Here is a 57,671-nt window from a genome sequence, read left to right on the forward strand (position 1 = left end):
CCCCCGCCACCCCCACCTCCACCGTCTGCCCCCACGCCAACTCCAACGCGTCCCCCTCCATCCCGTCCCCGAACACGATCAACCGATCCGACTCCACGGTCACCCGCAACCGCGCCCCCGCCCCCAGCGCCCCCGCCACCATCGACGTACCGGTCACCGGCGACGGCCACGCCTCCCGCACGAACCACAGCAGCCGCGCCTCCCCGGGTCCCGGCAGCTCCAGCCGGCTCGCCCGCTCCTGCCACACCGACCGGATCCACCCGGTCGCCCCCGTCCCCGTCCCCACCAGCACCCCCGACGAGGCCTGGGACTCGACGGCACCCCTGTCGCCGTCGAGCCCCAGGCGGTACCGCGCGGTCTGGTGCCCCGCCGCGCCCAGATAGACCTCGTTGAGCGCCACCAGCCGCTGTGTGTCGTCGGCGACGGCCTCCACCATGGTCAGCTCGTCCACCGCCGCACCCCGCCCGACCGCCGAGCCGAGCAGCTTCCCCACGTCCGCGACCCCGTGCCGGACCAGCACCCCCGGGTTGCGCCGGGGATCGGCGTTGACCCCCACCACCGGCTGCCCCGCGAGGTACTTCGCCACGTTGGCCACCAGACCGTCCTGCCCGACGACGACCACGACGTCCTCGGGAGCGAACAGGAACCGGTCCAGGTCGGCCCGCTCCACGCGGGCCTGACGCCAGGTCAGCGGTACCGAGGACGTGACCTCGGCCAGTGCCCGCCGTTCGCGGCGGTGCCGCTCGGCCACGTCCTCGATGTCCCGTCCGCGTGACGTCAGGAAGAAGGCGGCCTGGCCGTGCGTGCCGTGCCGGGCCACCAACTCCTCGTACTCGGTGGTGCGGTGGACCAGCACCACCCGTGGCGCGAGACTCACGCGCGCTCCCCGGAGCCGCCCGCCCCGCCCAGCTTCGCCAGCAGCCCGGTCAGCACGTCGGGCGAGACGGTCACGCTCTCGATGCGCGGCAGGTTCTCCGCGAGGCGCGTCCCGGTCAGCGCGTGCAGCGTCGCCGCGTCCACCTCGCCGTGCACCCGCAGCCACGCCGACTGCGCCTCCGCCCGCGCCGCGCCGACGGCCCGCGCGGCGGCCGCCTCCGCCTCCGCGAGCTTGACCTGCCGTTCCGCCTCCGCCTCGGCGAGCCGGACGTTCCGCGTGGCCTCCGCCTCGGCGAGCTGCACGGTGCGCGCGGCCTCCGCCTCGGTGAGCCGCAGCGTCCGGGCCGCCTCCGCGCCCGCCCTCACGGCGTCCGCGGTGGCCTTCTCCTCGGCCTCACGGCGCGCGTTCGTCCCGCGCTGCTCGACCAACTGCTCCTCGCGGCGGGCGAGTTCGATCTGGCTGGCCAGCTCGTTCTCCGCGATGGCCCGTTCCCGTTCGACGGCCACGGCCCGGCGTTCGTAGGTCGCGCGGTCCGCCTCCTGCTGGATCTGCTCCCGCGCGGGCGTCCGCAGGGCCCGCTCCACCTCCGGCTCGGGCCGCAGCGCCACCACGCGGACGGCCACGATCTCGATGCCGGTGGCCGGCAGCCGGGGCTCGGCCGCGAGGCCGCTCGCCACCCGCTCCCGTACGGCAGCGACCCCGTCGACCAGCGCGGACGACAGCGACGTACGGGCGAGGACGTCCAGGGCGTGCTGCTGGGCCGTCTCCGTCAGCAGCGTCGACAGCTGCTCCAGGGGAGCGCCCCGCCAGACGCCCGTGTCGGGGTCGATGGAGAAGTCGAGCCGTGCGGCGGCGACCGCCGGGTCGCTGACCCGGTAGGTCACCGTCGCCTGCACCGCCACGTCCTGGAAGTCGGAGGTACGGGCGTGGAAGGTCATCGCCAGCTCGCGGTCGTCGACCGGGACCTCGGACAGCGCGGCGGTCAGCGACCGGTACCAGAAGCTCAGCCCCGGGCCGTCGTGCACGAGTCGTCCGGAGCGGTGGTGACGGATGTGCGCGGTGGGCGCTCCGCGCAGATGCCGCCAGCCGAACCGTCTGGTGATGTCGGCCATGAAAGATCCCCTCGTCGTCCCCACGCACTCGTTCGCGTCAGGTAGACGATAATCGCCCGAACCGCTTATCGTCAAGGAGACGAGATCAGGGAATCGTTTCGGCCGACCTGTGGGTGAACGCACGCCCGAATGGTCAGGATGGAGGCATGGGATTCCATGTCGACTCCGAGGCCGGGCGGCTGCGCCGCGTCATCCTGCACCGGCCCGATCTAGAGCTCAAAAGGCTCACCCCCAGCAACAAGGACCTGCTCCTCTTCGACGACGTGCTGTGGGTGCGCCGGGCGCGCGCGGAGCATGACGGCTTCGCGGACGTGTTGCGCGATCGCGGAGTCGCCGTCCACCTCTTCGGTGATCTGCTGACGGACGTCATGCGAGTCCCCGAGGCCCGCGAACTCGTCCTCGACCGGGTCTTCGACGAGAAGGAGTACGGCCCGCTCGCCACCGACCACCTCCGGGCCGTCTTCGAGTCCCTGCCCCTCGGTGAGCTGGTCGAGGCGCTGATCGGCGGGATGACCAAGCGGGAGTTCCTCGACGCGCACATGGAGCCGACGAGTGTCCGCTTCCACGTCATGGAGCTGGACGACTTCCTCATCGACCCCCTCCCCAACCACCTCTTCACCCGCGACACCTCCGCCTGGATCTATGACGGGGTCTCCATCAACGCCATGCGCTGGCCGGCCCGTCAGCGCGAGACCGTCCACTTCGAGGCGATCTACCGACACCACCCCCTCTTCCGCGGCGAGGAGTTCCATGTCTGGTCCGAGGGCCAGGCCGACTACCCCTCCACCATCGAGGGCGGCGACGTCCTCGTCATCGGCAACGGCGCCGTCCTCATCGGCATGAGCGAGCGGACCACGCCGCAGGCCGTCGAGATGCTCGCCCACAAGCTGTTCGCCGCCGGTTCCGCGCGGACCATCGTCGCGCTGGACATGCCGAAGCGCCGGGCCTTCATGCACCTCGACACCGTCATGACCATGGTCGACGGTGACACCTTCACTCAGTACGCCGGACTCGGCATGCTCCGCTCGTACACCATCGAGCCCGGCGTCGGCGAGAAGGAGCTGAAGGTCACCGACCACCCGCCGGAGCACATGCACCGCGCGATCGCCGCCGCCCTCGGGCTGAACGAGATCCGGGTGCTCACCGCCACCCAGGACGTCCACGCCGCCGAGCGCGAGCAGTGGGACGACGGGTGCAACGTGCTGGCCGTGGAGCCGGGTGTCGTGGTGGCCTACGAGCGGAACGTGACGACCAACACGCATCTGCGCAAGCGGGGCATCGAGGTGATCGAGATCCCCGGGAGCGAACTGGGGCGGGGGAGAGGTGGCCCTCGCTGCATGAGCTGCCCGGTGGAGAGGGCGCCCGTGTGAGTTGCCCGGGCGGAGACGGACGGGCCTGTATAGAAATGTGGAACGTCGTATAGACTTCCATCCGTCCCGCAGTCCTCCCGTCCCCGACCGACCCTGGAGCGTCCCCATGGCGACCGCCCTCCCCGCCCTCGCCGGGCGCCACTTCCTCAAGGAGCTCGACTTCACCGCCGAGGAGTTCCGCGGGCTGATCGAGCTGGCCGTGGAGCTGAAGGCGGCGAAGAAGGCGAGGACGGAGACCCGGAGCCTGACGGGCCGGAACATCGCGCTGATCTTCGAGAAGACCTCGACGCGCACCCGCTGCGCGTTCGAGGTCGCCGCGGCCGACCAGGGCGCCTCGACCACCTACCTCGACCCCTCCGGCTCGCAGATGGGACACAAGGAGTCCGTCCGGGACACCGCCCGGGTGCTCGGCCGGATGTTCGACGCGATCGAGTACCGCGGCGACAGCCAGGCCAACGTCGAGGAGCTCGCCGCGTACGCCGGGGTGCCCGTCTACAACGGCCTCACCGACGACTGGCACCCCACGCAGATGCTCGCCGACGTGATGACCATGACCGAGCACAGCGACAAGCCGCTGACCGACATCGCCTTCGCCTACCTCGGGGACGCCCGCTTCAACATGGGCAACTCCTACCTGGTCACCGGCGCGCTGCTCGGCATGGACGTCCGTGTCGTCGCCCCCCGCTCCTACTGGCCCGCCGAGGAGATCGTCGCCCACGCCCGCAAGCTCGCCGAGATCAGCGGGGCGCGGATCACGCTCACCGAGCAGGTCGAGGAGGGGGTGCGGGGCGCGGACTTCGTGGCCACGGACGTCTGGGTGTCGATGGGTGAGCCGAAGTCCGTCTGGGACGAGCGGATCGCCGCGCTCTCCCCGTACGCGGTGACCATGGACGTGCTGCGCGCCACGGGCAACCCCGACGTCAAGTTCCTCCACTGCCTGCCGGCCTTCCACGACCTGGGCACGAAGGTCGGCCGGGAGATCCACGAGAGCCACGGCCTGGACTCGCTGGAGGTGACCGACGAGGTCTTCGAGTCCGAGCACTCGGTCGTCTTCGACGAGGCGGAGAACCGACTCCACACGATCAAGGCGGTCCTGGTGGCGACCCTGGCCTGAGCGGGGCCTGCCCGCTGGGCGGCGACCTGCGGTACGACCGCTCGTCCGCCAGGGCGCTTCAGATCATCCCCGGCCGCTGCTGGTGCGGCACCGACGGGAGGCGGAACCAGACCGCCTTGCCCGAGCTGGTCGGGCGGTGGCCGCAGGCCGAGCTGAGGGCTCGGATCAGCAGCAGGCCCCGGCCGTGTTCCTGCCAGGGGTCCGGCTCGTCGTACCCCGGCGCCGTGAGGTCGCCCGGCGGCGCCGGGTCCGGGTCGTGCACCTCGACCGTGCAGCCGGACGGCAGCAGCTCGACGACCAGCTCTATCGGGCCGTCCCCCGTCGCGTGCTCCACCGCGTTCGCCACCAGCTCCGCCGTGAGCAGCTCCGCCGTGTCGCAGTCCGTCCCGTGCTTCAGGTCGGTCAGAGCCGTCCGGACCAGCGCGCGCGCCACGGGCACGGCCGCAGCCGTGTGCGGCAGCGCGATGCGCCAGGAGGAGGGGGTGGAGGGCTCGTGCAAGGTGGTGGGTCCGTTCATGGAGCAGGTCATGGCTCGTCCTGCTTTCAGCGTTTACGAATGGTACGGCGCGCCCCTTCGCGATCACTCGCCGGGCGCCGTGCGGGACCTTCGGCCCCGTTGACGGGCGATGTACCCCTACCGACGCCGCGCCGCTCACGGCGGAGCCCGCCGTTACGTGCTTGTCGAACGTCCGTGACCGAGTCACGGGGCCGGTCGGACCGGGCGCCCCACCCACCCCGGGCCGTCCCTCTCTATCGCGCACTCGTGACGACAGTCAGATAACGGTGATAGCTTCGTAGGAGCAGGTAAAGCAGCCGCAGCGTCGCGGTAGCCCCCCGAGGAGGCCGCCCGTCATGAGTCCCTTCACCGGCTCCGCCGCCCGCACCTCCGACTGGCGACATCTGCGGTGCTCGCTCGCCGACGGCGTCGCCACGGTCACCCTCGCCCGCCCCGACAAGCTCAACGCGCTCACCTTCGGCGCCTACGCCGACCTGCGCGATCTGCTCGCCGAGCTGTCCCGGGAGAGGTCCGTGCGCGCCCTGGTGCTGGCCGGTGAGGGCCGCGGCTTCTGCTCGGGCGGCGACGTCGACGAGATCATCGGCGCCACCCTCGGCATGGACACCGCCCAGCTCCTCGACTTCAACCGCATGACCGGGCAGGTCGTCCGGGCCGTCCGCGAATGCCCGTTCCCGGTGATCGCCGCCGTGCACGGGGTGGCGGCCGGCGCCGGCGCGGTCCTCGCCCTGGCCGCCGACTTCCGCGTCGCGGACCCCACCGCCCGGTTCTCGTTCCTCTTCACCCGCGTCGGCCTCTCCGGCGGCGACATGGGCGCCGCCTATCTCCTGCCGCGCGTCGTCGGCCTCGGCCACGCCACCCGTCTGCTGATGCTCGGCGACCCCGTCCACGCCGCCGAGGCCGAACGCATCGGCCTCATCAGCCGGCTCACCGACGAGGGCGAGGCCGACGAGGCCGCCCACGCCCTGGCCCACCGCCTCGCCGAGGGCCCCGCCCTCGCCCACGCCCAGACCAAGGCCCTCCTCACCGCCGAGCTGGACATGCCGCTCGCGGCGGCCGTCGAACTGGACGCCGCTACCCAGGCCCTGCTGATGAACGGCGAGGACTACGCGGAGTTCCACGCGGCGTTCACCCAGAAGCGCCCACCGAAATGGCGAGGCCGCTGAATGCCCGCCGACCGGACGGCGAAGTCACGGGCGGGGGACGCCGTCGACCAGCGGGCCCGCCCCGAGGCGCGACCGGCTCCCACCCACCCGCGGGCGCCCGCGCACCGCGGCCGGCCCCACCGCATCGCGATCATCGGCGGCGGTCCCGGCGGCCTGTACGCCGCCGCCCTCTTCAAACGCCTCGACCCCACCCGCGACATCACCGTCTGGGAACGCAACGCCCCCGACGACACCTTCGGCTTCGGCGTGGTCCTCTCCGACGAGACCCTCGGCGGCATCGAACACGCCGACCCGGTGGTGTACGAGGCGCTGCGAGGGGACTTCGTGCGCTGGGACGACATCGACATCGTCCACCGGGGCACCCGTCACACCTCCTCAGGCCACGGCTTCGCCGCCCTCGGCCGCCACAGACTCCTCCAGATCCTCCAGGACCGCTGCCGTGCCCTCGGCGTCACCCTCCGCTTCGGCACGGAAGCCCCCTACCCGGACTGGCTCTGCCAGACGAACGACCTGGTCATCGCGGCCGACGGGGTGCACAGCGCGACACGCGAGGCGTACGCGACGATGTTCCGGCCGGCCATCGAGACCCACCGCTGCCGGTACATCTGGCTGGCCGCCGACTTCGCCTTCGACGCGTTCCGCTTCGAGATCCTGGAGACGGAACACGGCTTCATCCAGCTCCACGGCTACCCCTACTCCCGCCCGTCCCCCGACCCCGACCACCGTCCCTCGACGAAGCCCTCCGGGCCACGGAACCACCCCGGCGCCTCCACGGTCATCGTCGAGACGCGCGAGGAGGTCTGGCGGGCCGCCGGCTTCGGGGAACAGGACACCGCCGAGTCCGTGGAGCGGTGCGCGAAGCTGTTCTCGGACGCGCTCGGCGGACGCCCGCTGCGCGCCGAGAACTCGACGTGGACGACGTTCCGCACGGTCGTCAACGACCGCTGGTCCCACGGCAACCTGGTCCTCCTCGGCGACGCCGCCCACACCGCGCACTTCTCGATCGGCTCCGGCACCAAACTGGCCGTCGAGGACGCCCTCGCGCTCGCCGCATGCCTGGAGGAACAGCCCGACCTGGACGCGGCGCTGGCCGCCTACGAGGAGGAGCGGCGCCCCGTCGTGGCCTCGACGCAGCGAGCGGCGCGGGCCAGCCTGGAATGGTTCGAGAACATCGGCCTGTACCGGCGCCAGCGGCCCCGGCAGTTCGCGTTCAACCTGCTCACCCGCAGCCGCCGCGTCACCCACGACAACCTGCGGCTGCGCGACGCGCACTTCACGGGCGCCGTGGAGCGGGAGTTCGGCTGCCCGCCGGGCACGCCCCCGATGTTCACCCCGTTCCGGCTGCGCGGTCTGACCCTGCGCAACCGGGTCGTCGTGTCCCCCATGGACATGTACTCGGCGACCGACGGCCTCCCCGGCGACTTCCACCTCGTCCACCTGGGCGCGCGGGCGCTCGGCGGCGCCGGGCTCGTGATGACCGAGATGGTGTGCGTGAGCCCCGAGGGGCGCATCACCCCCGGCTGCGCCGGACTGTGGAACGCGCGGCAGGCCGAGGCATGGCGCCGCGTCGTCACCTTCGTGCACGACGAGGCACCCGGCACCGCCATCGGCGTCCAGCTCGGCCACTCCGGCCGCAAGGGCTCCACCAAACGCATGTGGGACGGCATCGACGAGCCGCTGGACGACGGCAACTGGCCCCTCGTCGCCGCCTCCCCCCTCCCGTACAAGCCGGCGAACGCCACCCCACGCGAACTCTCCCGCGCCCAACTCACCGACATACGCGAGCAGTTCACCTCAGCCGCCTGCCGGGCCGCCCGCAGCGGTTTCGACCTCCTCGAACTGCACTGCGCCCACGGCTATCTGCTCTCCGGGTTCCTCTCCCCGCTGACGAACCGCCGCACCGACCGGTACGGCGGCCCCCTGGACCGCCGGCTGCGCTTCCCCCTCGAAGTGTTCGACGCGGTGCGGGCCGTCTGGCCCGAGGAGCGACCGATGACGGTCCGGATCTCCGCCACGGACTGGGCGCGGGGCGGTACGACCGCCGACGAGGCCGTGGAGATCGCCCGGGCCTTCGCCGCGCACGGGGCGGACGCCGTCGACGTCTCGACCGGACAGGTCGTGGCCGACGAGCGCCCCGCGTACGGCCGCTCCTACCAGACGCCGTACGCGGACCGGATCCGCCACGAGGCGGGGATACCCGTGATCGCCGTGGGCGCGATCTCCTCCTGGGACGACGTCAACTCCCTGATCCTCGCCGGCCGCACCGACCTCTGCGCCCTCGGCCGCCCCCACCTCTACGACCCCCACTGGACGCTCCACGCCGCGGCCGAACAGGGCTACGAGGGCCCGGCCGTGACCTGGCCCGACCCGTACCGGGCGGGAAGCCGCCGCCCGAACACCGGCCGCACCGACGCCCCCAGGCCGAGGCTCACCCTGGGCGGCCCCCCATGACCCCGACGGACACCCGCCGGCAGGGCTCTACGCCTCCAGCCCCGCGAACGCCGCCCCCGCGTCCCGCAGCCGTTCGTGCAGGGCCCGGAACACGGCCGCCGAGCGCACCCCCGGCCAGTCCGCCGGCAGCAGCGCGGCCGGTAGCCCGGGGTCGACGTACGGCAGATGGCGCCAGGAGTCCAGGACCAGCAGGTAGTCGCGGTAGGCCGCCTCCGGCGGGGTGTCGGCGCGGCGCTCCCAGTCGTGCAGCACGGGCGCGTGACGGTCGAGGAACGCCTCGTGCTGCTTGGCGATCCCGGCCAGGTCCCACCACCGCGACACCGCCTCGGCGGTCGCCTCGAACCCCAGGTGCTCGCCCCGGAACAGCTCCACGTACGGGTCGAGCCGCAGCCGTACGAGGGTGTGCCGGGTCTCCTCGTACAGCCGTGCGGGCGCGATCCACACGCCCGGCGCCGCCGTGCCGAAACCGAGGCCGGCCAGCCGGGAGCGCAGCACGTGCCGCTTCTGCCGCTCGGACTCCGGAACCGAGAACACGGCGAGCACCCAGCCCTCGTCCTGCTCCGGAGCCGTCGCGTAGATCCGCCGGTCGCCGTCGTCCAGGAGCTGCCGCGCGTCGTCCGACAGCGCGTACCCGGCGGCGCCCGCCGCGGTCCGGGCGGGCAGCAGCAGTCCGCGGCGCTTCAGCCGGGACACCGAGGAACGGACGGAGGGCGCGTCGACACCCACCGCGGCGAGCAGCCGGATCAGCTCGGAGACGGGCACGGGACCCGGCACCGAACGGCCGTACGCGCCGTAGAAGGTGACGATGAGCGAACGTGGTGCATGCTGTTCGGACACGTTGATCATTTTAGGTCTTCGGTATCAATGCTGGTCACCTGTGGTGCGCAGACGGAACCGCTGGAGTTTGCCGGTCGCCGTGCGCGGCAGGGCGTCCAGGAACACGATCTCGCGCGGACACTTGTACGGCGCCAGCTCGGCCCTGAGGAACGCACGCAGCGCCTCGCCGTCCCGGTCCGCCCCCGCCGCGACGACCACATACGCCACGGCGACCTGCCCGCGCGCCTCGTCGGGCCGCCCCACGACCGCCGCCTCCAGCACCTCCGGATGGCGCAGCAGCGCGTCCTCGACCTCGGGGCCCGCGATGTTGTACCCGGCGGAGATGATCATGTCGTCGGCGCGGGCGACATAGCGGAAGTACCCGTCCGGCTCACGGACATAGGTGTCACCGGTGACGTTCCAGCCGCCGCGCACGTACTCCCGCTGCCGCTCGTCCGCGAGATAACGGCAGCCCACGGGCCCGCGCACCGCGAGCAGCCCCTGCTCCCCGTCCGGCACCGGCTCCCCGTCCGGGTCCTGCACGCGCGCGTGCCACCCCGGTACGGGAACGCCGGTCGTGCCGGGCCGTATGGCGTCGTCGGCGGCGGAGATGAAGATGTGCAGCAGCTCGGTCGCCCCGATGCCGTTGATGATCCGCAGCCCGGTCCGCTCGTGCCAGGCCCGCCAGGTGGCCGCCGGCAGGTTCTCGCCCGCCGACACGCACCGCCGCAGCGCCGACAGGTCGTGCCCGTCCAGCTCGCCGAGCATCGCCCGGTACGCCGTCGGCGCGGTGAACAGCACCGACACCCGGTGCTCCGCGAGCGCCGGCAGCAGCTGCTTCGGGCCCGCCTGTTCGAGCAGCAGGGCGCTGGCCCCGGCCCGCATCGGGAAGACCACGAGACCGCCGAGGCCGAAGGTGAAGCCGAGCGGGGGAGACCCGGCGAACACGTCGTCGGCCCGGGGCCGCAGCACATGCCGGGAGAAGGTGTCCGCGACGGCCAGGACGTCCCGGTGGAAGTGCACGCACCCTTTGGGCCGCCCGGTGGTGCCGGAGGTGAAGGCGATCAGCGCCACGTCCTCGGCCGCCGTGTCGACCGCCGGGAACGGCCCGTCCGGCGCGGGCAGCCGGAGCAGGTCCTCCGGCCCGTCCCCGCCGTACGTCGCGATCCTCAGCCCGGGGACCTCGGCCTTCACCAGGTCGTCCACGGACCGGATGTCGCACAGCGCGTGCGTGACCCGCGCCAGCTCACAGACCGTCACCAGCTCGTACGGCCGCTGCTGCGCGAGCACCGTCACCGCGACCGCCCCCGCCTTGAGCACCGCCAGCCAGCAGGCGGCGAGCCAGGGCGTGGTGGGCCCCCGCAGCAGGACCCGGTTGCCCGGGACGACCCCGAGGACGGAGGTCAGGAGGTGGGCGACACGGTCGACGCGGGCGGAGAGGTCGCCGTACGTCCAGGTCTCCCCGGCGGGCGTGTGGAAGACGGGCCGGCCGGGGTCGGTGCCGCCGAGCAGTTCGGCGGCGGCGTTGAGCCGGTCGGGATAGCGCAGCTCGGGAAGGTCGAAGACCAGCTCGGGCCACTGGTCCGGGGGCGGCAGCCGGTCACGGGCGAAGGTGTCGACATGGGCGGTGACCCTGGAGTTCATGACGTTCGCCCCCTGCTCGGTCCCTGCGGTGGTGGACTCGCATGTGGTGGTGGACTCGCACGTCGTGGCGGGCTCGCATCTGGAGCGTATCGCCTTGATGACGACAGTCAACAGATCGCGATAACCTGAAGCGGCCCGATGGGGGAGAGGGGACGGCAGTGACCGCATTCTCGCTCGAACCGGAACAACTCGCCCGATGCGCCGACCTGCGCGCCCTCGCCGCCGACCGGCTGCGCCCCCTCGCCGAGAAGGGCGAGCCCGGCCGCGTCAACCGCCCCCTCGTCGCCGAGCTGGGCCGTCTCGGCCTGCTGCGCCGCCTGTTCACCTCCGGCGCCCTCGACCTCTGCCTGATGCGCGAGTCCCTGGCCTACGCCTGCACCGAGGCCGAGACCGCGCTCGCCCTCCAGGGGCTGGGCGCCCACCCCGTCCACGCCCACGGCACCGAGGCCCAGCGCGCCCGCTGGCTCCCCCGGGTGGGTGACGGCGACGCGGTCGCGGCCTTCGCGCTCAGCGAGCCCGGCGCCGGTTCGGACGCGGCGGCGCTGGAGCTGCGGGCCGAGCCCGACGGCACCGGCCGCTGGCGGCTCACCGGCGAGAAGTGCTGGATCTCCAACGCCCCCGAGGCCGACCTCTACACCGTCTTCGCCCGCACCACGCCCGGCGCGGGCGCCCGCGGTGTCACCGCCTTCCTGCTCCCGGCCGACCGCCCCGGCCTCACCGGCACCCCGCTCGACATGCTCTCCCCGCACCCCATCGGCACCCTCGCCCTCGACGCCGTCCCCGTCACCGCCGACGACGTCCTCGGGGCACCCGACCGGGGCTTCCGCGTCGCCATGGGCACCCTCAACCTGTTCCGCCCCAGCGTGGGCGCCTTCGCGGTCGGCATGGCCCAGGCCGCGCTCGACGCCACCCTCACCCACACCGCCCGGCGCGAGGCGTTCGGCGGGAAGCTGCGCGACCTCCAGACCGTCGCCCACCAGGTCGCCGAGATGGCGCTGCGCACGGAGGCCGCCCGGCTCATGGTCTACGCGGCGGCCACGGCGTACGACTCCGGTGCCCCGGACGTCCCCGGCCGCGCGGCGATGGCGAAGCTGCTGGCCACGGAGACCGCCCAGTACGTCGTGGACGCGGCCGTCCAACTGCACGGCGCCCGGGCGCTGCGACGCGGCCACCTCCTCGAACACCTCTACCGGGAGGTACGGGCGCCACGGATCTACGAAGGGGCGAGCGAGGTGCAACGGGCCGTCATCGCCAAGGAGTTGTACGCCCGGACCGCGGAACAGGAGCCGTCCTCATGAGCATCGAACGGGTGAACCCGGCGGAGCTGTCGCCGCCCAGCGGTTTCTCGCACGCGGTGGTGGCCACCGGGGGCCGGGTCGTGTTCCTCGCGGGCCAGACCGCGCTCGACGCGGACGGCAAGGTCGTGGGGGAGACGCTGGTCGAGCAGTTCGAGCGGGCGCTCGGCAATCTGCTGACCGCGCTGGAGGCCGCCGGCGGCACACCGGCCGACCTGGCCCGCGTCACCGTCTACGCCACGGATGTCGCCGACTACCGCGCCCATGTGTCGCTGCTCGGCCAGGTGTGGCGGAGACTCGCGGGGCGGGACTATCCCGCCATGGCGGTCGTCGGTGTCGTCCGGCTCTGGGACGAGCGGGCCCTGGTGGAACTGGACGGCTTCGCGGTCCTGCCGTAGCGCCGTCGGTCCGGTCGGTGCCGGGCGGTCCGACGGAGCTCAGGCGGCGACGGCGAGACGGCTCGGGGCGACGACGCGGCCGTCGGGGAGGATCTCACCGGTGTCGTCGAAGACGATCGCCCCGTTGCACAGCAGGTTCCAGCCCTGCTCGGGGTGGAAGGCCACGATGTGCGCGGCGTCGCTGGTCGTGCTGTCGGCCACGGGGCACAGGGGCTGGTGTGAACACATGGCGCACCTCCACGTCATTGTGAGTGCCGGCGGCGAGTCACCGCCTCGCAGTACTGACGATGCACGCCCTCGGAACGCGCCGACAAGGCGTCGCGGCGAGACGTGACAACACCCGGACGTCCTGTGACACGACGCGGACACAACACGGGGTGTACGGGGGACGGCGGAGGCGACGCGCCGACGGAGGGGTGACGATCGCCGGTGCCGCACGGCCTGGCCGGTACGACGGTAGGCCCAGCTCAAGGAGGTCATCCCATGCCCGCTTCCCGCGTCCGCCGGGTGCTCGGCACGGCGGCCGGTGCCGCGCTGCTGCTGTGCGCCGCCGTACCGTCCGCCGGCGCCACGGCCGAACCGTTCGAGAGGGTGACGGTCGACGCCACCGGAAAGGTCGCCCCCGATGGCACCCTCACCCTGTCGGGCACCTACCGCTGCCGCGGCGGCAGCGGGCCCGTCTTCGTCTCGTCGTCGCTCTGGCAGGGCGACAGCCGGGTCCGCAAGGGTGTCGGCGGGTCCGAGGCGGTCTGCGACGGCGCCGACCACAGGTGGACCAACACCGACAAGGCCGAGCGGGGCCGCTTCCGTCCGGGGCCGGCCAGAGTGGAGGCGACCGTGACGGAACTGTCCGGCGGGTGGCTGCTGCTGCCCCGCTTCCACGCCGTCCGCCAGCAGCGCATCACCCTCGTCAAGGGCTGAGGCCCAGGACGCCGAAGGGGCCCGGCGGAGATCCGCCGGGCCCCTTCCGTCCGTCTCGCGGCGGACTACTTCAGCAGGTGCACCCGCTGGGTGGTCAGGTCGTAGCGGGCGCCGACGATGGCCACCTTGCCCGCCTTCACCTTCGCGGCGAGGTCGGGCTCGGCCGCCAGCTTCGAGCGGACCAGCCGGACGTTCGCGTCGATGGTCGCCGCCACACGGGCGTCGCCCTCCTCGTGGTGGTCGATCGCCGGGCGGATCTGGTCGGCCACGTACTGGATGTGGGCCGGCAGCTTCTCACCGGTGCTGTCCGCCTGGACGGCCGCCTTCACGGCCCCGCAGGACTGGTGGCCGAGCACCATCACCAGCGGGATGTCCAGTTCGAGCACGCCGTACGCGACACTGCCGAGCACCGCCTCGTCCAGTACCTCGCCCGCGCTGCGCACGGTCATGAGGTCACCGAGGCCCTGGTCGAAGACCAGCTCCGGGGGGACGCGGGAGTCGATGCAGCCGAGGATCAGCGCGAAGGGGTGCTGACCGGTCGTCAGGGTCTTGCGGGTGGTGCCGTCCTCGTGGGGGTGCTGCTGGTGGAAGGTCCGCCACCGGCGGTTGCCCTTCGACAGTTCCTTCAGCGCCTTCTCGGGGGTGTCCGGCCGGGTGGGGGTGGCGGCCGGGGTGGAGCGCGTGGTGCGGGAGAGGGGTTCCGCTTCGGCGGGGATGGCGCCTACCGCGAGTCCGCCACCGATGACGGCGGTGCCGGCGAGCGCGGCGCGCAGCAGCGACCGGCGCCCGCGGGGCCGCACGAGGGATATCGGGCCGTCGGCGGAACCGGACGCCACGGCGTCGTCGCCTCTGTGAGGTGCTTGGTCAGAGTTCACGCGGAGGAACGTACGTCCGGCCAAACGTCCGAACGTTCGCCTTGCGGAATCATGGACGAATGTTGATCAATCATGGTCGGCCGTTGAATCGTTCTTGGCCGACTTGAGGAAAGGTTTTGGACAGTCCGTCACCTGCCGTTCGCCCGGGGCGGGGAGCGCTCCCACCGCTGTGCCCGGCCCTGTCGCGGGCCGGGATCCGGTGGGCTCAGGTGAGGTGTCCGAAGACCACCAGATTGTCGGTGTAGTCCTTGGCGGAGTGGTCGTAGTCGCCGGCGCAGGTGATCAGCCTGACCTCGGCGCGGTTCGCGTCGGCATACACGCGCTTGTCCGGGAAGTCGTCCTTGGCGAACGTCTCCACGTCGTCGACGACGAAGTTCGCCTTGCGCCCGTCGGCCCGTACGACGTCGAAGACATCGCCCTTGGCGAGGGCGCCGAGTTGCGCGAAGACGGCCGGGGAGGTGGCCGTGTCGACGTGCCCGGCGATGATCGCCGTGCCCGACTCGCCCGGCGTGGCGCCGTCGGAGTGCCAGCCCACCAGATTGACGTCGTTGGGGGGCGGCGCTTCCAGTTGCCCCGTGGCGCCGATCTTCAACGGGGTGAAGGGGGCGTCGACGGAGATCTTCGGGATGTGCAGCCGCACCGGGCGCGACCGGGGCAGGGGCCGGCTCGTCGCTCGGGCGGAGGGGGAGGAGGCCCTGGCGGACGGGGGCGGCGTCACGGCCTGCGGGGCGTGCCGGGCGTCCGGCGGTGGGGCGGCGTCGGGCGAGGAGCCCTCGCGGCCGAACAGGATCAGGGAGACGATCAGCAGACCCAGGGCGACCAGTACGGTCACGTTCGGTCGGTTCCCGCGGCGGGTCGGTCCCGGACCGGTGCCGCCGGGATAGGGGGGATGGGCTGCCATTGGACACCACCTCACAAGGCACGGCAGCGGAACGGGCGGGGCGGGGGACGGGAGCCGGGCGGCCGGGCCGCCACACGTACGGTGTGACGGCCGCGGCCGCTATCGGGCCGGGTATCGCGCCGGGCATGGATCAGGCCGTGCTTCCGCCGATGTTCTTGCGGCGCAGGGCGTACATGCCGGTGCCCGCGACCGCGAGGACCGCCAGCCCGCCGGCGGTCATGGCCGGTGAGGCGAGCGCGCCGCCGCCGGTGTGCATCCCGCCACGCGGCTTGTCGTGGTCGCCCTTCCAGCCGCCCTTGTCGTGGTCGCCCTTCCAGGACTCCTTGTCGCTGTCGCCCTTCCACGACTCCTTGCCGTGCTCGCCGTAGCCGCTCTCGTCCTTCTGCTTGTCCTCGTCGCCCCAGGACTTCTCCGCCTTGTCCTCGGAGCTCCACTCGTCGTTCTGGGGAGCGGTCAGGGCGCCGCCACCGGTGTGAACGCCGCCGCGGGGGCCGTCGTGCCTGCCGTCCTTCTGGTGCTCCTTGCTGTACCCATGGTCCTCACGGTCCCACTCGTCCCCGCCGGCGTAGGCGTAGGCGCCGGGGGCGGTGATGGCGATAACGGCCGTGGCCGCCGCCGTCGCAAAAAGCATGCGGGCTGAACGCATTTGATGGTCCTTCCGCCATGACCGGGCAGCTGGTGCTTCGTCAGCTGAAGGGACCCGGCCTTGACGTGATCAACCGTCAGTCGGTTTCCCGCTCGCCACCACTCAAGGCGCTCAGCCGGGTGAACCCGGCCGTCCGCGCGCCCCCTTGACCACCCGTTCGGCTCCGGCCGCGCCCCCTCGGGCCGCCGGGGCGGCGGGAGGGGGCGGACGGCGGCGGAAGGGGGCGTCAGTGGTATGCGTGGACGACGGCGTGGCCCTTGCCACGGCCGATCATCCACTTGTTCACCGGCGTGGTGATCAGGAACGCGACGGCGAATCCGCCGAGGAGCGCCGACCAGAACAGCCCGTCGGAGAGGTGGGCGTCCATCGCTCCCGGAGTCAGGGCGATGATCGCGTTGTCGACCAGCTCCATCACGGCGATGGAGACGGTGTCGGCGGCCAGCGCCACCTTGATCGCGCTCCGCAGGTCCAGGCCCGCGCGGCGCACCGCGAACAGGGTGAAGGAGTACCCGAAGACGAACGCGAGGGCGATGGCCAGCACCATCGTCGGCGCGTTGCCCCACCGCAGGGCCGTGCCGACGACCATCCCGAGGATCTCCCCGATGGCGCACCCGGTCAGGCAGTGCAGCGTCGCCTTCACCGCCGAGCCCCAGGACGCTCCGCCGTGGCCGCCGGGGGCCATCGAGTGATCGGCGTGCCCCTCGTGCGCGGCGTGGTCGTGCGCGCCGCCGTCATGGTGAGCGCTGTGGTCCATGACCAGTCATCCCCGTCCTCGTCCGTGGTGGTCCGTCCTCGACACTCCGCACACTATACCCCTGGGGGGTATATGACGAGGGGGTCGGAGTTACCCGTGTCGGACCCATCCGCAGCGTGGTCCCACTCCCCCCGCTGAGTCGGATCGCCGCCCCTCACGTACTAAGGAGATACGTAGTGGTCGACGAGCGGTGGTGGCGATGTGACGGGACACCTTCTGGGCTGGACGCTGGTGGTGCTGGGAGCGGGGGTGGCCCTCGGGAACCTCGTCCGGATGGCGCTGGTCGACGGCTGGGCCCGGTTCGAGGCGGGAGCCGAGGTCGCCATGGGCGCGGGCATGGCCGTGATGGCGGCGCCCCCGACGGCCCTCCACTACGGCACGTACGGCCTGTGGTGGGCGGCGGTCTTCGCCCTGTTCTGCGTCGGTGGCGTGGCCCTCTCCGTACGGCACGTCAGGCGGGGCGGCGTACGGCGACTGGGGCACGGGGCGCACCTCGTGATCGGCAGCGCCGCCATGGTGCTCATGACCCTGGCCATGCCCGGCGAGAGCACCGGGCCGACCCTCGCCCTGGGCGCCTCCGCACACGGGCACGGGCACGGGGCGATGGCCGGCACGCAGGGCGTGGGCGGCGGCCACGGGGTGACCGAGGCCGCCGCGTCCTCGGGCTCCGCCGTCCTGTGGCGTGCCGCCTTCTGGGCGCTGGCCGCCTACTTCGTGGTCTTCGTGGCCCTGGCCGTACGGGCACGTCTGCGCGGCCCGGTCGCGGCCCCCGCGGCGCCCGTCCCGAGGGCCCGCCACCGCCGCGCCGCCCGTACCCCCGCGGTGCTCTCGGCGCCGAACGCCCGCCTGGCCGGTCATGTCGGCATGGGCGGCTCGATGGCGACGATGCTGCTGATGATGACGGCGTGACGGCGCCGCCCGGGGGTCAGGTCGTCGCCTCGGCCGGGAGTTCCAGGCGGAGCGCGTAGCCGCCGTCGGGTGTGGGGCCGGAGGTGACCGTGCCGCCGAGGAGTTCGGCGCGCTGGCGCAGACCGAGCAGGCCGTGGTGGGCGCCGGGGAGGGGCAGGGCAGGCCGGGTCGGGGCCGTGTTGGCGACGGTGGCGTGCACGGCGCCACCCCGGTGCCGGACGTGGATCGTGGCGGTGGCGCCGGGGGCATGCTTGCGTACGTTGGTCAGGGCCTCCTGGACAGTGCGGTACACCGCGCGCTGCACGGCGGGCGGGAGGTCGTCGGGCAGGTCGGTGCGCAGTTCGGCCTCGATGCCGCTGGAGTCGACGAGGCGGCGGAGATCGGCCAGGGACGGCTGCGGGGTCAGCTCGGTGGGACGGCTGCCGGAGGCGCGCAGCACGCTCACCATGTGCCGCAGCTCCTCCAGCGTCTGCACGCTCAGCCGCCGGATGGTGGACGCCGCCTCCCTCGTCCCCGGGTCCCGGCTGCCGACCTGGAGCGCCCCGGCCCGCACGGCGATCAGGCTGACCTGGTGGGACACCACGTCGTGCATCTCCCGGGCGAGCTGCGCGCGTTCCCGGGCCAGGACGCCCTGGGCCAGCAGCAGGCGCTCGTGTTCGCGGGCCTCGGAGATCTCGTCGAGCCGCAGCGACAGCTCGCGGCGGGCCTGGACGAGCTGCCCGAGGAAGACGGGGGCGACCCCCGTCGCCACGCTGTAGGTGACCGTCACGAGCGCGGAGCTCTCGTGCGGTTCGAGGAACTCCGGCGAGGGCCACGACCACCAGGTCAGATCGCAGGCGGCGTACGCCGACGCGCACCCGGCGAGCAGGACCCGGTGCCGGGACAGGGACGCGAGGGTGTACAGCGCGGCCAGCGTGGCGAACACCGCGTCGGAGACCAGGGCGGACGGCAGGGCGAGCAGAAAGGTCAGCGAGGGCAGGTGGCGGCGGGCCGGCAGGACGACGGCGGCGAGCAGGGCGCAGACCATGCGCAGCGGCTCGTCCGGCGCGAAGTGGATCCGGACGTCCACCAGGGCCACCGCCACCAGTACGGCGTCCCACAGCACCGCCGGCGGTCGGTACGACCGGACCGCCGGCCACCGCCTCACCCCGCCTCCCCTTCCCGGCGCGCCCGCAGCAGACCGGCGCGCTCGGCGAGCAGGGCCGCCTGGACGCGGTTGCCCACCGCCAGCTTGGCGAGGACGGCGCTGACGTGGTCCTTGACCGTGCCCGTGCTCAGGTTCATCCGGGTTCCGATGCCGGTGTTGGACAGGCCCTCGGCGAGGAGGACGAGCACCGCACGCTCCCGCTCGGTCAGCCCGGCGACGCGGTGGACGGCCTCTCGCCGAGGGCCGCCGTCGAGATAGCCGGCCACGACCGTACGGGTGACCCGGGACGCCAGGACGACTCCACCGTCCGCCAACGTGCGTACGAGATACGGGAGTTGCTCGGGGTCGGTGTCCTTCAGCAGGAACCCGGCCGCCCCCGAGCGCAGCGCGGCCGCCACGTACTCGTCCATGTCGAACGTCGTCAGCATGGCGACGACCGGCGGGTCCGGCAGCCGGCGCAGCTCCGCCAGGACGGTGAGACCGTCCACGTCCGGCATCCGGATGTCGAGCAGCACCACGTCGGGGCACAGCTCCCGCACCACGGCGACCGCCCGGCCGCCGCCCACCGCCGCCACGACCTCGATGTCGTCCGCGGTGCCGAGAATGTGCTCGAACCCCGTACGGAGGAGGGCCTCGTCGTCGACCACCATGACGCGGATCACCTGAGCTCCCCTCACCCCGGGGCCGCCGTCGGATCCTGTGACGGCGGGCGCCGCCCGCGGGTTCCGTCCGGCCGGGGTGGTGCGGGAGCGCGGCGCGCGGCGGGGGCGGCTCCGGCCGGTCGGCGGGGACGACTCCGGCCGCCCGCCGGATGGCCCGCGGCCCGCCCCGCTCCCGACGCTGAGGTTCATGACACCCAACCCGCCACCGCCGTCCCCGCCCGTGCGGGCGGACCGCCCGACCGCCGTCCCCGGCGCCCCGCCGCCGACGGGTCGGCTCATCGGCGTCGACCTGGCCCGGGGCCTCGCGGTCCTCGGCATGTACGCCGCCCATGTCGGACCGGACCCCACCGTGGGCGGCCCCCTCGGCTTCGTCCTGGAACTGGCCCGCGGCCGTTCCTCCGCGCTCTTCGCCCTGCTCGCGGGCTTCTCGCTCGTCCTCATCACCGGTCGCCCGCACCCGAGGACCGGGCGCCCGGGACGGCAGGCCGTGGGCAGGATCGTCATCCGCTCGGCCGTCCTGCTCGCCCTCGGTCTCGCCCTGACCGCCCTGGACACCGACGTCGACGTGATCCTCGCCTTCTACGCCCTGATCTTCCTCGCCGTCCTGCCGCTGTACCGGCTGGGGGCCGTGCCGCTCGCCGTCGTCGCGGCGACGGGCGCGCTGGTGATGCCCCAGGCGCTGTACGCGGTCCGCCGGTCCATCGACGAGGGCACCTGGGCCGACACCGTCATCGCCCTGGACCCGCTGGCCCGGATCGGCGACACGGACGGCGTCGTCGAACTGCTGTTCACCGGGGAGTACCCGGTGCTCACGTGGCTGCCGTTCGTGGTCGCCGGCATGGCGGTGGCCCGGCTCGACCTCGCCAGGACCACGGTCCGCGTCCGCCTCGCCCTCACCGGCGGCGCCCTGGCCGTGCTCGGCCACGGCGGCTCCTGGCTGGCCCTGACCCTGGTGCCCCACGCGCGGGCCACCGTCGCCGCCGCGACGGACGGCGACACGGGCGCCTCGGCCTGGTGGTCCGACACCGTCGGCGAACTCCTCGACCACACCCCGCCGGCATGGCTGCTGGTGGGCGCGCCCCACAGCCAGACGACCTTCTCGATCCTCGGCAACACGGGCGTCGCGCTCGCCGTACTGGCCATGAGCCTCGCCGTCACCGACCGGATGCCACGCCTCACCCGCTGGGCCACCCCGGTGACCGCGGTCGGCACGATCGCCCTGACCGCGTACGTCCTGCACATCCTCGCGATCCGCGCCGTCGGCATGGAGGAGGAGACCGTCCCGGCGCTGATCGCGCTGCTCGCGTTCACGGCGGCGGCCCTGCTGTTCGCGACCCTGTGGACCCGGCGCTTCCCTCGCGGCCCGCTGGAACATCTCCTCCACGTGACCACGCTCGTGGCTCGCCGGATCAAGTGAGGGACGGGGCGACAGCCCCTAGGGGAAGCGGAGGGGAGGGCGGGTGCGGGCGGACGCGGCCGGGGAGGAGGCCGGGTGTGGGGCAGCCGAGGCAGGCCGGGCAGACGGGCAGGCGGGGCGCAGGTCGGCCGCGGCCGGGGCGGGCAGGTGCAGGAGGGCGGAGTCGGGTCGCCGAGGCCGGACGCGGGGCGGGCGAGGGTCAGGTGAGGCCGGGTGGGCAGGTGGCGAGCAGCGGCAGCAGCGGTACGGTCACCGCCAGCGCGGCCACGGCGGGGGACAGGGCCCGGTGGGGAGCCCGGGGCGGGCCGAGTACGCGCCGCATCCGGATCAGCACCGCCCGGCCGCCCGCCCCGAACGCGCCCCGCGGGGCACGGGCCGCCGCCATCTCGTACATCGCGGTCGCCAGGGCCTCGCGGGAATGCCCGTGCAGGGCACGGTCGTCGGCGACCATCTCCAGCAGCAGCGCCGTCTGCTCCCGGACATGGCGGGCCACGGGCAGCCGGCGGAAGACGGAGTGGAACGCCTCCGCCGCGGCCAGCACCAGATGATGACGGCCGGTGACATGGGCCTGCTCGTGCTCCAGCACGGCGCCGAGCTGCTCGGCCGTCAGCTCACGCACCGCCCCGTCACTGACCACGATCCGGGGCGAGCGGCCCGGCAGACAGTAGGCGGCGGGCACGTCGTACGGCAGGACGACGGCACCCAGCCGGGTCGACCGGCGCCCCACCAGGTCCACCGCCCGCCGATGCCGCGCCCGCGCCCGGCGGGCCCGTACGGCGTGGAAGGCGAAGCTCCCCGCCAGGGCGAGACCCAGCGCGGCGGGCAGGGCCACGGCGACCCGGGCTGCGGTCCGCGGATCGGCGCCGCTCCCGAGGACGGCGAGCCCGCAGGAGTGCAGCAGACCCAGCAGTCCCGCGTGCGGATGCCCGGCGGGCATGGCCAGGTGGTACACGGTCAACGCGACACCCAGCGAGAACGACAGGGCCAGCGCGTGCCAGACCGCGAGGGCGGCGGCGGGCGCCCGGTGCGGCCAGTCGGCCCGCACGAGCAGCGGCGGGGCGACGAACCCCACCAGGACCGTGTAGACGACCAGGACGGGCGTCGCGTTCACGGCTTCGCCTGTCGTCCCACGGTCCGCAGGGCCTTGCGCAGGGCGGCCACCTCTTCCTCCGTCATGTTCTCCACGAAGTGGACCAGCGCGGCCGGGCGGTCCCTGCTCGCGCCCAGACCGTCCTCCATCAGCGCGGCGGCGTACGCCTCGCGACTGCGGACGGGTGAGTAGAGCCACGCCCGGCCCTGCTTGCCGCGCAGCAACCAGCCCTTGTTGTAGAGGATGTTGGTGACCGTCATCACCGTCGTGTAGGCCACGGGCCGGGTCAGGTTGATGTCGTCGACGACCTCGCGCACCGTCGCGGGACGGTTCCACGTCCAGAGGCGGTCCATGATCTCCGCTTCCAGTTCCCCCAGCCGGCGCATGCCCTGACTCCCTCGCCCCACCCGACGTGCACAACCAATACGTAAGTCCATAGTAGGTTAGTAGAACTGACGGCTCTGCCCGCGGGGGTCGTCACAACACGCAAGGGACCCATGAACCGTGCCCACGACGAGGCCCTGACCGGCCTCGCAGCGCCGCACCGCCGGCCGCGTCCGCCCCTGCGGGCCCGCGGCCTTCTCGTGTGCGCGCTGCTGCTGGGCCTCCTCGGCATGCACGGTCTCGGCCCGGTCCCCGCGCTCCACGAAGCCGCCGCCGGGCACGACCGTATGGCGGCGAGCGCGACGAGCGCGGACGCGGAGGCACCCGTCCGGGTGTCGATGCCGGGGGCGTGCGGTCACGAAACCGACGGCGGTACGGGGCACCTGCACCACGCGGACCCGACCTGCGCCTCGGCGTTTGTCGGCCAGGCCCCGGCCGTGGCGCCGGTGCTGATGCCCGACGTGGCGACATGGGCCGAACGGGGGCACGTGGGGGCGTCGTTGACGGGCTCCGGCCCCGAGGGCGGCCGGGCACCACCGTCCCTCGCCGAACTCCAACTCCTGCGGATCTAGAGAAGCCCGCACGCCGCCGCACGCCCACCGGTCCGCGGCGCCGTGCCCCGGAACGCCCCTCTTCCGACTTCTCGATCCGAACCAACGCAGGAGTACCACCATGACCGCATCCCGCGGATTCCTCCGTCGTGCCGCCCTCGCCGTCACCGCCGGTGCCGCCGCCCTCGTCCTGACCGCGTGCGGCGGCGACAGCGACGGCGCCGGCCACGACATGGGCTCGATGGCCTCCGAGTCCGGCTCCCCCAAGGCCGGTTCGTCCGGCAAGGCCGGGGCGGGCGGCCACAACAAGGCGGACGTCGGCTTCGCCGAGGAGATGATCCAGCACCACCGCCAGGCCGTGGACATGGCCGAACTCGCCGACAGTCGCGCCGCCTCACCGGAGGTCAAGGAGCTCGCCACCAAGATCAAGGGTGCCCAGGACCCGGAGATCGAGACGATGTCCGGCTGGCTCACCGCCTGGGGTGAGCAGGTCCCCGAGGACATGGCCGGCATGGGTCACGACACGGCGTCCGGCATGCCCGGCATGATGAGCGCGGAGGACATGGCCGACCTGGAGAAGGCGTCCGGCGCCGCCTTCGACGAGAAGTTCCTGAAGCTGATGGTCGAGCACCACGAAGGCGCCGTGGAGATGGCCGAGACCGAGAAGGCCGAGGGGAAGTACGGCCCCGCGATCGACCTGGCCGAGGACGTCGTCACGGCCCAGACCGCGGAGATCGAGCAGATGAACAAGATGCTCGACAAGGGCTGACGTTTCGCGGGGCGGCGGTCGGCGGGTGGCGGGCGTACCGGCGGCGGTCGGTGGGTGGCGTGCCAGGACCGTCGCCGCTGTCGCCCTTACGGCCACTGTCACCCCGTCACCCTGCCACCCCGCCACCCTGCCACCCCGCCACCCCCCACTCCCGTTACCCCTCACTCCCGTCACCACCGTCACCGTGTTCACGACGGCGGTGACGGGAGTGCCGCGAGGCTGCGGGCCCTGGACGTCAACCGCCAGGAGCGGCCCCCGGGTTGGGCTTCTACGCCCTGCTGACCGAGGCGGATCCGCCGGAGCTGGACTTGGCGTTCGTCGCAGACGACACACAGGGCAAGGGCGTCGGACGGCTCCTGGTCGACCACATGCTCGGGCAGGCGCGGGAAGCGGGGCTGGCCGGTGTGCGCGTGACGTCCCACCCGACCGCCGAGGGGTTCTGCCAGCGGATGGGCGCGGAGCGCGTGGGAACGGTCGGGCCCGTGCCGCCGAAGGTCACCTGGGAGCGGCCCTAACTGCGGCTCGAGGTCGCTCGACCTCCGACCCCCTGAACACGCCGGGCCGTCGGGCCGTACCCCGTGCCACAGGCCCCGGCGCCGCCGACTTCGGGGGCGGCCCGGGGAGGAGAAGGACAGGAGTGACCCGATGGCGGGCAAGATCTTCACCGTGGACGGAATGACCTGCGGCCACTGCGCCACGAGTATCACCGAGGAGGTCGTACGCGTGGCCGGCGTCACTGACGTCGACGTCGACGTCAGGTCGGGCCTGGTGATCGTCTCGGGAGACCGGGTCGAGGACGCCGCCGTACGCGCGGCCATCGTCGAGGCGGGCTACGAGGTCGCGGAGGTCGTACGCCGAACGGCGGCGTGAGCGACCCTGCCGCAGTTCGACCACTGGTGCGCCGAGTCCGGACCGACACCGCGTGAGCGCTACGCCACCTGGAACGGAGGCCCTGACCGACGAGCGTGATCTGGACCTCCTGCCGCGCGAGGGTCAACGCTGTCACTCCGTACGGGTGAAATCCGGACACCTCACAGCGCTACACACCGTGATGTGCCAACTGGCGCCGATAACTGGCAACTTGCCTGCGTCCACCCCGAATGGGTCACCAAGTTCGCTGATGTCGTACCTGCTGTGACATACGCCCTCCGCGCTCGGGAGCAGGGACCGGACCGTCCGCCGAGGGCGTAAAGCAGCCATTGGCGTTCGTCACGGCTGCCCTGACGCACCTCGTGCGCGGCCGATTAGCGGTCAGACCGACGTGCGACTGCGGTGCCGTCATCGGTGCGTCATCGGTAGGTCATCGGTGTCGGCCGGGCGTGGTCGTCCCGATCGCCCCGGGGCGCAACCTGCCGGTCCGCGTGCTGTTCACCCGAGAACGTGCGCGACCGAGGACACGGCATCACCCAGGACTCCACGATCCGTGAAGCAAGCGGCGATTTGGACCGACCGAATATATGGGTCCCTCGCGGCGGGGAGCAGCGCGGCCGAACTGGGGCTGTTTGGCATGTACTCGGCCCACCTAGGTTCGCTGTGCTCCACACGCTGATCGGCCAGGCCTCAGAAGCAGGCACGGCGACGACAGCTGTGCAACGAACGCACCGCTACGAACGCACCGCAACGAACGCACCGCAACGAACGCACCGCATCGAACGCACTCCAACGACGATCGAAGGAGCAGTTTGTGCGCAGTCTCAGACACTCGATACTCCCGCTGGCCGCGGCCACCGTACTGGCATTGATCGGTACGGGAACGGCCGCCGAGGCGGCACCGGCCCCGGCCGCGGCAAAGACCCGGGCCACCGCCGGTGCGCTCACCGCCTCGGGGAGCGAGGCGGCGAGCGTCGGTCGGTCGGCACGGCTGTCGAACGGCACTCCGGTCGACTCGGCGAAGGACATCGCCGCGCTGGAGCGCTTCTGGACGCCGGAGCGAATGGCGAAGGCCGTGTCGCTCGACAAGGCGCCCGCCGCGCCGAGGCCGGACGCGGCGAAGCCGGACCCCGCGAAGTCGGCCGGCCCCACCGGGAAGCCGGGATCGATTCCGTCCGCCCCGGCGCGTTCCGACCTCAAGGCCCCGCGCATCAACGAATCCGCCGCGGCGGGCAAGGTGTTCTTCACCAACCCCAGCGACGGCGGCACCTACACATGTTCGGCGAGCGCGCTGAACAGTAGCTCGAAGCAGATGGTGATCACGGCCGGGCACTGCGTGCACGGCGGCAAGGGCGGTACGTGGATGACCAACTGGGTCTACGTACCGCGTTACCGCTCCGGTGCGCGTCCCTTCGGCACCTTCGCCGCGAAGCAGATGCGTACCTTCACCGCCTGGATGAACGACAGTGATCTCAGGCGGGACGTGGCGATGGTGACCACCTGGCCGCTCAACGGGAACAAGATCGTCAATGTCACCGGCGGTCACGGACTGAGCTGGAACTTCTCGCGCCAACAGGCCGTCACGATCCTCGGCTACCCCGGGAACCACGACGGCGGGGAGGTCCAATGGGCGTGCACGGGCACGACGCGGGCGGTCAGTGACGGTCGCATCGAGATCCAGTGCAACTTCGGCGGCGGTTCCAGCGGTGGACCATGGCTGCGTGAGTTCAACGACTCGAACGGACTCGGTTCCGTCAACGGGGTGATGAGCACGGTCAACTCCGACGGCTGGAACAGGTCCTCCTACTTCGATGACGGCGTCAAGGGCATGTACGACGCCCAGGGCGGCGTAACCTGACAGAGCCGACACCGGAATCGGACCAAGGAGAAAGCCCTGTGCGTCGCAGCAGTCTGAGCCGCTGGGCAGCAGCCGCCGCCCTTGTCGCATCCGTCGTCGCCGTGGCCGCCTGGCGTACCGCGGCCACCGCGGCAGAACCCGAGCCGCAGCCCGACTCCGGGACCACGGTCAACGAGGTACGGCAGGATCCGGAGAAGGTCCGGGACTACTGGACGCCCGAGCAGATGAGGAAAGCCCAGGACGCGCCCATGCCGAAGGACAACTGACGGCCGGCGGGTCCAGCACGAGCACGACGCCCCGGGGCGCGGGCGGGTGGCATCACACCCTCCCCCAGCCCCGGGGCGTTGTGCGTCGGATCCCGGAAGGCAGTGGAGTCGATGAGCGCCGCGATCGCGGCGCGGATGCCCTCCGGAGGCAGCAGGTCGCCGGAAGCCGTGTCCTTCGACCCCTGGGGCGGCTGAGCGTGAACGGGCCGGACCACAACGTCTGTTGGGGCCAGAGAGATCACAACGTCGTACGCACATCTGCGATGCTGGCCCGATGAGCAAGGTGTGGCAAGGACACGTCATCGATGGCACGCGCTTCGTGGTCCCGGCGTCCGGTGTGACGCCGAGGCACGTGCTGTGCGCGGTCGGCGTGGGCCTGGATCCCGATGTCATCAGCCGGGTGGTCGAGGAGGCGGGCGCGGGGGAATTCACGCTCGACGAGTTCCAGCGGGAACCTGACGCCCGGATGCGTGAGGCGTTCGAAGCGGCGGTGGCTTCCCGCCGGATCACCGGCGTCGACGAGTTCGGCGACGACGACTGGGCCGCGGTGGACGCACACGACTCGGTCGCCTATGTCCTGTCACCGCCGATCTCCCAGGCCACCGGCCTCGACGTGTCCCGCCGGGCGCTGGCCGTCACCGCGGCCCTGCTGGCCAACGGAGCCACCGCGGTGAAGAACGAGTCCAGCGGTGTGGCCTGCGGTCGGGAGCGCTGGCTGGCCCTGGCGAGCGAGGCGGCGGCCGCCGAGACCGTGGACGACCTGGTCGGCGCCCTCGTCCAGGCGTGGGTCGTGCCGGTGATCCACGACGGGGAGGTCTACTACAGCTGCGGCATGCACCTCCTGGGCGAGGCCGACGTGGAGCTGGCCCCCAGAAGCACCGCCGCGCCCGAGCCGGAAGTGCTGCTGGAGTGGGTGACCACCGTGGAGGTCGCGGGGTACTACCTGCTGACCGAGCAGCCGGACCACGGCGTCCAGAACGGCGAGGGCTTCCGCATCACCCCGGACGCCTCTCGCTGGATCATGAACCGTGTGGAGTGCGAACGGTTCGAGGACGATGACTTCTTCCACAACCCGTACGGATACTGGCGCCTGACCCCGGCCGCCCGCGGCCCACAGAGACAGGCGAGGCTCAAGAGGCGCAACCCCCGCACGACGTTGGGAACGCGACGGAAGAGGTGAGAACGGCGAGGGTGTGAGATCTCCGGACCGCGGGCCGAACACCGCGCCCTTCTCCGGCGTCTCAGTACGGGTTAGGACGGGTGCGGCGGTACCCGCCGTTCAGATGTCCCGGAAGGGACCAGCGGACGCCGTCACCTGCCGCGATTACGGTCGTGCGTCGCTGACCTGCGCGAATGGCCTTTCGGCTGCTTCACCCTCGTACCCGTTGATGCAGCCGGAAGTCCCAGAAAAGTCCCAGGGGGTTCCGACTGCCCGTAGGAGCTCTCTCGGCTAGCGCAGGGCGTACAGGCGTGGTGGGGGCTGATGTCGTGCATCGGTGGTTCCCCCTTGAATGAACGGCAACGCGTGTCCCTCGAACGGGTCGCGACCGTGAGATGGACGCGGCCGCGGAGCCGGGTTATGCGACCGCCACCGCGACCGCGGGCGGCAGGTAGGCGGTGAAGCAGCGCGCTTGAATGCGAGTGGAGCAGCGAGAGCGGCCGGGTACCTATGTACAACTCGATGCGGAATTCACCGGAAACCATCCCCCTGGTTCGATTGGATGGGCACTGCCAGGAGGCTTCTGGCAGGCGCAGGGCTGTGCACGAACGAGGGGGAACAGCCATGACATCGATGTGGGATGCCGCGGAGTGCGACGGATTCGGGTCGGCCGTACTCGCCCTGACCCGGCGGCGAGTCGAGATCTACAGGGACGCGGGCGAGACATGGCGGTTCGCCGAGAGTTTGAAGTCCGTGAGCGAGGACGCCGCTCAAGAGTACGAGGGCCGCACGATCCTCGAACTCGTCCAGAACGGCCACGACGCACTTGGTCAAGCCACACCGGGAAGGATTGCCGTCCTGGCGGTCACCCGGGAGGACGGCGGCGTCCTCTACGTCGCCAACGAGGGGGCGGTGTTCGCTGAGAAGAACTTCCGCGCCATCACCGAGCTGGCCCTCTCGAGCAAGACGGCCGGTGAGGGCATCGGAAACAAGGGCCTCGGCTTCCGCAGCGTGCTGCAAGTGACGGACTGGCCGGAGATCTACTCGAAGTCCTCCCCCGAATCCCAGGTATTCGACGGCTATTGCTTCCGCTTCGCCAGGCCCGAGGATGTGCGCTCCCTCGTGGAAGACCCGGCACTCGCGGCCAGGGTGATCGAGGACATCTCCCCGCTGGCGCTGCCGGTACCGGCCGACGTCACCGATCCCGTGCTCAAGGAACTCGCCGAGGACGGGTACGCCACGGTCGTACGGCTGCCGCTGCGGGACCGGCATGCCTGGGGACTCGCCGTGGCACAGGCGGAGGACGTGGTGAAGAGTGAGGCGCCGCTGCTGCTCTTCCTCGACCGGGTGGCCGAACTCCTCGTAGAGGTGCGGGACGGCTCCGACACCGCTTTCCGGCAGGTTCTCTCGCGTACCGAGCGCACATCAAACCTGGTCACCACGGGCGAGGACGACTGGGTGCGGGAGGTCGACCTCGCTGCGGCGGGCCGCTACCTGCTGGCGCGTCGCACGCTCGATCCCGAGGCGCTGAGCGGAGCGATCAGCCGCAGCGTCCAGGCGCGTGAGATCGATGCCGCCTGGGAGAACTGGGACGCCGACGCATGGGTGGCGGTCGCGCTGCGCCTCGACGTACCGCTCCCCAACGGCCGCATGTACACCTTTCTGCCGATGGCCGAGGGCGTCCACGCCCCGTTCCCCGGCCACGCCCATGCCCCGTTCTTCACCAAGCTGGCTCGCCTCGACATCAGCGAGACGGTGGCCCTGAACGCCTTCCTCCTTGACCAACTCGCCCGCCTGACGGTGGAACTGAGCAGGCGCATTCGTTCGGAGACCCCGCACCTTCTCGCCGCGGACCTCGTCCTTGACCTCCTGTGCTGGGACGTACCGGACCGGCTGGACGCGTCCCTGGACGGGAGGCTCGCCGCTGAACCGATCGTGCCCCTGCACGGCAGGGAGGCGTGGGGCTCGTTGCAGGACTCCTACGGCTGGCCCGACGGCAAGCGCTCCTGGCGCGTGCTCACCACCGAGGCACTCACGACGGCCGGAGCCGACCTGCTGACCCCGTCTGTCGGCCCTGTCCGCCACGCGCGTCTGGACAAGCTGTGCAGAGCCGTCATCTCCAGGCCCTTCCGTCCGCCGGCGCCCCTGGCCGCCGCTTGGGCAGAAGCCGTGGCCCGGTCTCTGCTCGGCGGTACGGAACCGGAGGGGCAGGTATGGGCGGACTTCTACAGCGACCTGTCCCATGCGTTCGCCCGGGACCACGGTGTGTTGCGGGGCCGACGCATCATCCTCGATCAGGACATGCGTCTGAGAAGCGCCCTCGGCGGCAGGACCGATTCCGGCAGGCAGGACGCGACCGTCTTCTTCCACCCCGAGCCCGACGACATCGCGGACGGTGAGACCGCCACCCGGGTCCCGGGTGATCTCAAGGCACTCCGGCGCCGTATCTCATTCACCCACCCGGCGATCGCCTGGGACAGCGCCGGGCGCGGGTTCCTCGAGCGCAACGAACTGGTGCGCCCCTACCAACTGGATCGGGTCTTCGACGCACTTGAAGACCTGCTCTGCGGCCACCCCTCGGAGGCGCTCGGCCGCGACGCCCTCACCTTCGCCTTTCGGCAGTACCCGCTGCTCACCCAGGCCCAGCGCCGACGGCTGGCTCGTATTCCCTTCCGGCTGCCACTGGCCGACACCGGCCGGTGGGGCAGGGCCGCATGCTGCTCCTTCTCACCCGCCTGGGGCACCGAGGGAGCGCGGCGGCTGGAGCGGTTCCTCGCCGAGGGAGGATCCGGGATCCCGGCTCTGGCAGCCCAGCGGGACCAGTGGATCAGCGGCCCCGACGACTGGCCCACGCCGGTACGGGACCGGGCGGCCTACACCGAGTTCCTGGAATCCCTCGGTGTGTGCGACGGCCTGCGGCCGGGAACCGTCGGGGAGCGACTGGGAGCCCGCCAGGGACACGAACTGCGCCTCACGCAACTCGCCGCGGGCTTCGGGCTGGGGGACACGCTCACCGATGCCTGGTGCGCCGACGTCAGGAGCGACTGGACCCGATTCCAGCACCCTTACACGCTCTACGAGTTCACGCACCCGCCTGCCCACCTGGCGGGAGCGACCGAAGTGGCCGGGCTCGGGCCTGCCGCCCGGCGCGAGTTCGCCGAGCTGTTGATGCACGGGCTGCGCACCTGGGGCGAGGAGGTCTTCACCGTCACCGTGCACAGGCCCACCTACTCCTTCAAGGACGCGCACACCTGGCCCACTCCCTTGGTCTCCTACCTCCGAGGCATGGCCTGGCTGCCCGTGGAGGAGCCGGATGGTCCCTCCTTCGTCGTACCCCGGCGGGCCTGGTTCAGCACCGACGGGGAACTCCCGGCCTTCGTCTCCGCGTTGCCCTTGTCGACGCGCCGCCTGCTCGCCGACAGGAATGTCGTCGAGCGGATGCTCCGGCTCGGCCTGCGCAGGTGGGAAGATCCGCAGCACGCGGGGGCGGCGGTGAGTCAGCTCGCTGACGTGCTCGACAAGGGCGACGTGCCCGAGTACCTCAGCGTCTCCTTCAAACGCCACTACGAACGGGCGTGGTCGAACATCGTACGGACGGGCCGGTGGCCCTGGGCGCCGCGTGAAGAGGTCCGCCTCGTGGTCAGCCGCACCCACGTGCTCGGCACCTTCATCCCGTCGGCCGACGAAGCACCCGTCATCGTCTGCGACGAGGCGGATCCCCTGAAGGAGGCGCTCATCGAGCCGGCGGGGCATCCCGTCCTCGTCGCCCCGGCGGAGTCCGGTGACGCCGTCGTCCGCCTGGCAGAGGCGAACGGGCTGAGAGTGCAGCGCACGTCGACCACCAACGTGCAGGTACGTCATCGCAACGGCGCCCCCATCACGCCGTCGAGTCAGGCGGCGGTGTTCATCCGGGAACGGGAGTGGCTGGTCACCGTGGTCGCCCTCGCCATGGAACTCAAGTCCGGGGCATTCGTGCGCCGCAGCGAGCGCAGTGTCCGGGCCGCACTCGAACGACTCCGAAGCATGCGCGTCGTGCACGCCGACGATGTGGAGATCACCGTCTCCGGGACGCCGGCCGAACCGCCGTCGTCGACGCGCGCCCTGCCATTGCCGGACGACGAGTACCCCACGGTGGTCGTCTGGAGAAGCGACGAGGGGTGGGACGAACTGCAGGCGGCGACACCTGCCGTCGCACAACTGCTGGGCAGGCCGTGGTTGCAGGACGCGCTGGAACTGGTCCTCGTCAAACTCGAGCGGAGCTTCGGCGGCAGCAGCCCGACGCTCGTCGACGACGCCGTTCTCGCCGCCGCTCTGGACACGACCCAGGCCAAGGTCGCCGAGATCCGGCGCAACCTCACCGGTGACGTGCAGGACACGGTGAGACTGCTCCGCCCGGTACTGGCATGCCTGGCCGCCGACGCCTGGGACGAGGAGGCCGCCCACCTCCTCGGTCGTGCGGCCGGCGAGCGGGAACTCGTCGGGATCATCGACCGGCTCGCGCCCGGCCTGCCGCTGCCGCCGGCGGAGCTGGTGGCCCTGGCCCGCTCCTGCACGAGGCCGGCGGAGCTCAGGGACGAACTGGAACTCGACTTCCAGCAGTTCAACGCCGCACTGGTCGCCCTCGGGTACTCCCCGGAGTACTACCCCGACCGCCACGAACAGGCCTTCGGGGACTTCGTACGCGCACGCTCCGGAATCCTCATCGACCGGCTCCGCGAGCGATACGCCGTCGCCGCGCAGCAGGGTGAGGACATCTCCGGCTACGCCGCGGCCCGCGGTCTTCACGACCTCCAGCCCGACCCGGACTGGCTTGCCCAGTTCATCACCCCGCCGGAGGAAGCAATGACCGACAGGGTGCGGGAATGGCTCCGGGCGCACGGAGCTGACGACGACCTCGAACGGCCCACTGAACTCGAGCCCCTCGACCGGCTCCGGGCACGCAACACGGCCGCTCTGGACGCGCTCGTGCCGGTGCTGCCCCCACTGGTGACCGCCTGGTGCCGCCGTCACGGCGTCCAGGTGCCCGCGGGGTGGCACGGGGCGGTGCTGCTGGAATGCAGGAGTTTCATCGACGGAACCGGGCTGGGGGACCTGCTGCCGCTGAGCGAGGGCCGTCTGCTCGACGCGGTCGGACGCGCCGTGGGATGGCCCGCCGGAATGCCTCACGCCGCAGACCCCGCGGCGCTGGGCCTTACCGACAAGGACCTCGCGCAGACGGCGATACGCGCCCGGGATTCCGGTGTCTCCACCACCGTCGCTCCGCGCACGATCACCATCGGGGATGCCGAGGTCAGGGTCGGAAGCGACCAGCTCTCCACCATCGCGGACATCGCATCGAGAACCATCGACGAGGCTTTCCTCGCCCAGTCGGGCAGGGTGCGCCTGGACACCGTGGCCGGCGTGCCCCGGCCACGTAGCGGAGGCGGACCCTCCGGCAAGCCGCGCATCGTCGTCGCGAAGATGAAGCGGACCACCGAGGACCAGCGGTCCGCCATCGGCCTCGTAGGGGAGGTGGCCGCGCGCGCCTGGCTCCAGCGCCACTACCCCGACGTGCGGTGGATTTCGGGCTATGCGGCCGTCGTCAACGGCGACGACGAGGCGTCCGACTCCCTGGGCTACGACTTCGAGGTCACCTGGCGTGACACCACCCGGCTGTACGAGGTGAAGGCACTGAGCGACCCATGCGCTGAGCGGGTTGAGTTCGAACTAGGACCGTCCGAGGTGGAAGCGGCCCGCCGCCACGCCCGGGGCAACCGCTACCGCATCCTGTTGATTACCTCGGCCCTCGTCCCTGAGGAACGCCGCATCTTCGACCTGCCGAACCCGTTCTCGGCCCAGGGGCGTGACCGCTTCAGGATGGTCAGCCGGGGGGTGCGCTATCAGTGCTCGCCCTTGGGGAAGGGGTAGCGCGCGGAGGGCGCCGGTAAGGCTCAACCGGCTGGTGAACGACCAGGCGAAGCTGCCGGCTCTGAGCATCCCGGTGCCGGGTGACGGCGGCTTACAGCCCTATTGCGATAGATGACGTGGCGTCAAGTAACTGTTGACGGCACAAGTTTCCCTTGGTGCAATGCCTTGTCCGCGAAGACGCGAGGGTGGGGAACGGGGCACGTGGCAGGGCTGGACAGTGCAAATCTCAAGACGCTGCTCGGTGACGTCGCCTCGGGAAGGCTTCAGCTCCCCGACTTCCAGAGGGATTGGAAGTGGGACGACGACCGCATCCGGGCCATCATCGCGACCGTGACGCTCGACTACCCCCTGGGCGTCACGATGACGTTGGAGACCGGCGGTGCCTCCCGCTTTCGCACCAGGCCGCTCACGGGTGCGGAGTCGGTTGCCGAGCGGGATCCCAGTCTCCTGTTGCTGGACGGCCAGCAGCGTCTGACGTCGCTCTTCCAGGCTCTGTACGTGGCCGATGCGCCGGTACGGACCGTGGACACACGGGGCAAGTCGGTCCGCCGTTGGTACTACGTCGACATAGCGAAGGCGACCGGTTCACCGTCCGACCGCGACGAGGCGATCGTCTCCGTGCCGGAGGACCGCATCCTGCGCAGGGACTTCGGGCGCAAGGTCGTGCACGACCTCACTGACACCTCGGGTGAATGCGCCGCGGGGCTGTTCCCCCTGCGGATCGTCTTCGACACCCAGAGGGTCAATGCATGGCGTCGCGAGTACGAGAAGGCGGACGAGGCGCAGAACTTCGATCTCTGGATCAAGTTCGAGGACCAGGTGCTGCACCCCGTCCGGTCGTTCCAGGTGCCGATGATCAATTTGTCCTCGTCGACGTCCATGGACGCCGTCTGTGCCGTCTTCGAACGAGTCAACACCGGAGGCGTTCCACTCAACGTCTTCGAGCTGCTGACCGCCACCTACGCCGGGGATCGTGGGTACACGAGTCGCACGGGCGACTACTACGACCTCCCCTCTGTCTGGCGTTCGATAAAGGAGCAGGTGGCGGAGCGGTACCCGGTGCTCGGCCGCCTCGAGGTTGACCTCGACGACGGTCTGACCAACAGCGACTTCCTCCAGGCGGTGGCCCTGGTGCGGACATGGAACCGCAAGCTGCTCGACTCCACGGTGGGCGTCTCCTGCAAGCGGCGTGACCTGCTGGAGCTTCCCCTGGAGGACTTCCAGGAGCTCGCCCCCCGCCTCAAAGACGCCTTCGAATGGGTCGGAGAGTTTCTGTTCACGCAGTGCATCGTCCACGCCGCGGACCTTCCGTACCGAACCCAGGTGGTTCCGCTGGCCGCGGTCCGGGCGATCCTAGGTGAAGATCTCGATACCCCGGAGGCGACTCAGAAGGTCACGCAGTGGTACTGGTGTGGCGTCCTCGGCGAGATGTACGGCGGCTCCACGGAGACCCGTTTCACCCGTGACGTGGAGCAACTGATCTCGTGGATCCGTGGCGGCACCGAAGTCCCCGACACGATCACCGACTCCCTCTTCGACCCGCAGCGCCTGTTCACCCTCAAGACCCGCAACAGCGCCGCATACAAGGGCATCTTCGCGCTCCTGATCCGGCAGGGCGCAGTGGACTGGCATTACACCGACGGCCCGATGGCTCCGGGCACGCTGGTGGAATACGGCGTCGACGTGCACCAGATCTTCCCGAAGAACTGGATACGCCGGAACCTCGACGAGCGCTACCCGGCCAACTCCATCATCAACAAGACCCCGCTGTCGCTCCGCGCGGCCCAGGCCCTCAGCGGTGCCCCGGCCGCGTACCTGGAGCCCCTCGCGGCGGCGGCCGACATGCGCTCCGAGTGGTTCGACGATGTGATCTCGACGCATCTCATCGACGCGAAGGCCCTGCGAGCCAACGACTACGTCGCGTTCTTCGAGGCGCGTGCCACCGCGTTGGAAGACCTGGTGTACCAGGCCATGGGCAAGCGCACCACGGTCGTCCGCGGCATGGCGGACGAGGAGGGGGAGCGCTGATGAAGAAGCCGACAACGGCACAGCTGATCGCCCTCAAAGGTGTGGAACTCGCCCTGTCGGAGCTGCTGGCGCTGTACGAGGTGCGGGTGCGGCAGGCCGGCGTCATCCGGGAGATGAGCGAGTCGTTGGCCGCCGCCGGGCTGACGACGCTCCCCGACTTCTCGACTTGCCCGTCCCTCGCCCGGGTGCGGCTCGTGCCGGTCGCGGCCACCCCGACGGTGGCACCCGAGGAGGATCCGGCCGTGCCGGCCGATCCCCTGCCTCCGGGAGCGCTGCCGCAGCGCCTGCTGCTGGGGGACCTGCCCTCGGCCGTGGGCGGCCTCCAGTGTGTCTCCCGCGGCGCCGCGCTGAGCCAGGCCACCTATCTCATGCGCCATGAGGGTTACAACCAGATCCCCGTGGTCAGCAACATGACCGAGCTCCACGGAGTGGTCACCTGGAAGTCGATCGCCCTCATGTACGAGAACGGCTGGGATCTCACTCTGGAGAACGCCATGCAGCAGGAGTCGCTGCCGGTGTTCGACAGCCGGGAGGACCTGTTCAGCTGTCTGCCCATGCTCGTCGATCACGGGTACGTGCTGGTGCGAGGGCAGGACGGCCGAATATCCGGCATCGTCACGTATCAGGAGATCGTCCGCCGGTTTCAGAACACCGCCCGGCCCTTCTTCCTTCTCGGGGAGATCGAGTCGCTGCTGCGCCGCTGGCTGGGGGCCCGCCTGGACGCCGAAGCCGTCCGCGCGGTGCAGGCGACCAACCGGAAGCCGGAGCACCGCACCGGCAAGGTGGAAGACCTGATGTTCGGCGACTACGTCCTGCTCCTGGACGGCACTCAGCAGAAGAAGCCCGCCCTGGCGCAGCGCGCGGACGACAACTGGAACGCCCTGGGCCGCCCTGGACTGGACCGCGGCCAGTTCGTCCACCATCTCCAGCGCGTGCAGGACATCAGGAACAGGATCGCCCACTTCGACGACGATCCGCTGCCGGCTGAGGACATGAGGGACTTGACCTCGTTCGCCCGGCAGCTTCGGGAATGCGTACGGTGAGCAGTGGTCGAAAGCGGGTCCCGCTCCTGACCGGCTCCGCGTCCGCCGATGTCAGAGGGCGAGAACCCGATGACGGCACTCCGACCCAGCGATAGGGTGAACCTTCGGTAAAAGTGTGACGTGCCCGGACAGGTGGGCACGAGAGGGTGGCGCGGCATAGATGACTGAGGTGCCCACGCAGATCGGCCGGTACACGGTTGAGCGCGAGCTGGGCGCGGGGGGCATGGGACAGGTCTATCTGGCCTACTCACCCGGCGGCGACCCGGTCGCGGTGAAGGTGATCAGGAACGACAGACTCGATCAAGCGACCCGAGCGCGCTTCGAGCGAGAGGCGTTGATCGCCCGGACGGTCGTCGGAACCAACCGGGTGGCCCGTTTCCTCGACGCCGACCCCTACGCCGACGAGCCGTGGATGGCAGTCGAGTATGTGCCCGGGCTGACCGTCCACGAGCAGGTGGAGAGGGCAGGAACCCTCCCGGTGCCGCTCGTCGCCAGTCTCGGCGCGCTGCTCGCCGAGGGCCTGGAGGCGGTGCACTCCGTCGATCTGCTGCACCGCGACCTCAAGCCGCAGAACGTGATGCTCGGCGAGTACGGCCCGATCCTGATCGACTTCGGGCTGGGCGCGTTCATGGACGCGGGCAGGGACACCCTCACGCACGACGGCATGATCATCGGCACGGTCCGCTGCATGCCGCCGGAGCAGGCGCTCGGCCGCTCCCGGGTGAAGGCTCCGGCCGACGTGTACGGCCTGGGCACGGTCCTGCTGTACGCGGCGACCGGCCACTACCCGTACGACGGACGCGGCTGGCCGGCGATCGTCGCCCAGGTGACCGACGAGACCCAGCCGCCGGACCTCTCCGGGCTCCCCGAGGCCCTCGTCCCGTTGGTCACGGCGATGCTCGCCCATGCCCCGGAGGACCGGCCCGCGCTCGCGGAGGTCACCGACCAGTGCGTGGCACTGATGAGGGGCGCGGGGTTCGCACCCGTACAGGCGCGGTACGCCCTGATCGACAGCGTGGCTCCCTTCGGCACAGCGGAGGGCCGCACCGGCCCCTCGCCGACGGTGTGGGAGCGCATCGCCGTGCAGTACGGCGACGCGCTCGACGTGCACACGCAGGTCGTGGACGAGGACGGTGTCGACAGTCCACTGGACCGCCCCGCCCGCCCCGACCTGTCCGAGAACGGGGACGGGGACGGGGACGGGGAGGAGTCCAGCGCCTCCGGAGCGGAACGGGCGGACGAGGCCCCCACCGGGTCCGCGGCCGTGTCGTCGGGCGGCGCGGATCGTACCGATGCCTCCCGTTCCGTCGAGCGGATGCCCGTCGAGCCGCCCCGCAGGCCCGGCCGGAAGCCGGCATCGCAGAAGGTGGCCGAGGAGCTGAGAGCCCGGTACGCGATGCAACCGGCCCTGTGACATGCGGCGAGCAGGCAGGTCGGTCATGTGGAGACCGACGGGGCGCGTCGGCACTCGCGGCGGGCGAGGACACCGGGAAGCGGCAGTAGGAACGGTATGCGGGACGTCAGGGACGATGAAGGAACGGAGCGGTTCGTGAGCGGTGCGGGGGCGGTCGACGGCACGACGTCGATGAACCAGGGGACCTTCGATTCGGTGGACGGCTCGATGGTCCGCGAGCGGACCGCACCGGTCGCTCCGTCCGATGCCGGGCCGCGCTCGCGCCGCCCCGGTTTCGCCCCCGGTTCCCAGGTCGTGGTGCGCGACGAGCAGTGGCTGGTCAAGAAGGTCGCCGACACCAAGTACGACGGCTGGATGGTCGAGGTCACCGGCGTCTCCGCCCTGGTGCGCGGTATGGACGCCGTCTTCTACGACAAGCTGGACCACATCGAGCCGATCGACCCCGACAAGACCCGCCTGGTCGCCGACTCCTCGCCGAACCACCGCAAGGCGCGCCTCTACCTGGAGGCCGTCATCCGCAAGACCGCGCTGCCCCAGACCGAGCACGGGCTCGCGCTGGTCGGCAACTTCCTCATGGACCAGCAGACGCACCAGCTGCGCCCCGCCGAGCTGGCCCTGTCGAAGGAGAACCCCCAGCCACGCGTGCTCATCGCGGACGTGGTGGGTCTGGGCAAGACCCTGGAGATCGGCATCCTGCTGGCCGAGCTGATCCGCCGGGGCCGCGGCGAGCGCATCCTCGTGGTCACCCCGGCGCACGTCCTGGAACAGTTCCAGCGTGAGCTGTGGACCCGCTTCTCCATCCCGCTCGTCCGCCTCGACTCCACCGGCATCCAGCGCATCCAGCAGGACATCCCGGCCGGCCGGAACCCGTTCGCCTACTTCAAGCGGGCGATCATCTCCGTGGACACCCTCAAGAGCGACGTCTACGCCCACCACCTGGAGAACACCGAGTGGGACGCCGTCGTCATCGACGAGTCGCACAACCTGGTCAACCGGGGCACGAAGAACAACGGCCTGGCCCGCCTCCTCGCCCGCCGCAGCGACGCCTTCGTGCTGGCCTCCGCCACTCCTCACAACGGGGACGCCGAGTCCTTCGCCGAGCTGATCGGCATGCTGGACGAGGCGGCGATCGCCGATTCGTCGTCGTACGACGTGAAGGACCTGGGGCACCTATACATCCGCCGCACCAAGACGGACCGCGAGGTACGCGACTCCCTTAAGGGCGAATGGGCGGACCGCGGCCCGTCCTGCCCCGTGCTCGCCAAGGCGACCGCGAAGGAGGAGGCGGTCCTGGAGGAGCTCGCCGCGCGCTGGATCCCGCGAGACCCGGCGGCCTCCTCCGTGTGCGTGGACTCGATGGTCGCCTACAACCTGCTGAAGGCGTTCCTCTCCTCCCACCGCGCCTTCCAGGTCTCTGTCGCCGCCCGGACCAAGACCCTCGAGAAGCCCCTGAAGGGCCGCAAGGGCCAGGACCCCGCCCAGCTCGAGGCGGCGCGACAGATCGAGCGGAAGGCGATCGTCGACCTGGCCCGGCTCGCGAACGACCTCGGCGACGACGACTCCTCCAAGCTCGAAGCCCTGATCGAAGTCCTCAAGGAAATCGGTGTCAAGCCCGGTTCGGACACCCGTGTCGTGGTCTTCTCCGAGCGCATCCCCACCCTGAAGTGGCTGGCGGAGACCGTCCCGGAGCGGCTCGGCTTCCCGCGGACGACGAAGCTGGAACAAGCCGAGGAGGACTCCAAGCCCTGGAAGGCGTACGGCGGGGTCGTCGAGGTCATGCACGGCGACGCCACCGGTGAGGAGGAGCAGCAGCGCATCGTCGAGGAGTTCGGGCTGGCCACGAAGCCCGTCCGGCTCCTGTTCACCGGCGACGTGGCCTCCGAGGGCGTCAACCTGCACCAGCAGTGCAGCGAGTTGATCCATTACGACCTCCCGTGGTCGCTGATCCGCATCGAACAGCGCAACGGCCGCATCGACCGGTACGGGCAGAAGAAGAACCCCCGGTTCCGGGCCCTGGTGCTGACCAGCGACGTCGAGTGGCGCACGGACGATGCAACCGGCGAGCCCCTGCCGCTCGACGACCGCCTCGTCGGCGCCAAGCTGCTCGCCCGCGAGGAGGAGGCGCACCGCATCGAGGGCACCGCGGAAGCGGTCACCGGGATCTACAAAGCGAAGGACGAAGAGGACCGGCTCACCCGCGACCTCATCGCCGGCCGCACCGTCGAGGAGTCGATCAAGCAGTCGTCGTCGACGGCGGGCGGCGGAGTAAAGGCCATGCTGGCCAAGGCGATGGGCAACGTGGGGGCGAAGAAGCCGACGGACGACGTGCCGCGCGCCACCGTGCCCAGCCTGTTCGGCACGGTCGGTAGCACCACCGCCACCTCCGACTACTTCGACGAGGCCCTCCGCCAGGTCTGCCACCCCATCAGCCCCGACATCGCCCTCAAGCTCCGGCGCGAAGGGGACGGAACCATCGCCTTCCAGCCGCCGCCGGACCTCCTCCATCGGCTGAAGGCCCTGCCCAAGTCCTATCTGACCGAGCAGGAGATCCTCCCCACGGCGAACAGGGAGGCGCGCATCCGCCTCACCTTCGACAAGGGCCTCGCCGCCCAGCGCCTGAAGGTGGCCCGCGAGGAGTCCGACAGCCAGTGGCCGAACGTCAGCTACGTCTCCGACGTGCACCCCGTCCTGGACTGGGTCACCGACAAGGCGCTCGCCGCGCTCCGCCACGACGAGGCGTTCGTGCTCGCCTTCGACCCGGACCTCGACAAGGCGGCCGACATCGATCCGGAGCTGCCCGCCGCGCTCGCCGGCCCGGTCTACCTCCTCCAGGGCATCTACTCGAACAAGGCCGGACGTCCCACCGTCGTCGAGTGGATGGCCGTCACCGGCCTGCCCGACGCACCGCGCACCTACCGCATGGACAACGCCTTCCTCGCCGCCTGCCGGGTCGGCCCGAGCATGCCGGGGCGTGCCGCCCCGGTGAACAAGGACGCCCTCCAGCGCTGGGTGCCGGCCGCGGTCGGTGAGGCTCGCCGGTTCCTGGCCGGACGTGAGGCCGCGTACACGCAGCAGATCGAAGCCGTGCTCGCGCCGTTCGAGAAGCGCGTCACCGAGTGGAAGCAGGCCGCGCTGTTCACCGCGGAGGCCCGCCGCTCCCAGAAGAAGAAGAACGACGTGAACCTCACGGCCGACCGGCGCCGGACGCTGATCCGCTCCCTGCGGACCTCGGGTGCCCCGCTGCTGCGGCTCCTGGCCGTCCTCGAACCGCTGGCCGCCATCCCCGTACCGCCCACCACCGGGTCCGCCGCGACCGACCTGCCCGACGCCGGAGAGACGACCGCCCGATGAGCACCGACTTCGACTCCTTCTCCAACCGCGGCGAGTACCTGTCCGCCCACTACTTCGCCGAGCAGCTCGCCGACGGCCTGAAGAAGGGCGTGTTCGCGGCCTGGTCGGACCGCGAGTCCGACGAGAACGACAAGCGCCCCACACCGCGCGTCGCCCTGCGCGGCCTGCGCTCCGTCTACCTCGACGAGAAGTACCGGGGGTTCTTCGCCGAGCAGGCCAAGGCGGACGCGGAGGACGACGAGCACCCCGACAAGGAGGGCTTCGAGGAGCGCCTCAACACCTACAAGGACGAGGAGTGGCGCGGGCGCGTCGCCGAGTGGCACCGCAAGGTGCTCACCGCCCTCGGCTACCCGGGGGCCGACGCCGAGACCGATGGTCCTCGCGAACTGACCGTCCACCGCGCCGGACGCGACCACACGGTCAAGGTCGCCTGGCACGGAGACGGCATCGTCGCCGTCGACTGCGGCTGGTCCGCGAGCAACGACACCGCCCTGGACGCCGAGGGCTACGGCCGTCTGCTCCACCCGCTGCGGACGGTGGGCAACGGCGAGACCTACGAGTCGGGCCACGCGCTCGCCACCTGGCTGTTCCAGAGCGAACTGGGCGGCGAGGGCGGCAGCGCCCCGCGCTTCGTCCTGCTGCTCTGCGGCGGCGTCATCGTCCTCGCCGACCGGCAGGCGTGGGGCGAGGGCCGCTACCTCGCCGCCAACCTCGACGCGGCCCTGGAGCGCTACGACCGCCGCCAGACCGGTGAACTCGCCACCATCGCCGGTCTGTTCAGCCACGACGCGCTCGCCCCGGCCGAGGACGGCAAGGGCCCCGCCATCGACGCCCTGGTCAAGGCGTCCCGGGACAACGCGGTCGGGGTCTCCGGCGAGCTGCGTCAGGGTCTCCAGAAGTCCGTCGAGATCATCGCCAACGAGGTCCTGGTCCGACTCGAGGAGGCAGGTCTCGTACCGCGCGACCTCGAAAAGCCGGGGGAGCCCTTCGCCCGGCAGCTCACCCGCGAGGCGCTGCGCTACCTGTACCGCATCCTGTTCCTCCTGTACGCCGAGGCCCGCCCCGAACTGGGCATCCTCCCGGCCGACGACGGTACCTACGAGGCCGGCTACTCGGTGGCCCGCCTGCGCGAGATCGTCGAGCGGGACGCCCAGCTCACGGACGAGACCGCCCGCAACGGCACCCACCTGCACGACTCCCTCGACCTCCTCTTCAACAAGGTCAACTACGGACACCGTGAGTACGGCACCGAACCGTGGGACGAGCTGGACGGCGACGACGCCGAGACCCGCAAGAAGAAGGCCAAGCAGCGCAGCGAGGGACGCGGCCTGCGCTTCGAACCGCTGCGGAGTGAACTCTTCGAACCGGCGGCGGTGACGCTCATCGGCCGCGGCACCCGCGACCCGCGCCGCGACGAGGACAGCCCCGAGGGCCCGGCCTGGCTCGATCTGCGTCTGCGCAACAGCGCCCTGCACGAGGTGCTGCGCCTGCTGACCATGAAGAAGGCCAAGCGGCGCGGTGAGCGCGGCGGCTTCATCTCGTACCGCAACCTCGGCATCAACCAGCTCGGCGCGGTCTACGAGGGCCTGATGTCGTACACCGGCATCATCGCCGAGGAGGAGCTGTCAGAGGTCGCCAAGGGCGGCGACCCGGAGAAGGGGTCGTGGCTCGTCCCCTCGCACCGGCTCAAGGAGTACGACGAGAAGACCTGGGTCCAGTACGACGAGCGGGACCGCGAGGAGAAGGGCCTGCGCGGGCCGAAGAAGTACCCGGCGGGGACGTTCGTCTATCGCCTCGCCGGACGTGACCGGGAGACCTCCGCCTCGTACTACACCCCCGAGTCGCTGACGAAGGTCACCGTCGAACTGGCCCTGAAGCACCGCCTGGACCAGGAGAAGGACGAGGCCGGGAACGTCATCAAGACCCGGGCTTCGGAGCTGCTGAAGTACCGCATCTGCGAGCCGGCGCTCGGTTCCGGGGCGTTCCTCAACGAGGCGATCAACCAGGTCGCCGAGGAGTATCTGCGGCGGCGGCAGGACGAGTTGGGCCGGTCGATTCCGACCGCACAGGCGCTGACGGAAAAGCAGAAGGTCAAGGCGTACATCGCGCTGCACAACGCGTACGGCGTGGACCTGAACCGGACGGGTGTGGAGCTGGCGGAGGTCTCGCTGTGGCTCAACACCATGCATCCGGGGATGCGGGCGCCATGGTTCGGGCTGCACCTGCGGCGGGGTAACTCGCTGATTGGGGGGCGGCGGGCGGTGTATGCGGCGGGGGACGTCTCGCCGCAGAAGGGTAAGCCGCGCTGGCTGGTGGACAAGGACACCCTGTCCCCCACCCGACTGCCGTTCCGCGACAACGAGGCTGGCGGGCAGGAACTGCCGCTGCCGGAAGGTGCGGTGCACCAGTTCCTGTTGCCGACGCCGGGCTGGGCGGCGGTGACGCGGGCGGGCGGTGATGCGAAGAAGCTGCTCGGGCAGTTGGCCGGGGACGGCGTGGAGCAGTTGAAGGAGTGGAAGAAGGGCGTCCTCCAGAAGCCGGAGAGGAAGTACACGCAGGCCGGCACGCCGAGGGTCGACCGGAAGACCGGTGACGAGGCCGCCTCGCAGTACACGCGGCTGCGGGACGCTGCGCGGCGCGCGGAGTTCCTGTGGAAGCTCGTCGTCAAGCGGATGGAGCTGTCGGAGCGGGAGATCGCCCGCAGCATCGACGTCTGGGAAGCCGACCCGAAGAGCGAGGAGTTCGCCTTCCTGCGCCGGGCCGAGACTGGCGCTGCGACGCGGCTGTCGAAGGAGAAGGTTTACACGGACCTGTTCAACGCCGTGGACACGCCGTACTGGCGGCTGAAGCAGGTGATGGACGCCTGGTGCGCGTTGTGGTTCTGGCCGGTGGACAAGGTCGGTCTGCTGGATGGTACGGACGGGGAGTACGCGGCGGAGTCCGTCGACGTGGAGGAGTTGCTGGGCGGGTTCGGGGAGCCGGAGACGCCTCAGGCAGCGCCGCAGGATGTGCGGCCGAGTAACGAACCTGCGCCTGCTCCTGTGGCGAGCAAGTCTGCGCCCCGGTTCGCTCAGGCGGGCTTGCTCTTCCAGATGGCTGGTGACCAGCCCTCCCTCGACGACGCGAACATGGAGGCGGAGGGTGACTACTTCTACGAGGTGCAGAAGGCCGGCGTACCGAAGCAGCGCAAGAAGTCGACCGGCCCCGCGCCGAAGCGCCGCCGCCCTGTCATTCCGCTGAAGGACCTGAACGACTGGCTGGACTTCCTGGAGTCCATGCTCGGGGTGGGCCCAGTCCCCGACGGCAGTATTGGATCTGACCTCGACAACCTCAAGGACTTGGGGGAGTACGAGAAGCTGCTCCTGGACGAGATGTGGATGGACCGCACCGACCCGGAGGCGCGGTACCCCTGGATGGGGGTCGTGAGGGAGATCGCGGAGGAGCAGGGCTTCCTGCATTGGGAGTTGGACTTTGCGCTCGCCTTCGCCGAAGGTGGTGGGTTCGACCTTCAGGTGGGGAATCCGCCGTGGGTACGGCCGGAGTGGAAGGAGAACTCCGTCATCGCGGAGTTCGAGCCGTGGTTCATGCTGACGGAGAAGCCTCCGGCGGCCGAGAAGCAGCGGCGGCGCACCGCCGAGTTGGCCAAAGCCGAAGTCGTGGCCTACACCATCGGCGAGGTGACGGCCACGGTATCTATGGCCGACCATCTAGCGGCGCCGCAGGTGTATCCGCTGGTCGCGGGAAGCCGCCCGGATCTATATCGGGCCTTTATGTGTCAGGTCTGGGATCACACTGCGGCCTTCGGTTGTGCAGGGATGGTTCATCCAGACACGCACTTCAACGGAGACAGAGAAGCGGCGTTGCGGGAGAACGCATACCGCAGATTGCGGGTCCATGGGGACTTCGTTAACGCGGGAAACCGATTCTTCCCGCCGCCCGTAGGGCGTTCCAGCCACTTCGGTGTACACATTTATGGCACACGTGGAGAGATCGACTTCCAACACCTATCCTGGCTTTTCTCTGTAGATGCGTTGCGGCAATCAGCGGCACATGACGGAAGGGGGGATGCGCCGGGTGTGAAGTTTGGTGGTGACTGGGACGAGAGGCCGCACCTCAAGCGCGTCGTGCACGTCACCACTGAGACGCTGACGCGCTGGCAGAGACTTGCTGGTGAGCAGGACCTACCTGTTGAATCTTCGCGCCTCCTCACTCCGGTGAGCACTGCCGAGGACCCAGCCATTGATGCTCTCGCAGCCTACCCGCTGCGTCTCGTGCATTTGCTGCCCCAAATTTCAGAAGGCTTCAACGAGACTAATGCCAAGAAAGCTATGAATGGGCCGAACGGAGACGCCAGGCTGATTGAGTACAACACGAACGTTCCCAATCGTTTGGACTACCAGGCAGATACCTGGGTAGATGTCGTGCTAAAGGGGCCACAGCTAGGCGTCGCCAACCCGTTCTTTAAGCAGCCAAGCCAGGGTGGCGGCGAGCTGCGTGGGCTCAACCCCTTGAAACTGTCATCGGACGCTGTCCCGGAAACGGAATACAGGTGCGTTGCAGATGAAGCGACGTATGAAGAGGAGACGGACCGATGGTTGAACCACGCTGAGCTGGAGCGACTTCGGTCTTCACAGGAAGCGATCCTGGCAGTGAGAGCGCAGCTGGCTGAAAGACTGGAATGCCTGCCAGGGGAAGTCGAGTACGAGTCCGTAGACAAGGTGTTTGTTGAGCGGGCGACGAAACCATACACGGAATTCTATCGGCTCGCGTGGCGTCGGCAGATTGCGCCGGACACGGAGCGGGCTCTCTATGCCGCGATTATTCCGCCCGGGGCTAGGCACGTACACATGGTTCACAGTGCAGCCCTTCCTGCAAACCGAGCGACCAGCTTGGCGGCGGGGTTCTGGGCGGCCTTGCCTCTGGACTACTTCGTTCGCACGACAGGGCGCGGAGACCTCCAGGTGGCTGGTGCACACATCATGCCGGCACCTCAGAGCGATCATCCTCTCGCGCCCGCTCTTCTTCTCCGTATCTTGCGCCTCAACTGCCTCACTGATGCTTATGCTGATCTCTGGCAGGAGCTGCACAACCTGAAGTGGACCGAGTGCGAGCCGTGGGCGCGCACTTGGCCTCTGATGGGCACTCAGCTCCATGAAGTTACTCCCAACTGGCAGCGCGAGACCCCTCTCCGTACCGAGTACGCCCGACGTGCTGCCCTTGTAGAGATCGACGCACTTGTTGCGGTGTGGCTCGGTATCGACGCCGACACTCTCATCACCATGTACCGAGCCCGCTTCCCGATCATGCAGGATTTCGATCGAGTGACCTGGTTCGATGCTGCCGAGAATAAGATCGCCAGCGGCCGGTACTCCCTGGGGCACAGTCAGAGTAAGGACAGCTGGAAGCAGTTCGAGAAGTACCAGGCCGACCCCGCCTTCGAAGCCCACCAAGTCGACCCCGCCAACAACCCCGCCCCCCAAACCCCCGTCCCCGACGGCTACACCGCCCCCTTCTACAAAGCCGACCGCGAGACCGAAATGCGCGAAGCCCACGCCTACTTCCAGAAGCGGCTGGATGACGCCGTCGCCGCCGGTAAGTGGGACCCGGTCAAGCAGGAGGTGCCGAAGCGGTGAGGCCGACGCTCGAAGCGGAGGGGTTGAAGGAGAGCCTTCTCCAGTACCTCTCCACGACCTACGCGCTGACCGACGAGGGAGCGCGGAAGGCGCTGCACAGGTTTCTCGGGGACGACAACTCCGGGATGTTCCGAGGGCCGTTCCTCCGGCTGCGCACGCCCTTCGTCCCGGCGGGCCCGTCTTGGGAGCAGTACCTCGACTGGCGACGCACGGACGGTTGGACGCCGTACGCCCACCAGGCCGTGGCCTTCGAGCGCCTGTCGTCCGCAGGCGGCCGGACCCCCCGGCCGACCCTCGTCACCACCGGTACCGGATCCGGCAAGACGGAGTCCTTCCTCTACCCGGTGCTCGACCACTGCGCCCGTGAGCGATCGGCCGGGCACGCCGGCGTGAAGGCCGTGTTCCTGTACCCGATGAACGCCCTGGCCACCGACCAGGCGCAGCGCATCAACGGGCTCCTCACCGACCACCCGGAACTCAGCAAGGTCCGGGCCGGTCTGTACATCGGTGAGCGCGCGGCCACCCGGTACGGCCGCGTGTACACCGACCGGTACGACATGCAGGTCACCCCGCCGGACATCCTGATCACCAACTACAAGATGCTGGACCTCCTCCTCCAGCGCGCCGACGACGCCGCGATGTGGGCGGGATCCGATATCCGGTACGTCGTCGTCGACGAGTTCCACACCTACGACGGTGCGCAGGGCACCGACGTGGCCATGCTCCTGCGCCGGCTCGCCTCCGCCGTCGGGGCCTCGGAGAAGGGGCGCCCCCTCGGTCGTATCTGCCCGGTCGCCACCTCCGCGACCCTTGCCTCGGGCACGGACGCCGACGGAGCACGGCAGTTGCTCGACGTGGCGACCCAGGTGTTCGGCACCGAGTTCACGGCCGACGCCATCGTCGGCGAACAGCGGCTGACCGTGGACGGGTTCGTGCCCAGCGACGACTTCGACCCGATCCTGCCCGTGCCGACCCCAGACGAACTGGCCGCCCTGCCCGACCCCACGCTCGGCGAGGAGGAGTTCGCCGCTCTCGCCGAGGCCGTGACCGGTAGCCGGGACACCGATCCGTTCACGCTCGGCCGGACCCTGAAGCGGCATCCCCTCACCGCCGCCGTGCTGCACGCCCTCGACGGGCAGGTGCGTTCGATGCCCGAGGTCCTCGACCTGATGTGGCGCCGCGGCGCCCAGGCCTGGGGCCGCACCATCACCCTGCGCCCCGAGGTCGCGGCGAAGGCGCTCGCCCGCTTCGTCGCGCTGCTCTCGGTGGCCCGTGACCCGGCATCCACGCCGAAGGAGCCGCGTCCCTTCGTGCAGGTCGAGGTGCACCAGTGGGCCCGGTCGGTGTCCCGTCTCGTGCGAGGCGTACTGCCTTGGCCCAAGGCAGAGTTCCAGTGGGACGCGGCAGGCGCGCCTGAGACCTCCGAGGAGGCGGCGGCCCGCACCGCGCCCGTCACCACAGCCACCGAGGGACAGTCGGCGAATCTCTTCCTGCCCGCCGTCTACTGCCGTGACTGCGGGCGTTCCGGGTGGGCGATCTTCACCCCGGAGTCCGACGACCTGGCCGTCGAGGTCGACACGCACAAGATCCGGCGGGCCTCGGTCAGCCAGGACAAGATGCGGGTGCGCAACCTCATCGCCGCCACCGACGGCGAGGCCCGGGAGGGCTCCGGAGCCGCGCCCATGGAAGGGGCAGGTCGCGCTGCCGGGCGCGCCGACGCCAATGCGCTCAATGTGGCCGGTGCGGGCCAGCTCCGCGTCCTGGACGGGCCGAAGCGCAGGCTGCGGCTGCCCGACCCGGTCGCCGACTACGACCCGGAGACCGGTAGCCCCCGGCTGGCCGGCGCCGACTCGGCGTTCGTCCTCGTCTACCTGGGGGAGACGGCGACCACCGCCGCCGAGGAGGACTGGTGTCCGGCCTGCGGTTCGCGCAACACCATCCGCTTCCTGGGTACCGGCGCCGCCGCGCTCGCCGCCGCCTCCGTCACCCAGCTGTTCACGGGCGGGGAGCTGGACAAGAAGCAGGGCGAGACCAAGACCCTCATGTTCAACGACTCGGTGCAGGACGCCGCGCACCGCGCCGGGTTCGTCGCCAGCCGCTCGTACACCTTCTCCTTGCGCGCCCTGTTCAAGAGCCACCTCTCGGAGGAGGCCCCGACCGCGCTGAACGACCTGATCGCCGATGTCGTCAACGCGACCACGGACCGCACCACGCTCGCCGCCGTCGTCCCCACCGACCTGCATGACATCAAGGGCGTCAAGAAGCTCCTCTCCGGTCAGGGCCGGGGCGGGGACTACAAGACCTGGCAGCTGATCGGTGAGCGGTTCGCCTTCGAGGCGCTGATGGAGTTCGGCTTCCGGTCCCGCAACGGACGTACGCTCGAACTCACCCGCACCGCCGCCGCCCAGGTACGCATAGCCGACCCTACGGCCGCCATCAACATCGTCCGCACCGCGCACACCGCCCCGTACGGAAAGGGCGGCCAACTGCCCGTCCCCGACGCACTGGGCGACGACCGGTACCTCGGGTTCCTCCGGATCTTCCTGGAGCGGCTGCGGACCCGCGGCGCCATCGGTCATCGCTGGCTGGACGGCTATCTGAAGGAAGCCGGCACCAGCCGCTACTTCATCTGGGGCAAGCGCCCACCAGGCATGCGCGCCTTCCCCAAGGGCATCGCCGCTCCCGTCTTCCTGCTGAGCGCGCCGAAGTCGAGGAGCGAGTTCGACTTCGCCACCGGACGCCTCTCCTGGTACGAGCGGTGGGCCCAGCGCAGCCTCGGTCTGCCCCGCGAGCAGGCCGCCGAGTTCTGGTCCCGGCTGCTGCCCGAACTCGTCGCCGCCGGACTGCTCGCCGCACGCACGCCCGAGGACAGCAGCCTCAGGATCTACGGCCTCAAGCCGGGTGCCGTCGACGTCCAGCTCCTGAAGGACGGCGAGGTCAACGAGGCGTTCGTCCGGTGTCCGAACTGCTTCTGGGAACAGACCGTCCACCCCTCCCTGCTCGGCCAGTGGGACGGTCAGAAGTGCCCCGCCTACCGCTGCCGCACCGGCCGTCTCGTCGCCGGGACCCGGCCGGAAGGGCTCGGTCGGCACCAGCGCGACCGCGACTACCGCGAGGACTACTACCGCAGGCTGTACCGCAAGGCCGGTACCTACCAAGTGATCACCGCCGAGCACACCGGCATGCTCACCCGCCCGGAACGCGAGCGGGTCGAGGCGGCGTTCCGGGACGGCAGCGGGTTCAAGGACCCCAATGTGCTGTCCTGCACGCCCACCCTGGAGATGGGCATCGACATCGGCGACCTGTCGGCGGTCGTGCTGGCCGCCCTGCCCCGCCGCGCCGCCAACTACGTCCAGCAGGTCGGCCGTGCGGGACGGCGTACCGGCAACGCCTTCCTCCTCACCATCCCCGACCGCAGTCGCCGGGATCTGTACTACCTCGACCAGCCCCGCGAGATGATCGCCGGGCAGATCGTGCCGCCGGGCAGCCATCTGTCGGCCATCGAGATCCTGCGCCGGCAGTACCTGGCCCACCTCCTCGACCTCGCCGCACAAGGCCGGCTGAAGCGGGCCGACGGGCGGACGCTCGCCGCGATCCCCCGTGAGGCGCCCGCCCTCTTCGGCCCCACCGGATACCTCGAAGACCTTGTGGAGGCCGCCCTCGCCGGTGCCGCCGAGCACGTGGAGGCGTTCCTCGATCTCTTCCCCACCGGCGTCAGCCCCCAGGCCGCCGACGAGCTGCGCGCCTACGCCAAGCGCGAGCTGCGCGGCGCCGTGGAGGAGGCCGCGCGGCAGTGGAAGCGTGGGGAGGAGGAGCTGCGGCGCAGGCTCACCTTCATCGACGAGGCCGTCCGCGAACTGCACGAGGACGACGACGAGCAGCGCGTCCGCAAGGCCGAACTCGAAGCGGAGCACCGCGCCGTCGGTCGGCGTCTGATGAAGCGCGGGAACATCACCGCCCAGCAGGCCCTCTGCGACCTCGGCCTGCTGCCGAACTACGCCCTCCTCGACGCCGTCACCACGCTCAACGCCACCCTGTACTGGTTCGACGGCCCCGACCCGAAGACGGGGAGGGAACGCTTCGACTCCAAGATGCGCCCGTACGAGCGGCCCCAGCGCTACGCACTGTCCGAACTCGCGCCCGGCAACACGTTCTACGTCAACGGCTACAAGCACCAGATCACCGGCATCGAGATCGGCAGCTCCACCCGGCCCGACTGGACGCCCTGGCGCTTCTGTCGAGAGTGCGGCTACGTCCGCACCGAGGACGCCGCCGAAGACCGCAGCCCCTGCCCGCGATGCCACAGCACCGGCATCGCCGACGACGGCTCCTGCCTCCACCACGTGATCGAACCGACCGTCGTCACCTCCCGCGACAAGCGCGACGACGCTCGGATCAGCGACGACAAGGACGACCGCGAGCAGCGCTTCTACACCGTCATCGACGCGGTCGACTTCCCGGCGGAGCACATCCAGGCCAAGGCGTCCTGGCGGCACACCCGCGAGACCTTCGGCGTCGACTACTCCCGCAAGGCGGTCATCCGCAGGGTCAACGTCGGCCCGCTCCGGTTCGACGCCCGTGCCGAGGAGGAACTGGCCGGACACGACGTCCGGCTGGCGCCCTTCCATGTCTGCACCGCCTGCGGGGCGGCGAGCGCCGACGGCAAGCCCGTCTTCGACCACGACACCGACGCCCTCGACACCTCCGCCGTACGCAACCCCGCCGTCAAGCACCACCAACCCTGGTGCCCGCTGCGCCGGGGCAAGAGGGGGCCGGACGCGCCGAAGCAGGAACCGGTGCTCCTCGCCCACCAGCTCACCACCGAGGCCCTGCGCATCCTGCTGCCGGCCGCGACCGTACTCGTCGACGAGAAGGTCCACTCCTTCCGGGCCGCCCTACGGCTCGGCGTCGACCGGCACTTCGGCGGCGACCCCGCCCACCTGGACACCACCATCGCCACGATGCCCGACGCGGCCACCGGCGAGAGGCGGCACTTCCTCGTCCTGTACGACCGGCTGCCCGGCGGCACCGGCTACCTGGACCGTCTCAAGACGCCCGACGCCTTCCGCGACACCCTCGCCGAGGCCCGGCAGATGCTGATGGCCTGCCCCTGCAAGGAAGAGGGGCGGCGCGCCTGCCACCGCTGCCTGCACCGCCACACGGAGGAGCGGTACCAGGACGTGGTCTCGCGCAAGGACGCGCTGGAGATCATCAGCAGTCTGCTCGGTCCCGTCGACGAGGACGGCCGTCCGCTCACCGACGACGAGGGAAACCCGGTCAGCCACTGGGCCACCAAGGAGATTCCGACGACCGCGGCGATCGGCCTGGACCGGCAGGTCGAGTCCGACCTGGAGGCCCGCTTCCTCGCCGCCCTGCGTACCTGGAGCACCGGCCAGGACGACGCCGCTCTCGAGGAGAGCGGTGCGCACAGCGGCCTCCTGCGGTTCGCGGGGGCCGCGGCATGGCGCATGACCGCCCAGCGCGACGAGGAGTTCACCCGGACCGACTTCACCTTTGAGCGGACCGACGGCACACCCCAGAAAGTGCACGTCTTCCTGGACGGCCACCGCTTCCACGCGACCCGCACGCACAACCGGATCGCCTCCGACTGCAGGAAGCGGGACGAGCTGCGAGCCGGGGGAGCACTCGTCTTCCAGATCACCTGGGACGACCTCGAACTTTTCGAGAAGGGCGAACGCGCCAAGGCCCGCCCGGTGTGGCCGCCCTACCGGCGCACCGGCCAGGACACCGCCAAGGACTGGTACGAGGAACTCGGCGGTGACCGTGCTGACCTCGCCGACGCCGTCTTCGCCAACCCCATCGACACGCTCCTCGGCTACCTCCGCGACCCCTCCCGCACCCGCTGGGGACGGCGGGCCCAGGCACTGGTCGGCGGACTCCTCAGTGTGCCCGAGCCACTGGCCCAGAACGTCGGCCCCGCGCAGGCCCGCGCAACCCTGCGCAGCGCCCTGAATGCCCTCGCGAAGGGCGGGAATCCGACGGCCGACGTCGAACCCGTCACCGGGAACGACGAGATCCTCGTCCTGTCCGCCACCGACGAACACGGCCTGCCGCTGCTCTACACCGTCGACCCGTCCGGCGGACCGGACGGCACCGCCGGGGTCGGCTGGGGCGCCCTCGCCGTACTCGACGACCAGGACGGCGACCAGCTCGGGACCGCCGCCCACAAACTCCGGTGGCGCTCCTGGCTCTACTGGTCCAACCTCCTCCAGTTCCTCGCCTTCACCGGCGGCGACGGCGTGCAACTCGCCGGCAGCCTGGCCGCCGGCTTCGCCGTGGAGGCACTGCGGGTCGGAGGCGGCCCCGGTGAGCTGGAGACGCTCGTCGCGCGGCTGCACCCAGAGGCGGAAACCGCCGCTGCTACGGCTCCTGCGGACGTCACAGAGCTGGTGACGCCGGACCGGGCCTCGGCCTCCTCCTCGCTGGAGAAGGCGGTGGAAGGACTGCTCCGGGACGCGGCCTGGGACGAGGACATCCTCGAACTCCTCGAAGAGGACGAGCCCGACTCCGACCTCACCCAGCTGGCCAAGGCACTCGCCGCGCGGGGCAAGAAGGCCCCGGTCTTCGGCTATGAGCTGGGCGACCGTGGCTGGCAGGCCGACTTCGCCTGGCCCGGTGCCACCAAGGTGGCGGTGTTCGTCGACTCCGACGCCCACGACAGCGAGGAACGCCGGAAGCGGGACGACGCCTACACCGGCGACGGCTGGACCGTACGCACGGCAGCCGACTGGCTCGACCACCTCGACACCCTCCTCACCCTGCTCCCGGACACGGAAGGCACCACCCACCGATGACCGCACGGCTCAGCCTGTATGAGAAGGCCGAACAGGAGCTGTACAAGCTCGACCGCTCGGTCAAGGGCAAGTTCTACGACTTCTGCCACCGCTTCCGCCAGAACCCCGACCACCCGGGGCTCGACCTTCTGCCGCTCAAGGGCGACGGCCGCGTATACCGCGCCAAGATCGACCAATCCTACCGCGCGCTCCTCGCCAAGATCGGCGTCGACGATGCGGGCCGCGAGAAGTGGCTGGTCGTCGCCGTCCGCCACCGCAAGCACGTCTACGAAGAACTCTCCGTCGCGATCAACCGCATCACCGGAGAGATCGAGTTCGTCGACCTCTCCGTGGTGGGCCAGAGTGTCCTCCAGCGGGCCGGGATGACGCTCACCCCGGCCGAGCGGCCCGAAGCCGCGGACGAGCCGGAGACGTCCGCCCCAGAACCGGCCACCGCCGAACCCGCGGACGACACCACCGCCGTTCCCGAGGTCGAGCCGCTCCTCGCCGACGTCACTGCCGAAGACCTCCGTGACCTCGGCGTCGCCGAACAGCTCATCGACCTCGCCCTCGCGGTCACCGAGAGCACCGAACTCGACGCTCTTGTCTCCGGCGCGCCCCTCCTCACCAAGGACATCCTGTACGGCCTCGCCGCCGGCCTGTCCATCGCGGACGTCCGCAAGGAGATCACCGCTCCCGTCGACGTCAAACTCGCCGAAGACGAGCGGCACGACCTGGACGCGGCGCTCGCGCGGACCACGGTCACCACCGTCGACGACGCCCTCAAGGACATCATCGAGGAGGGTGACTTCCGCGCCTGGAAGGTCTTCCTCCACCCCGCCCAGGCCAAGCTCGTCAACCGGCACTACAGCGGCCCGTTCAGGGTGTCCGGCGGCCCCGGAACCGGCAAGACCATCGTCGCCCTCCACCGCGTCAAGCACCTCGCCGAACAACTGCCCCCCGGCCACAGCAAGCCGATCCTGCTCACCACCTTCACCAAGAACCTCACCACCGACCTGCGTGCCCGTCTGGCGTCCCTGCTCGAACCCGAACTGCTGGCCCGCGTCGACGTCACGCACATCGACCAGCTCGCCGCCCGCGTCCTCAACGAGAACACCGTTGCCGGGGCAGGAAAGCAGCGCATCTACGACAACGTCGCCCTCAACACCCTCCGCCAGGTCCTCCTCGAACTCGACGAGAAGCGCTGGGACGCGGAGTTCCTCTACGAGGAATGGGAGCAGGTGATCCTGGGCCAGTCCCTCGGCACCCGCAAGGCGTACTTCGACGCGCGGCGAGCCGGACGCGGGCGGTCCATCAGCCGTCCCGACCGGGCGCAGATCTGGAAGATCCTGGAGCAGTTCACCACCCGTCTCGACAAGGAAGGGCGCGAGACCTGGGGCCAGGCCGCCGAGCGAGCCGCCCGCTTCGAGATGCAGCGTGCCGCCAAGATCGAGCAACGTAAGGAGTACAAGGAAGAGATCGGTGGCAAGGACCTCATCCACCGCGACGACAGCTCCGGCATGTACTACCTGGGCCACCGGTACAAGCACGTCGTCGTCGACGAGGCGCAGGACCTCAGGCCCGCCCACTGGAAGATGCTCCGCGCCATGGTCGCGCCGGGCGAGGACGACATGTTCATCGCCGGCGACACCCACCAGCGCATCTACGATCAGCAGGTCACCCTGGGAACCGTCGGCGTCAACATCCGCGGTCGCGCGGCCCGCCTCACCCTCAGCTACCGCACCACCCGCGAGATCTTGAACCGGGCCATGGAAGTGGTGAACCCCAAGAGCGCCCAGATCACCTTCGACGACCTCGACGACGGCACCGACACCCTCGACGGCTACCGCTCGGTTCTCCGTGGTCCGGCTCCTGAGCTCGTCCGCTGCGAGAGTTGGGACGACGAACTCGCCCAGCTCGCCACCACGCTCCGGGCCTGGCGCCAGGAACTCGCCACAGCCGGAGCCGACGGCAAGGTTCGCGACCCCCGCGGCAACATCGCGGTGTGCGTCGCCGACCGCGAAGCCGTCACCCAGGTCATGTACTACCTGGCGACCGAGGCCGAGCTGACCGTCGCCGAACTCACCAAGGAAGGCGTCAAGGGAGACGGCGACATCCACGTCGGCACCATGCACCGCTTCAAGGGTCTCGAATACCAGAGGCTCGCCATCGTCGGTGCCCGCGACGGCGTCATCCCCCGCGCGTCCGTCATCCAGCGCTACCGCGACACGGACCCCCGGCGCCTCGCCCGCGAGGAACTGAAGGCCCGTTCCCTGCTGTTCGTCGCCGCCACCCGCGCCCGCGACACCCTGCGGATCAGCTGGTACGGCAAGCCGAGCCCTTACCTGCCCAGGTAGAGATGTGCGTGAGCCCTGCCGTCCTTGAGCGGGCGGCAGGGCTCTCGCTTCTCGTACGACCGTCAGGCCTGCATGACGAATCCTGCCCATGCTTCAGGAGACACGTGGATGACGGGTCCGGCCACGGCCTTGGAGTCCCGGATGTGTACGACTCCCGTGTCGGCCGCGACCTCGACGCAGTCGCCGCCCTCGGTTCCGCTGTAGCTGCTCTTGAACCAGGCGAGGTCGGACGCGACGGCCGAGGACTCAGCGGTGTTCATAGCTCTCCCAGCAACCTCTCGATGAACTCAAGGGACTCTCGCGGAGTGAGAGCCTGCGATCGGATGATCCCATAGCGGGCGGCAGCGAGCGCTGTCTGCTCCGGGTCGGTCTGAAGGGTGCCGGTCGACTGGGCCTCGGCGTAAACGAACTTGGTGCCGTCCTTACGCGTGACGACCGTGAACGGCCCATTCACGCCCGCGTTGTCCTCGCAGTCGGTCGGCATCACCTGGATCTCGACGTTGCGTTTCTGACCGATCAGGAGAAGGTGCTCCAACTGCCCTCGCAGCACGTCTTTGCCGCCGTATCGATGCCGTAGTACCGACTCGTCCATGACGAAGCTCAGTAGAGGTGAAGGCTGGCGGTCGAAGATGTCCTGTCGGGCCAGCCGAGCGGCCACGCGCTGCTCGATGGTCTCGTGGTCCAAGACCGGGCGCCGCATGGCGAGCAACGCTCGCATGTACTCCTCGGTCTGAAGCAAGCCCTTTACCACGAGGGCGTCATAAGCGAGCAGTTCGATGGCCTCCTTCTCCAGCTTCGCCATCCCCTGGAAGAACACCGGATACTGAGCCCGCTCCACCTGCTCCTTCCACACCGTCAGCAGCCCGCACGCGTCCAGAACCTCGTCCGCACGCTCGATGGTCCTGGGCGACGGAATCCGCCGACCCTGCTCGTACGACGCGACCGTGGACGCCGAGTATCCGATCCGCCGTCCGAACTCCTCGCGTTCCAGGCCCGCCCGCACCCGGAGCGTCTTCATCGTCTGGCCGAACGCGATGACGACGGCCTGGCCGGACGTGTCCGCCGTCGCCTGTCCCGCGTCGTCCGCCATCACGGTCTCGGCCCTCTCGTCCGTACCCTCGGTCATCGCCACCGCCTCCCTGGCTCAACGCCGTCCCGGCGGCCTCGTCACGCCGCGCACCTCGTACCCGTACCGCCACCACGCGTAC

Annotated in this window: 40 protein-coding genes; 24 read left to right on the top strand and 16 right to left on the bottom strand. The window is 70.6% G+C overall.

The annotated features are described in order from the left end of the window. Both SMA5143A_RS00865 and SMA5143A_RS00870 read right to left on the bottom strand, forming a co-directional pair. On the bottom strand, positions 1–877 hold an 877-nt coding region (locus SMA5143A_RS00865; RefSeq protein WP_107460915.1), incomplete at its 3' end, for an NAD(+)/NADH kinase. Next, positions 874–1,989, bottom strand: a complete 1,116-nt coding sequence (locus SMA5143A_RS00870; RefSeq protein WP_107460877.1) for an SPFH domain-containing protein — start codon at positions 1,987–1,989, stop codon at positions 874–876. The genes SMA5143A_RS00865 and SMA5143A_RS00870, both read right to left, overlap by 4 nt. Positions 1,990–2,135: 146 nt before the next feature. On the opposite strand from SMA5143A_RS00870, the gene SMA5143A_RS00875 reads away from it, so the two are divergent. Continuing rightward, entirely contained in the window at positions 2,136–3,359 is a 1,224-nt protein-coding gene (locus tag SMA5143A_RS00875; protein ID WP_180303823.1) for an arginine deiminase, read from the top strand. 106 nt (positions 3,360–3,465) lie between these two features. Continuing rightward, on the top strand, positions 3,466–4,473 hold the full coding sequence (gene argF, locus SMA5143A_RS00880; protein ID WP_107460878.1) for an ornithine carbamoyltransferase: 1,008 nt from the start codon (positions 3,466–3,468) through the stop codon (positions 4,471–4,473). A 58-nt stretch (positions 4,474–4,531) separates the two neighbouring features. Here the strand turns inward: argF and SMA5143A_RS00885 are convergent, their stop codons facing one another. Beyond that, a complete protein-coding gene (locus SMA5143A_RS00885) occupies positions 4,532–4,990 on the bottom strand; it encodes an ATP-binding protein (RefSeq protein WP_375136441.1) in 459 nt (152 codons plus the stop codon). Between the two features lie 335 nt (positions 4,991–5,325). Between SMA5143A_RS00885 and SMA5143A_RS00890 the strand changes: the two genes are divergently transcribed. Beyond that, positions 5,326–6,153, top strand: a complete 828-nt coding sequence (locus SMA5143A_RS00890) for an enoyl-CoA hydratase family protein (RefSeq protein WP_107460880.1) — start codon at positions 5,326–5,328, stop codon at positions 6,151–6,153. Next, positions 6,154–8,604: a bifunctional salicylyl-CoA 5-hydroxylase/oxidoreductase gene (locus tag SMA5143A_RS00895; protein WP_107460881.1), complete on the top strand. Its 2,451-nt coding sequence runs from the start codon at positions 6,154–6,156 to the stop codon at positions 8,602–8,604. It begins immediately after the preceding gene. A 27-nt stretch (positions 8,605–8,631) separates the two neighbouring features. Here the strand turns inward: SMA5143A_RS00895 and SMA5143A_RS00900 are convergent, their stop codons facing one another. Together SMA5143A_RS00900 and SMA5143A_RS00905 are read right to left on the bottom strand one after the other, a co-directional pair. After that, positions 8,632–9,450: a PaaX family transcriptional regulator gene (locus tag SMA5143A_RS00900; RefSeq protein WP_107460882.1), complete on the bottom strand. Its 819-nt coding sequence runs from the start codon at positions 9,448–9,450 to the stop codon at positions 8,632–8,634. A gap of 15 nt (positions 9,451–9,465) precedes the next feature. After that, positions 9,466–11,064 carry an AMP-binding protein gene (locus SMA5143A_RS00905; protein ID WP_107460883.1) on the bottom strand — a complete coding sequence of 533 codons (1,599 nt, stop codon included), beginning with the start codon at positions 11,062–11,064 and terminating at the stop codon, positions 9,466–9,468. 158 nt (positions 11,065–11,222) lie between these two features. Between SMA5143A_RS00905 and SMA5143A_RS00910 the strand changes: the two genes are divergently transcribed. Next, complete coding sequence (locus tag SMA5143A_RS00910; protein ID WP_107460884.1) at positions 11,223–12,362, top strand: acyl-CoA dehydrogenase family protein; 1,140 nt, start codon at positions 11,223–11,225, stop codon at positions 12,360–12,362. Beyond that, on the top strand, positions 12,359–12,757 hold the full coding sequence (locus SMA5143A_RS00915) for a RidA family protein (RefSeq protein WP_107460885.1): 399 nt from the start codon (positions 12,359–12,361) through the stop codon (positions 12,755–12,757). Before SMA5143A_RS00910 ends, SMA5143A_RS00915 begins: the two co-directional genes overlap by 4 nt. Positions 12,758–12,796: 39 nt before the next feature. Here the strand turns inward: SMA5143A_RS00915 and SMA5143A_RS00920 are convergent, their stop codons facing one another. Continuing rightward, entirely contained in the window at positions 12,797–12,985 is a 189-nt protein-coding gene (locus SMA5143A_RS00920) for a DUF5999 family protein (protein ID WP_107460886.1), read from the bottom strand. 255 nt (positions 12,986–13,240) lie between these two features. Between SMA5143A_RS00920 and SMA5143A_RS00925 the strand changes: the two genes are divergently transcribed. Beyond that, positions 13,241–13,678: a DUF6299 family protein gene (locus SMA5143A_RS00925; RefSeq protein WP_107460887.1), complete on the top strand. Its 438-nt coding sequence runs from the start codon at positions 13,241–13,243 to the stop codon at positions 13,676–13,678. 65 nt (positions 13,679–13,743) lie between these two features. Here SMA5143A_RS00925 and SMA5143A_RS00930 read toward each other — a convergent pair whose 3' ends face one another. The 4 genes from SMA5143A_RS00930 to SMA5143A_RS00945 form a co-directional block, all read right to left on the bottom strand. Then, positions 13,744–14,553: a carbonic anhydrase gene (locus SMA5143A_RS00930; protein WP_107460916.1), complete on the bottom strand. Its 810-nt coding sequence runs from the start codon at positions 14,551–14,553 to the stop codon at positions 13,744–13,746. Positions 14,554–14,758: 205 nt separating this feature from the next. Next, a complete protein-coding gene (locus SMA5143A_RS00935; protein ID WP_107460888.1) occupies positions 14,759–15,454 on the bottom strand; it encodes a class F sortase in 696 nt (231 codons plus the stop codon). A gap of 130 nt (positions 15,455–15,584) precedes the next feature. After that, on the bottom strand, positions 15,585–16,100 hold the full coding sequence (locus SMA5143A_RS00940) for a hypothetical protein (protein WP_107460889.1): 516 nt from the start codon (positions 16,098–16,100) through the stop codon (positions 15,585–15,587). A gap of 226 nt (positions 16,101–16,326) precedes the next feature. Further along, positions 16,327–16,854 (bottom strand): DUF4396 domain-containing protein, encoded by a 528-nt coding sequence (locus SMA5143A_RS00945; RefSeq protein WP_107460890.1) that lies wholly within the window; start codon positions 16,852–16,854, stop codon positions 16,327–16,329. Between the two features lie 201 nt (positions 16,855–17,055). On the opposite strand from SMA5143A_RS00945, the gene SMA5143A_RS00950 reads away from it, so the two are divergent. Next, a complete protein-coding gene (locus tag SMA5143A_RS00950) occupies positions 17,056–17,763 on the top strand; it encodes a DUF5134 domain-containing protein (RefSeq protein WP_107460891.1) in 708 nt (235 codons plus the stop codon). 16 nt (positions 17,764–17,779) lie between these two features. Here the strand turns inward: SMA5143A_RS00950 and SMA5143A_RS00955 are convergent, their stop codons facing one another. Beyond that, positions 17,780–18,910: a sensor histidine kinase gene (locus SMA5143A_RS00955; protein ID WP_258193202.1), complete on the bottom strand. Its 1,131-nt coding sequence runs from the start codon at positions 18,908–18,910 to the stop codon at positions 17,780–17,782. Next, complete coding sequence (locus tag SMA5143A_RS00960) at positions 18,907–19,572, bottom strand: response regulator (protein WP_181361660.1); 666 nt, start codon at positions 19,570–19,572, stop codon at positions 18,907–18,909. The genes SMA5143A_RS00955 and SMA5143A_RS00960 overlap by 4 nt, the downstream gene beginning before the upstream one ends. Before the next feature lie 187 nt (positions 19,573–19,759). On the opposite strand from SMA5143A_RS00960, the gene SMA5143A_RS00965 reads away from it, so the two are divergent. Further along, entirely contained in the window at positions 19,760–20,989 is a 1,230-nt protein-coding gene (locus SMA5143A_RS00965; RefSeq protein WP_107460919.1) for a DUF418 domain-containing protein, read from the top strand. A 199-nt stretch (positions 20,990–21,188) separates the two neighbouring features. Here SMA5143A_RS00965 and SMA5143A_RS00970 read toward each other — a convergent pair whose 3' ends face one another. Continuing rightward, positions 21,189–22,100: a M56 family metallopeptidase gene (locus tag SMA5143A_RS00970; protein WP_107460892.1), complete on the bottom strand. Its 912-nt coding sequence runs from the start codon at positions 22,098–22,100 to the stop codon at positions 21,189–21,191. Beyond that, positions 22,097–22,465, bottom strand: coding sequence for a BlaI/MecI/CopY family transcriptional regulator (locus SMA5143A_RS00975; RefSeq protein WP_107460893.1), 369 nt, complete (start codon positions 22,463–22,465; stop codon positions 22,097–22,099). The genes SMA5143A_RS00970 and SMA5143A_RS00975 overlap by 4 nt, the downstream gene beginning before the upstream one ends. 111 nt (positions 22,466–22,576) lie before the next feature. Here SMA5143A_RS00975 and SMA5143A_RS00980 point away from each other — a divergent pair, with 111 nt between their 5' ends. The 15 genes from SMA5143A_RS00980 (at position 22,577) to SMA5143A_RS01050 (ending at position 56,463) form a co-directional block, all read left to right on the top strand. Then, the gene (locus SMA5143A_RS00980) at positions 22,577–23,035 is read left to right on the top strand and encodes a DUF6153 family protein (RefSeq protein ID WP_219923570.1); all 459 of its coding nucleotides are present in this window, start codon (positions 22,577–22,579) and stop codon (positions 23,033–23,035) included. Between the two features lie 100 nt (positions 23,036–23,135). Further along, on the top strand, positions 23,136–23,783 hold the full coding sequence (locus SMA5143A_RS00985; protein WP_107460894.1) for a DUF305 domain-containing protein: 648 nt from the start codon (positions 23,136–23,138) through the stop codon (positions 23,781–23,783). A 260-nt stretch (positions 23,784–24,043) separates the two neighbouring features. Further along, complete coding sequence (locus SMA5143A_RS00990; RefSeq protein WP_107460895.1) at positions 24,044–24,298, top strand: GNAT family N-acetyltransferase; 255 nt, start codon at positions 24,044–24,046, stop codon at positions 24,296–24,298. Positions 24,299–24,428: 130 nt separating this feature from the next. Beyond that, entirely contained in the window at positions 24,429–24,653 is a 225-nt protein-coding gene (locus SMA5143A_RS00995; protein ID WP_099968016.1) for a heavy-metal-associated domain-containing protein, read from the top strand. Positions 24,654–25,467: 814 nt separating this feature from the next. Beyond that, positions 25,468–26,511 (top strand): trypsin-like serine peptidase, encoded by a 1,044-nt coding sequence (locus tag SMA5143A_RS01000; RefSeq protein WP_107460896.1) that lies wholly within the window; start codon positions 25,468–25,470, stop codon positions 26,509–26,511. 38 nt (positions 26,512–26,549) lie between these two features. After that, positions 26,550–26,777, top strand: coding sequence for a hypothetical protein (locus SMA5143A_RS01005; protein ID WP_107460897.1), 228 nt, complete (start codon positions 26,550–26,552; stop codon positions 26,775–26,777). Between the two features lie 274 nt (positions 26,778–27,051). Next, entirely contained in the window at positions 27,052–27,957 is a 906-nt protein-coding gene (locus SMA5143A_RS01010; protein WP_107460898.1) for a hypothetical protein, read from the top strand. Positions 27,958–28,560: 603 nt separating this feature from the next. Beyond that, on the top strand, positions 28,561–33,843 hold the full coding sequence (locus tag SMA5143A_RS01015) for a sacsin N-terminal ATP-binding-like domain-containing protein (RefSeq protein WP_181361661.1): 5,283 nt from the start codon (positions 28,561–28,563) through the stop codon (positions 33,841–33,843). A 201-nt stretch (positions 33,844–34,044) separates the two neighbouring features. Further along, a complete protein-coding gene (locus tag SMA5143A_RS01020) occupies positions 34,045–35,871 on the top strand; it encodes a DUF262 domain-containing protein (RefSeq protein ID WP_107460900.1) in 1,827 nt (608 codons plus the stop codon). Next, positions 35,871–36,914: a CBS domain-containing protein gene (locus SMA5143A_RS01025; RefSeq protein WP_107460901.1), complete on the top strand. Its 1,044-nt coding sequence runs from the start codon at positions 35,871–35,873 to the stop codon at positions 36,912–36,914. Before SMA5143A_RS01020 ends, SMA5143A_RS01025 begins: the two co-directional genes overlap by 1 nt. Positions 36,915–37,074: 160 nt before the next feature. Beyond that, positions 37,075–38,328 carry a serine/threonine-protein kinase gene (locus SMA5143A_RS01030; RefSeq protein ID WP_107460902.1) on the top strand — a complete coding sequence of 418 codons (1,254 nt, stop codon included), beginning with the start codon at positions 37,075–37,077 and terminating at the stop codon, positions 38,326–38,328. Between the two features lie 135 nt (positions 38,329–38,463). Beyond that, on the top strand, positions 38,464–41,679 hold the full coding sequence (locus SMA5143A_RS01035; RefSeq protein WP_258193203.1) for a DEAD/DEAH box helicase: 3,216 nt from the start codon (positions 38,464–38,466) through the stop codon (positions 41,677–41,679). Continuing rightward, on the top strand, positions 41,676–47,312 hold the full coding sequence (locus SMA5143A_RS01040; RefSeq protein WP_107460903.1) for a hypothetical protein: 5,637 nt from the start codon (positions 41,676–41,678) through the stop codon (positions 47,310–47,312). The genes SMA5143A_RS01035 and SMA5143A_RS01040 overlap by 4 nt, the downstream gene beginning before the upstream one ends. Further along, complete coding sequence (locus SMA5143A_RS01045; protein ID WP_107460904.1) at positions 47,309–54,127, top strand: DEAD/DEAH box helicase; 6,819 nt, start codon at positions 47,309–47,311, stop codon at positions 54,125–54,127. Before SMA5143A_RS01040 ends, SMA5143A_RS01045 begins: the two co-directional genes overlap by 4 nt. Continuing rightward, on the top strand, positions 54,124–56,463 hold the full coding sequence (locus SMA5143A_RS01050; RefSeq protein ID WP_107460905.1) for a UvrD-helicase domain-containing protein: 2,340 nt from the start codon (positions 54,124–54,126) through the stop codon (positions 56,461–56,463). The genes SMA5143A_RS01045 and SMA5143A_RS01050 overlap by 4 nt, the downstream gene beginning before the upstream one ends. Positions 56,464–56,525: 62 nt before the next feature. Here SMA5143A_RS01050 and SMA5143A_RS01055 read toward each other — a convergent pair whose 3' ends face one another. Both SMA5143A_RS01055 and SMA5143A_RS01060 read right to left on the bottom strand, forming a co-directional pair. After that, complete coding sequence (locus tag SMA5143A_RS01055) at positions 56,526–56,723, bottom strand: DUF397 domain-containing protein (protein ID WP_107460906.1); 198 nt, start codon at positions 56,721–56,723, stop codon at positions 56,526–56,528. Further along, positions 56,720–57,589, bottom strand: a complete 870-nt coding sequence (locus SMA5143A_RS01060; protein ID WP_107460907.1) for a helix-turn-helix domain-containing protein — start codon at positions 57,587–57,589, stop codon at positions 56,720–56,722. Before SMA5143A_RS01060 ends, SMA5143A_RS01055 begins: the two co-directional genes overlap by 4 nt. Positions 57,590–57,671 lie beyond the last annotated feature (82 nt).

The organism is Streptomyces sp. MA5143a (genome assembly GCF_900290235.1).
Classification (GTDB): Bacteria; Actinomycetota; Actinomycetes; order Streptomycetales; family Streptomycetaceae; genus Streptomyces.

What these genes read in the sequence shown, in the direction of transcription:
- SMA5143A_RS00870 (WP_107460877.1), bottom strand. Translation starts at nt 1,989, where the DNA reads ATGGCCGACATCACCAGACGGTTCGGCTGGCGGCATCTGCGCGGAGCG.
- SMA5143A_RS00875 (WP_180303823.1), top strand. Translation starts at nt 2,136, where the DNA reads ATGGGATTCCATGTCGACTCCGAGGCCGGGCGGCTGCGCCGCGTCATC.
- argF (WP_107460878.1), top strand. Translation starts at nt 3,466, where the DNA reads ATGGCGACCGCCCTCCCCGCCCTCGCCGGGCGCCACTTCCTCAAGGAG.
- SMA5143A_RS00885 (WP_375136441.1), bottom strand. Translation starts at nt 4,990, where the DNA reads ATGAACGGACCCACCACCTTGCACGAGCCCTCCACCCCCTCCTCCTGG.
- SMA5143A_RS00890 (WP_107460880.1), top strand. Translation starts at nt 5,326, where the DNA reads ATGAGTCCCTTCACCGGCTCCGCCGCCCGCACCTCCGACTGGCGACAT.
- SMA5143A_RS00895 (WP_107460881.1), top strand. Translation starts at nt 6,154, where the DNA reads ATGCCCGCCGACCGGACGGCGAAGTCACGGGCGGGGGACGCCGTCGAC.
- SMA5143A_RS00900 (WP_107460882.1), bottom strand. Translation starts at nt 9,450, where the DNA reads ATGATCAACGTGTCCGAACAGCATGCACCACGTTCGCTCATCGTCACC.
- SMA5143A_RS00905 (WP_107460883.1), bottom strand. Translation starts at nt 11,064, where the DNA reads ATGAACTCCAGGGTCACCGCCCATGTCGACACCTTCGCCCGTGACCGG.
- SMA5143A_RS00915 (WP_107460885.1), top strand. Translation starts at nt 12,359, where the DNA reads ATGAGCATCGAACGGGTGAACCCGGCGGAGCTGTCGCCGCCCAGCGGT.
- SMA5143A_RS00920 (WP_107460886.1), bottom strand. Translation starts at nt 12,985, where the DNA reads ATGTGTTCACACCAGCCCCTGTGCCCCGTGGCCGACAGCACGACCAGC.
- SMA5143A_RS00925 (WP_107460887.1), top strand. Translation starts at nt 13,241, where the DNA reads ATGCCCGCTTCCCGCGTCCGCCGGGTGCTCGGCACGGCGGCCGGTGCC.
- SMA5143A_RS00935 (WP_107460888.1), bottom strand. Translation starts at nt 15,454, where the DNA reads ATGGCAGCCCATCCCCCCTATCCCGGCGGCACCGGTCCGGGACCGACC.
- SMA5143A_RS00940 (WP_107460889.1), bottom strand. Translation starts at nt 16,100, where the DNA reads ATGCGTTCAGCCCGCATGCTTTTTGCGACGGCGGCGGCCACGGCCGTT.
- SMA5143A_RS00945 (WP_107460890.1), bottom strand. Translation starts at nt 16,854, where the DNA reads ATGGACCACAGCGCTCACCATGACGGCGGCGCGCACGACCACGCCGCG.
- SMA5143A_RS00965 (WP_107460919.1), top strand. Translation starts at nt 19,760, where the DNA reads ATGACACCCAACCCGCCACCGCCGTCCCCGCCCGTGCGGGCGGACCGC.
- SMA5143A_RS00975 (WP_107460893.1), bottom strand. Translation starts at nt 22,465, where the DNA reads ATGCGCCGGCTGGGGGAACTGGAAGCGGAGATCATGGACCGCCTCTGG.
- SMA5143A_RS00980 (WP_219923570.1), top strand. Translation starts at nt 22,577, where the DNA reads ATGAACCGTGCCCACGACGAGGCCCTGACCGGCCTCGCAGCGCCGCAC.
- SMA5143A_RS00985 (WP_107460894.1), top strand. Translation starts at nt 23,136, where the DNA reads ATGACCGCATCCCGCGGATTCCTCCGTCGTGCCGCCCTCGCCGTCACC.
- SMA5143A_RS00995 (WP_099968016.1), top strand. Translation starts at nt 24,429, where the DNA reads ATGGCGGGCAAGATCTTCACCGTGGACGGAATGACCTGCGGCCACTGC.
- SMA5143A_RS01010 (WP_107460898.1), top strand. Translation starts at nt 27,052, where the DNA reads ATGAGCAAGGTGTGGCAAGGACACGTCATCGATGGCACGCGCTTCGTG.
- SMA5143A_RS01015 (WP_181361661.1), top strand. Translation starts at nt 28,561, where the DNA reads ATGACATCGATGTGGGATGCCGCGGAGTGCGACGGATTCGGGTCGGCC.
- SMA5143A_RS01025 (WP_107460901.1), top strand. Translation starts at nt 35,871, where the DNA reads ATGAAGAAGCCGACAACGGCACAGCTGATCGCCCTCAAAGGTGTGGAA.
- SMA5143A_RS01030 (WP_107460902.1), top strand. Translation starts at nt 37,075, where the DNA reads ATGACTGAGGTGCCCACGCAGATCGGCCGGTACACGGTTGAGCGCGAG.
- SMA5143A_RS01040 (WP_107460903.1), top strand. Translation starts at nt 41,676, where the DNA reads ATGAGCACCGACTTCGACTCCTTCTCCAACCGCGGCGAGTACCTGTCC.
- SMA5143A_RS01050 (WP_107460905.1), top strand. Translation starts at nt 54,124, where the DNA reads ATGACCGCACGGCTCAGCCTGTATGAGAAGGCCGAACAGGAGCTGTAC.
- SMA5143A_RS01055 (WP_107460906.1), bottom strand. Translation starts at nt 56,723, where the DNA reads ATGAACACCGCTGAGTCCTCGGCCGTCGCGTCCGACCTCGCCTGGTTC.
- SMA5143A_RS01060 (WP_107460907.1), bottom strand. Translation starts at nt 57,589, where the DNA reads ATGACCGAGGGTACGGACGAGAGGGCCGAGACCGTGATGGCGGACGAC.